Origin of the sequence: Pantoea phytobeneficialis (assembly GCF_009728735.1) — a bacterium.
In the GTDB taxonomy this organism is placed as follows: domain Bacteria; phylum Pseudomonadota; class Gammaproteobacteria; order Enterobacterales; family Enterobacteriaceae; genus Pantoea; species Pantoea phytobeneficialis.
Genome location: NZ_CP024636.1, coordinates 3,537,515 through 3,595,185, shown reverse-complemented (window position 1 = coordinate 3,595,185; position 57,671 = coordinate 3,537,515). Strand labels below are relative to the sequence as shown.

Below are 57,671 nucleotides of genomic sequence, written 5' to 3'. Positions count from 1 at the left end.
TGAGCAGGGTCGCGGTTTCGCCGTGGTCGCCAGTGAAGTGCGCAGCCTGGCCCAGCGCAGTGCGCAGGCGGCGAAGGAGATTGAGTCTCTGATTGCAGAATCGGTTGATCTGATTAGCAATGGCTCGCATCAGGTAGGGGAAGCCGGCAATACCATGAGTGAAATTGTTGAGGCGGTGCGCCGTGTTACCGACATTATGTCTGAAATCGCCGCCGCTTCAGATGAGCAGAGCCGCGGAATTCAGCAAGTGAGCCTGGCGGTCACCGAGATGGATAATGTGACTCAGCAGAACGCCTCGCTGGTGGAAGAGGCCTCTTCGGCGGCAGCATCGCTGGAAGACCAGGCGGGTAAATTGACCCAGGCGGTTGCCGCGTTTCGTTTGAATGACAAGCCCGGTTTATTGGTTCCGACGCCGACCGTGCAGCCGACGTTAAAAGCGCTGACGCCTCGCGTGGCAACCGTCAGCAATGATAATTGGGAAACGTTCTAATCTGAGATTACTTATGCCCTCACCCCGGCCCTCTCCCGCAAGCGGGAGAGGGAGGCAGTGCAAAATGTTAGCCTGTGCTCGCATCAGTCCCCTCTCCCGCCAGCGGGAGAGGGTTAGGGTGAGGGGACATAGGGTTCGACAAACACCCCATCCGCATGATCGTTTTCATTAAAGAACCAGATACCCAGCGGATAATCCTCCAGCGCAACCAGATACATGACGCCTTCATTGAATGGCTCTACCGCCAGAATCGTGCCTGAACGGCGCGGACCACCGTCTGTCTTTACCGTCACGCGGTCATTGACCTTCATTGAATACTCTCCAGAAATAGTGCCTCGGACACAGTGTAACGGAAGAATTGGGTAACCGTGTGATCGCGATCAGCCTGGGTGATTGCTTAACTCGCCTAAGAATGCGCCTGGTAAGGGATTTTCACTTTCTTAACGTTTAATGGCGAGACTTTTGACGCGGCCAGCGCGTAGAATTTTTGTTACTGCTCCAACCCCAAAGGCGCAGTCAACCTAAAAGTAACAAGGATTTTTGCCCGCGCAGCGCGGGCTTTTTTTTGCCTGTTACGCAGATTCCGCACGATTCCCCTCAGACGTCTATACTGTCTACGTCCCCCTTCTCCGCTCAGGAGGCACGATGATGGTAACGGTAAACGACGATAGCGATAACCTGAACAGCAATATCGATACATTGCTTAACGCCATTCAGGAAAAGACATCAGGAAAGATCAAAGAGCATATGCAACCACACGCGAGCGGATCGCAGGATGCGCAAATCGATCTGTCACAAGCCTTTGAACTGGATATCCACGATTGCTCCTGCATTGAAGTGCATCATTGATATCAGGCAAAAAAATACCCGGCGGGATAGCCGGGTAAAGTAAAAGCGCTAAATTCGTTACACCAGGAAAATCTCTAACACAGCAGCCAGATTACGCCTCAGTCTGAATAAGACAAGTGCCAACGCTTTCCAGAGGTGCAACCCCTCACCTGTTTTACGTCGCGGTTGTTACCGAAAACACCGCATGTATGCTGTCTTTTTTCTGCGCATCTTTTACACATGCACAATTCTGCTGTTAGCCTGTTTTAGGAATTTTCCTGGGTTAACTTCCCATTGCTGTGCGAAAAAGTGTGATCGCGATTACGCTATTATACTGATTATTCCTCGCTTTACGGATGCCCAAGGGTGTAAGGAGTGTGAAGATGGTCAGTCTTGACCAACCGTTATTGATCGTCACCGACCTCGATGGCTCACTGCTGGACCATCACGATTATCGTTGGGATGCCGCCAGCGAATGGCTGGCACGTCTGAAACAAAATCAGATTCCGCTGGTGATCTGTTCCAGCAAAACGGCGGCCGAGATCATTCCGCTGCAAAAAAAACTCGGCATCGCCGGATCGCCTTTTATTGCTGAAAACGGTGCCCGTATTGTTCTTGAGGCGGAGGAGCGGCGCAGTGAAGGACAGGGGCACGCTTACCTTGCACTTTGTCAGCAGTTGAAAGGCTTACAGGCTGACTTTCGCTTCACCGGTTTTCACGATTTCAGTGACGTTGAAGTGTCCAGATTCACTGGCCTGACGCTGGCGGAAGCCAGTCAGAGTCGACAACGCGATGCTTCTGAGGTGGTGCTGTGGCGTGATGATGCCGCACGGCTGGATGAATTCCGCGCGGCCCTGCATCAGCACGGTCTGGCGTTAACCCAGGGAGGGCGCTTCTGGCATGTGATGCCTGAAGGATGCGGAAAAGGTCACGCGCTGCAAACGTTGCAACAGCATCTCGCCCGGCGCGAGGGGATCACCCGTACCACCATCGGCCTGGGAGATGGCCCCAATGATGTGCCAATGCTGGAATGCGTCGATTATGCCGTCGTCATAAAAGGCTTCAGTAAAACGCCGGTCATCCTGACGCGCGATGATGAGGAAAACGTCTACCACACCGCACACGTTGGTCCCGAGGGCTGGCGTGAAGGTTTGGATTATTTTCTTGCCCAACCCGATTAACGGGCACACAGCCAATCAGAAGGATGAGGCGATGAGTGATTTTTACCAGAATGGCGTGATTACCAACTTTCATAATCTCACCCACCGTAGCGTTGAGTCGCTGGAAAAAGAGATGGTGCGTTTTGCCCGCAAACGCAAAATGGGGCTGATTTTACCGTCGCTGTTTTCCGAACTGGAAGGACCGGCGCTGGATAACATTGTCAATGAACTGGCGAAAGTGCCTTACCTCGATGAGATTGTGATTGGCCTCGACCGTGCAGACCGCGAGCAGTTTCTGTTTGCACGCGAGTTCTTTGCTCGCCTGCCCCAGCGCCATCGTATTTTGTGGAATGACGGGCCGCGTCTGAAAGCGCTGGATGCCGAGCTGGATAAAGAGGGCCTTTCGCCCAGCCAGCCGGGTAAAGGGCGTAACGTCTGGTTCTGCACCGGTTATACGCTGGCCTCCGACCGTACCAGTTGCGTCGCGTTGCACGATTGCGACATCGTCACTTATGAACGTAGTATGCTGGCGCGCTTGCTCTATCCGCTGGCTAACCCGGCTTTTCAGTATGAATTCTGCAAAGGTTTTTATGCGCGTGTCGCAGGCGGCAAACTGAATGGTCGTGTCGGGCGACTGCTGGTGGGGCCGCTGCTGCGCTCACTGCAAAAAGTGTATGGTCATTCGGAATATCTCGACTATCTCGCCAGCTTCCGCTACCCGCTGTCCGGGGAATTTGCCATGCGCACCCATGTGCTGAACAATATTAAGATTCCCGGCGACTGGGGGCTGGAAATTGGCGTGCTGTCGGAGATTTATCGCAACTACACCACACGGCAAAGCTGCCAGGTAGAGATTGCCGATAACTATGACCATAAGCATCAGCCGCTGGCCGAAGAAGATGGCACCGGTGGCCTTAAGCGTATGAGCAATGACATCGTGCAATCGTTGCTACGTAAACTGGCGACAATGGGTGTGCCTCTGACCAGTGACTCATTCCGGGTATTGAAAGCCACCTACTATCGCAACGCGCTGGATATGATGGAGGTCTACAATCACGAAGCCACTATGAATGGTCTGAAGTTCGACCAGCATATTGAAGAGGCGGCGGTAGAGATGTTCACCCAGGCGATTCTCGATGCCGGTCAGGCATTTATTGAACGTCCGAATGACAAACCCTTTATTCCCAGCTGGAGCCGGGTGCAATCTGCCTTTCCGGATATCCTGCAACGGATTTACCAGGCGGTTGAAGAGGATAACGACGGTAAGGTCTAATCCGCGCTGCACACGCGATTACGGCCACTGGTTTTCGCCAGGTAGAGTCGGCTATCGGCTTTGGCCTGCAAGCTCTCTGCGTCATAATCGCCCTGCTCCTCGCTGCTGGTCACCCCGGCGGAGAGCGTGATGTTAAAGGTGGTACTGGCGTTCACCAGGATAGTTTTGGCCGCCAGACGCGCACGGATGCGCTCCGCAACCACACTGGCTTCCGCCAGGGTGGTTTCTGGCAACACAATACAGAATTCTTCCCCGCCAATACGTCCCGCCACATCGTATTTACGCAGCGTATGACTGATTACGCTGGCTACACGGATCAATGCCTGATCGCCCGCATGATGCCCCCAGGTGTCATTGACCTTCTTAAAATGATCAACATCCAACTGGATAACCGCAAGCGGTCGCTGCAACTGCTGGCAGTGGGCAGCCTGCGCCACAAACTGTTCGAAGAAGGCACTGCGATTGAGTAAACGCGTCAAACCATCGTAATTGGCCCGCCAGGTGAGGCGCGCAGAGAGTTCATCCTGGCGGCGCACCAGACGGAAGATCACCTGATGTGCTACCGCCAGCATCAGGACAAACAGCAACCACATGCCGAGCAGGAACAGCGTAACGCGTCCCAGCTCCTGCTTCATACCCTGCTTCAGGGTCTGCACATTGATAATGTAGCCGTCGACATTTTCCAGTTTGCTCCAACTGGCAAACTGCGTCCCCAGCCGCAATATGCCGCTGCGTTCATGTTGCATACGCTTCAGCAATTCTTGCCGTTGTTCAGCATTCAGTGGGACTTCATCTGGGGCATGCAGGCGAGCCACCTCCTCCAGCTTACGATCGAGGAACACCAGGTTACCTTGCAACAGCGTATGACGCGTTTCCGCCAGCAGATTACGAATGCGCGCCTGGGGGAAATCCATCGACAACACGCCATACCAGTAGCCATTGCTGATAATCGGCGCGCTGAGGGTCAACATCAGTCCTTCATCGAACTGCCCCTGGTAACCGCTGGTCCAGCGCAGATAGGGGCTGGGATTCTGCTGCGGGTTAAGGGCACGAAAATAGGCGCGCTGCACCATTGTGGCATAGCTTTGCTCCAATTCTTGCGGGCTTTGCGGTGGTCGCGAGCTGATATAAAAACCCGCGCGGGAGATGTACCAGAAGCGCGAATGAAAATCATGGTCCGGATCGCTGAATTGCATGATAAAACTGAACTCCAGCGCAGCGCGGATCTCCTGGTCAATCAGAGCCGGATCGCGCCTTAGCAGCGGATCACGCGCCAGCCAGGCATCTCCGACACCGTTCAGCGGCATACTACGCGGGCTATTCAGCTGCAATTGCCACAACGGATGCTGACGTAACGCCTGGAAACGCGTCACCGCTTCGCGCGCGTTATCGGAATCAAGCGGGTGTGTCAGCGCATAACTCAGCATCTTCTGGTAGTAAACCAGCTCATCTACGCTCTCCTGAAACTGACTGTCGAGATTCTTTTGAATCTCCGCCAGTTGCGCACGCTGACGATCTTCATAGCTGGTTTTTAGTTCCAGCGCTTCATGCACCGTCAGAAAAGCCGAGAAAAGGAAAACCGCAAAAAAACACAGGTGAACAGATAAAATGGGATTGCCCGACTGCCGGGGAAGTGGCGTTTGTGCCATCAGCAACCATGCTCCGGAAAAAGGCGAATGAAAACAGTGTAGCCAGCCGGGGAAAGATCGTACAGACGGGGATCGGTAGCGGCGCGATTTATCGCGCAATTTCGTGCAGGGTGCAGAAAAAGTCGCGCGATAAAACGTGCCGCTACGTATTCATCTCAGCTATTAGCTGGCCAGCTGGCGCGCGGCAGATAAGTGACAGAGTTCGTCACTATGGAATGCCTCACGGCGCACGCTGTAGCCATCATACCAACGACACTCTACCATTCCGCTGGCATAGCCGGTCACCACCATAGTGGGTCCGCCCTGTTTGTGCTGAACTTCGTCACTGATCGCAAAGGTCATACGCGCCCTCCCTTCTACCCGTTGAATGAACTTCATCAGGTATAGCAGGTGCGGGGGGTTTTTGCCTATAAGAGATTGTGATTACTACTGCAATTTAGGAATAAGCAGTTAAATATGCGGAAAATAAAAAAAGCGGATAAAAATTATTATCCGCTTTGAAATGCTTTCCCAGGTGGGAAAATCAGATTTTACAACCTTCGCAATCAGCTTCGTCGCTCAGATCGGTCGGGACTTCGCGTGCTTTCTCCGCCGCTTTCGCTTCAGCCTGTTCCAGCTGTGCATCGATATCAAATTCAAACATATCGTCGTTCATCATCGTTCTCCTGACCCGTGATTAGAAATTTCCTGCGCTTTATAGTCTTTATCCACGCACTTTGGCAATCAGATTCACCACCAACAGCACGATCGACCCAATCAAAAAGCCCAGTACCAGGTTGGCGCCGTTGCTGAGCAGCGCCGAGACCAACGGGTTAAAACCCGCACTGTACGCCTCAATCGCATGGTGCAACGGCGTAATCCCGTGAATGACAATACCGCCCCCCACCAGGAACATCGCCAGGGTACCCACCACCGACAGAATTTTCATCAATATCGGGGCAGCGGCTAACAACAATCCCCCCACCGCCTGCGCCAGCGTGGATGATTTTTCCCGCAGCCAGTATCCGAGATCGTCGATTTTCACAATCCCGGCAACGATGCCATACACCCCCACCGTCACCAGAATGGCGATACCCGCCAGCACCATCACCTGATTGAGCAACGGCGCTTCCGCCACGATGCCCAGTGTGATGGCAACAATTTCGGCCGAAAGGATAAAGTCGGTACGTACCGCACCTTTCACTTTATCCTTCTCAAATGTCTTTGGATCCTGTTGCGCCAGTTGCTCAAGACGCTGCTGACGTGCTTCCGGGCTTTGCTCGGCTTTATCGTGGTTGAGGCTGTGCAACACCTTCTCCACGCCCTCAAAACAGAGATACGCCCCGCCAATCATCAGCAACGGCGTAATCAGCCAGGGCGCAAAAGCTGAGATCAGCAGCGCCAGCGGCACGAGGATCAATTTGTTAATAAAGGAGCCTTTCGCCACCGCCCACACCACCGGCAATTCGCGATTGGCTTTTACGCCGGTAACCTGTTGCGCATTCAGGGACAGATCGTCACCCAATACCCCGGCGGTTTTTTTTGCGGCCACTTTGCCCATCATGGAGATGTCATCAAGCAAGGTGGCAATATCATCCAGAAGCGTCAGTAAGCTGGTTCCTGCCAAAATGTTTTCCTTATTCCTGTTCGTGATCCTGACAACAGGGGCAACGCTCGACCGCCGTCACTGACATATCGGCGATGCCCGCACAATCCCACTCAACGCGTAACGGCTGCCCCGCCACATCCCCGGCATGCAAATATTTGCTCACCGGACTTTCCGTCATACCCGTAATCTCTTCGGTGGCGACCAGCGTATCACCCAGATAGATCCGGGCGGTGGCTCGGGTGTTGACCATCCGTTCGTCACGAAGTTGGTACAGGCGTTTGACCGTCAGTTTTATGCTGCTCATGGCTATGTTCCGCGTCCCAGAGAAAGGAGTGATCTAAACCGTTATAGCGAGTAAAAGCAACAATCTGCCTTATACGCCGCGATAATGATGCAAACCTGCATGATCGATTTCACCGCTGTGACTGGCGGCCAACAGCCACTCCTCCAGTCGTTCAATTAACGCCTCGTCCTTGAGGCGCAGCTTGCCACGTAACGCACATTCCCAGACGATCAGCACCTTCCAGCCGCTCTCCTGCAACTGCTGAATGTAGCGCCGGTCCCGTTCGACATTACTGTTAATTTTACCGGCCCAGAATTCGGTACGCGTAGCGGGCATTTTGAACAGATAGCAATGATGACGATGCCAGAAGCAGCCGTGGACAAAAATAATCGCCTGCTGGGCCGGGACGACAAAATCAGGTCGACCGGCTAATGCTTTATCCTGCACCCGATAGGTAAATCCACGGTCTTTTAATATCAACGCAATACGCTGTTCAATCGCCGTATCCTGAGTACGAATTGCACGCATATTCTTGCTACGAACATCACGAGAATGGACGTCGGCCATAACCTTTCCTTTTTCTTGTGGCTCCTTCAACTTTAGCGGTTTGGGGCAAAAGCGAAAGCCGCATTCACCACCGGCACGTCGGGCCAATTTCTTCATAGCGTCAGGAGTGGTAGCATAGCCGCTTCACTGTTAAGGAAAAACGCATGCACGCCGAAGAGACCGCCGCGACTGCCTCACCCTCCCCACTCACTGTTTCCGCCACTGACGATGCCACCACGCTGTTGTTGCAAGTGCTGGCAATTTACGCCGCACGCGACCTTGTGAGCACGCTGAGCGACGCCGGTGGTCGCGACTGGAGCGTGCCTCGTCTCAACCGTATTCGTCAGGGAAAGAGTGCAGCACCGGCGTTAAGCAGCGCGGAAGTTGCCAGTTTGCAGGCGTTATTACCCGCTCGTCCCGCGCATTATGACGCGCCTCGTTTTCAGTTTGTCGATCTGTTTGCCGGTATTGGCGGCATTCGCCGTGGCTTTGAACAGATTGGCGGCCAGTGCGTCTTTACCAGTGAATGGAATAAAGAAGCGGTGCGTACCTACAAGGCCAACCACTATTGCGATCCGCAGCAACATCGCTTCAACAGCGATATTCGCCAGGTAACGCAACCGGCCGGTCTGAGTGATGAGCAAGCCATCTATCAACATATTGATCGCACAATCCCTGACCATCAGGTGCTACTGGCAGGTTTCCCCTGCCAGCCCTTCTCGCTGGCCGGTGTGAGTAAAAAGAATGCCCTGGGCCGGGCGCACGGTTTCGAGTGTGAGGCACAGGGAACCTTATTCTTCGATGTGGCACGCATTCTGGCTGCGAAAAAGCCGCCGTTCTTCGTGCTGGAAAACGTGAAGAACCTGAAAAGTCACGACAAAGGACGCACCTTCGCCATTATTATGGCGACGCTGGATGAGCTGGGCTATGACGTGGCCGATGCGGATAACGCGGGACTGGCCGATGCCAAAATCATCGATGCACGCCATTTTCTGCCGCAACATCGTGAGCGTATTGTGTTGGTGGGTATCCGTCGCGACACCCATCTGAGCGAGGGATTTTCTCTGCGCGCCTTACCCGCACTCTATCCCAAAAAAGTCCCGACGCTCAGTAGCTTGCTGGAACCCCAGCCTGATGCCAAATATACGTTGTCACCGGTACTGTGGAACTACCTTTACCAATACGCCAAAAAACACAAAGCCAAGGGGAACGGCTTTGGTTTCGGTCTGAACGATGCGCGTAATCCGTCGGTTTGCGTGCGCACCCTGTCGGCTCGCTATTACAAAGACGGTTCGGAAATTCTTATTGATCGTGGTTGGGACCGTGAGCTGGGCGAGCAGGACTTTCATCAGCCGGACAATATGTCACGCCGCCCACGTCGTTTAACACCACGCGAATGCGCGCGGCTGATGGGATTTGAAGCACCGGGTGAAACGCGCTTCCGCATTCCGGTGTCCGATACCCAGGCCTATAAACAGTTTGGCAATTCGGTAGTGGTGCCGGTGTTTGCTGCTGTAGCGCAACTGCTATTGCCATTGATCGAACAATACACCCGCAACATGAAGTGATTTCGGGCTGCGGGCACAGCGGTTCAGACTGGAAAACGCGTAAGAAAAAACCCGTCAATTGACGGGTTTTGTTTTATTTCTTTTTCTTGCCCTGCTTCTTCAACAGCGCGCGAATCTGTTTCAGTTCAGCAGCACTCAGTTGATCGGTTACCGCTTCTGCTGTGTCCTGATTGTCGATCGCATCCTGCGCCGGAGCCTGTAGGCTCGCCTGCAAGCGATTCACAATTTCCTGACTCATAGAAATTTGGTTGTCCAGAGCCAGTTGTTTGATGTGTTCTTTCAGCGCAGGATCAATCTTAATCGTTAAATTAACGGTCTCGGTCATCGTGTTACTCCTTATTGATTTTCATCAACGTAGCGGAAGATGCCGAAAGTTAACAGGCTGTCATAAAAATTTAATATTAGACGTGTAGGGGACTGAAATCCCTCAACACCGATTCGTCCATCGAGGTCAGGTTGCCCTGAAGCTCCGCGCACAGTTTTGCCATATAGCGCACCAGGAAGTCGGCATTGTGTTCCGCCAGTTGGCGTCCCGCTTCGGTTTGCATAGTTTCAGGCAGGCGTAATAACTTCTTCTGGAAGTGATCCAGCGTCCAGTGCACATCATTCAATTCACGATCTTTGCCCAGAGGATCGTCGCTGTCGAACAGCGGGCGTCCCAGCGCACCGGCAGTATAAAATACCCGCGCCAGACCAATGGCACCCAGTGACTCCAGGCGGTCGGCATCTTGCACAATCTTCGCCTCAAGGGTTTGTGGCGCGATCGCGGCGCTGAAACTGTGCGCCTGCACGGCATGCGCGACAGCATCTATGTGGTCAGCCGGAAAGTCCGGGAAGTCTTGTTGCAGAATGCGGCGCGTCTCTTCAGCGGCGTAAGTTGAGGCCAGATGACGTTCCGGGTGGTTTTTCGGTAAGTTGACAACATCATGAAAGTAGCAAGCGGTCAGCACCACCAGCGCATCGGCATCGCTATTTTGCATAATGCGTGCCGCGCTCATCCAGACACGGCGCAGGTGGGCGATATCATGGGCTTTATCATCGTGCAGCCAGTTCTGCTGCAACCAGTTTTCGAAACGGTTTTGCCAGCCTGTTAGCGACATCGTGCTTCTCCTGTTATTGCTGTTATAAAGCACCGCCGTCAATGACGAGCGTGCTACTCCTGCAAACATCATAGCGGCCCGGTGATGACACTTTCTTTACACTCCTCCTGCATAATCAACTGCGAAAAAATGCGATCCTGATCCTGTTATAGCGCTGTTAACAGCACTTTCCCAGCACCACGCGCGTTTTCGGTATTTCCTCATCCTCGTTTCAGTTAAACGACTCTGTTTAGCAGTGATAATGTTTTAAAGCCATGCGGAAATAGTGTGTAACGGATTAATTCTGGTTTAACTCACTAGCTTAAAACCCGTCGGTCAACCGATCACCCACGACATATTCTGAAAGAGTTCCCATTGTGTCCGTTATAACGTACTGTATCTGAGAAAAATGCGATTTTGTTTTTCCATTGCATCCAATCAAGCACGTTTTTTGCTTGTGAGCCATTTTTAAAACTGAATACGCACTGAATGCCTGACTATAAGGCGACAAATTATTAAGCAAATTGATTTAAACCCATTATGCTAATTCTGCACATCCGTGGACGCGGATGGTTCAGCAAATTCTCCGGGTTGGTAACACAACAAGAGGTAAATCATGAAAGAACGGCCGATTCTTTTTTCCGAACAGCGGGTCCGCGCCCTGCTGGTTGGCCAGCAAACACAGACCCGGCGCATTATGAAGACTCAGGCTTTCGGCCCTGGTCAGGATCATCACGAAGGCGTACACGCATTTGACGTCAGTGCAAACCATCTGCACGGCTATAAACTGATGTCGATGTCAGACATCAGTTATCACTGCCCCTATGGTAAACCCGGCGATCGTCTCTGGGTGCGCGAAACCTGGCGTGGTCCGATCGTGCCTGAGGAACAGTTGGCAGAGTATGAACGCGAGCCACTCCCCTTCCGCGACCCGGTGTATTGTCAGTATCGCGCCGACAGCAATGAGCTGGGGCAGCAGGATGACAATGTGCAAGATGCGGAGCAATTTGGCTGGCAGACGGCCATCCATATGCCACGCTGGGCCAGCCGTATTGATCTTGAGATCACCTCCGTTCGTGCCGAGAAGATTCAGGACATCAGTGAAGACGACATCATGGCAGAAGGCGTGCAGACCGACTCGCACTTCCTGAATAACTTCTTCACCATGAATATGAACTCCGAGTCGCCTAAAGAGGCCTATCGCAAGGCGTGGCAGAAACAATACGGTGCCACCAGTTGGGAAGTGAACCCGTGGGTATGGGTGATCGAGTTCCAGCGTGTGGAGCGTGAAGGGTAAGTCCTCTCTCCGGCAGAGGTGAGGGGTAAACCTCTCACCTTTGCAATCTCAGTCACAGACAAAATTCTTACTAACAGGTTGAATAGACAGCTTTGATTCTGCGCTGGTAATTTTCGCTGTACCGCGCGAGGATACCGTCTTACGCCCTGAAGAGTGAGTGATGCGATGTTCAAATGGCCGTGGCACGCGCAGGTAGAAACTTCAGTCGCAGCGCTGCCGTGGCAACAAGCGCTGGCACAACCTATTTTCTCTCTGCTTGACGAAAACGAGCAAACCAGCCTCATCGCACTGGCACAGCGCTTCCTGCAACAAAAAAAAATCACACCATTGCAGGCATTGCAACTCGACGAACTGCGTACCGCCCGACTGGCGTTGCTATTTTGCCTGCCAGTGTTGAAGCTCGGCCTGGAATGGCTTGATGGCTTCCATGAAATTTTGATCTACCCCGAGCCCTTCAACGTCGATGACCACTGGCAAGATGACAGCGGCCTGGTGCATCAGGCGGCGGCGGTGCACGCCGGACAAAGCTGGACCCAGGGGCCAGTGGTGTTGAATGCGCTGGATATCCAGGATTCGTTTGATCTCTCCGGCTATAACCTGGTGATCCATGAAGTCGCACATAAACTGGATGCACGCGGCAGCGGCTACACCAGCGGTGTCCCGGCCATTGCCCTGCGTGATGTCGCCAGTTGGGAAAAAGATTTACTTCAGGCGATGGAGGAGATCGAAGCTGAAGTGGAGTTGGTGGGTGAACAAGCCGCCACCATCGATCCCTACGCTGCCAGCGATCCCGCCGAGTGCTTTGCCGTCCTCTCCGAATATTTCTTTAGCGCACCGGATTTACTGGCAGAGCGTTTTCCCGCTATGTACCGCCATCTGCAACAATTCTATCGTCAGGACCCCCTGGCGCGTTTAGCCGCCACGCGACCGGAAATTGCTTAAAGCGCGATCGCTTTGTATTAATGCTAGCCAGTTGAATACAAATGTATTTTTAGCTGTTGACAGCTCCGGCACTGCCCATTAATATGCGCCTCGTTCCAACGATTCCTCTGTAGTTCAGTCGGTAGAACGGCGGACTGTTAATCCGTATGTCACTGGTTCGAGTCCAGTCAGAGGAGCCAAATTCGAAGAAGAGCAGCCTGAAAAGGCTGCTTTTTTTTTGTCTGTAGCGGCGCGATTTATCGCGCTTTTTTGAAAACCTGTGCGATAAATCGCGCCGCCACCCGCTCGTAAAATCCAGAAACACTTGGTTTGTCAGGAAGCGTCAATAAGCACACGATCAAAAACGTACCAGGAGGTACAATAAGCGTGCTTATTAACTTTCTACCACTTACACCATGAAAACCATTTGTTTTAAAATCAGGCTATTGCCTGCCGCCCTCCTTTGCGCTTTGGCAGTACCTGCCGCACAAGCTACCGACTTCTTCCACCAGGACACCCTGACCGGTGACTGGGATGGCGCACGGAGCGATCTCGCCCAGCACGGCGTTAACTTAACCGGCGACTATGTCTCAGAAACCGCAGGCGTGTTGAGCGGCGGCCAGTCTTATGGCACACGCTACGCTCAGCAGATCCGTCTGGGTGCCACCTTTGATTTGAACCGTCTGTTCAATGCGCAGCACGCCGGTACGGTCCAGCTGTCAATCAACGATCGTCGTGGACGCAGCACCTCGGCGGATCTGGTCGGCAACCGTCTGCCAATTCAGGAAGCGTATGGCGGCGAATATACTCGCCTGAGCGAACTGAGCTACGCCAATTATCTCTTCACCCCGCAGTTGCAGTACAAGCTGGGCTGGCTGGCTATGGGGAATGATTTCGGCGGCCTGTCAATTCTGACCAACTTTATGAACGCAGGCTTCTGTGCTCACCCGCTGTCGATGTCAGGTGGCAGCGGCTGGGGTAACTACCCCAACGCCCACCTCGGCGGTGAGTTAAAGTACAGCTTCAATGACAGCTGGGCGCTGCAAACGGCGGTATTTAACGTTAACCCGGAACAGAACAGCGAATCGTCCCGTGCGTTTAAACCCTTTGCACCGGGCACCACCGGCTATATCGTCCCGGTTGAGTTGATCTACAACTTACAGGGTGAGTTACCCGGTCAGTACAAACTCGGTTACTACTACGACAGTTCCAACGTCGCACGTATCGACCAGCCCGATCGCCGTGCTGATAAACGCTGGGGTGCCTACCTGCTGGCCGACCAGACCATTTGGCAGTCCACTTCGCTGCGCAACCAGAACCTGCATATGTTTGGTCAGGCCACCACCACCGATGCCGCCACCTCGCCGTTCCGTCACTGGTACTCGGCCGGTTTGGTATTGACTGGACCGTTTGCAGCGCGTCCGCATGATGCGATTGCCATTGGTTATGGTCGTGCGGTGTACAACCAGCACAGTCGTGATAATGCCGTTGACAGTTTGCGCGCCAAAGGCGAATTAGCCGACGCAGAAATGGTAAATGGTCTGGATATTGGCGAACAGCTGGTTGAGATGACCTATACCCTGCAAGCAACGCCGTGGCTGTCGGTACGCCCGAGCGTGCAGTACATCAAAGAACCGGGTGCGTTCTCGAATAAAGAGATCAAAGATACCTGGGTTGCGGGTGTGCAGGTTAAAGTGAAGTTCTAAAACAGAATGCCTTCCGCAGAGCTTGCGGAAGGCAAAATTGCAGGGGATTAATGGCCGTTCAGCGCCACATCAACCGTTTTCAATACCTGATGCAACTGTGCCGCATCCACCTGTCCCGGTGCAGACGCCGTACCAATCATGCCAAAGGTCAGGTCATCACCAAACACTTCCCCGGAAAGCCGGGAAATCGCCCCCAGGCCGCCCATCGACATCGTCAGCAACGGTTTACGCGAGTAGTCATTGCGGATCTGCGCCGTAGCATCCATCAGTTTCACCACATCACCTGAATCATGCGGCATCACCGCAATTTTCAGAATATCTGCGCCCATGCTGTCCTGCTTACGCAGACGAGCAACGATCTCGCTGGTGGCCGGGGTTTTCTGGAAATCATGGCTGGACATCACCACTTTAATTCCGGCGGCATGGGCAGCGGTGACCACCTGGTGGATCACTGCCGGATCGCGGAACATCTCCACATCGAGAATATCGATAAAGTGATCTTTAATCAGCGCCAGATAGAGCTTGCCATACGCCTTATCGCTGATGGCTTTCGCGCCACCTTCAGACTGCGTACGGAAGGTCAGGATAAGGGGTTTAGCCTGCACTTCACCCGCAACCTGTTTGCCCAATGCGCCAACTTGCGCAGCATCGGTGGCGAAATTCAGATAATCAATACGGTATTCAATCAAATCGGCATCCGGGTTCGCGCCGATAACTTTGGCCTGCGCCAGAACCTGGTCGGCTGTCGCGCCGGTGGTAGGGATGATGACTTTCGGCATCCCTTCGCCAATGGTGGTCTGGCGAATGGTGATGGGTTGTGCGTGTCGTACGTTGACGGCCGCAGCCGGTGCGCTGGTGGCGGCAATGGCGCTGGTCACACCTGGCAAGGCCAGCAGCAAAGAAATCGCTAATACACTTTTATGCAAATTCATGGGGAGTTCCTGTTTCGCTAATGACACACCTGACTGGACGAGATCAGCTGCGAGGCTGTCTCTTTCCGGTCGGTTTATTGTTTTAGTTGCAGATGAATGCCGTCAGGTAATGCTGTGTCGCAGCTCGCTCAGGAATGGGTTATTGCATGGGGGCAGGCTTACTTAAAGGTGAAGTAGCACCGTCATCGGTGGTGGCAGTGGATGTCACATTCGCCACCGCTAAATCCGCGCTCAGCGGGGTCTGATAATGGATAGTGCCGTTACCCTGTGCATTAATGGCAACCATCTGATAGCCGAGGAAATGCTCCGCTTCGTCCATCGTTGCTTTGCTGTTGGAGAAAAACTCAATGCGGTAGGCAGTATTGGCCTCCCCTTTCACGCTGCCGTCGATGGTTAGCATCTGCTGGTCACGCACGACACGGGTAATGACCGGCGCAGGCTGATCTTTATTCGGCGTTGCTTCACATCCAGCCACGTTACCATCAATGGCGCAGATTTTTTCCAGCTTGCTGGTGTCATTGCCGATACCACCGCCACGATTACCGATAAAGGCCGCATGTTCGAGGCCTGGCACATTAAATACAATGGCACCGGCATAACCTGGCAGGCAGCTCCCACCGGCAAAGCAACGTTTAATGTCTTTGCCGTTGTCGACCATAATATTTTCAGTGATCCGGTTCACGGCCGGCCCGGTAATCCGGTTAATGCCAAAGCTGCCGTTTTTACCGGGTTCACCCTGCGGGCGCACGGAAACCGCCACCCGATTGCCGATCATGGTATTCCCGGCCACCACGTTGCCCGTCCCACTTAATGTCACCGCAGAAGAGAGATTGGTGAAGGTATTATCGGCAATGTAGTTGCGATTTCCCCAATTGAGCTGTACGCCGTCGGAATAATTTTCAAAATGATTATGAATCACTTCGTTGTCATTCCCCCACAGCATCTCCAGCCCCTGTGAAGGTTCCTGGTTATGTACGTTGTCGGTGGTGACAAAGTTATCCGCAATCAGGTTAAACGAGGCACCACGGGTGGCTTCCATCGCATCACCATTATTAATAAACGTATTGCGGATAATTTTATTACGCTCGGTGGTGGTGGCGGTCGAGTTACCCTTGCCATCATCCCCGGTTAACATAATACCGGCACCGCCATGATTACCGACGATGCGGTTATCTTCAATCACGTTGTTTTTGGCGCGATTCACCAGAATCCCGATACAGAAATTACGCACTTCAACCCCTTGCAGGGTGACATCATGGGTATCGCGCAGCACCAGACCCGGCATGGTCGTGGTACGCACATTAGCACCGTACTGGCCAGGGACGGCACCGGGGCAGGATTGCGGGTCCACACCTTTAATATATCCAGAACCGTCGATGGCGACATATTTCCCTTGTTTAAGGAAATCGGTGTTAATAATCTCTACCGGACCTTTAATTTCCGGTAATGGTTTATTAGGTTTGATAATCAGTGGCTGGTTATTGGCGGAGTGTAATTCAATACGATAATGTCCGGGATTTTGGTTGTTTTTTTCCAGCGCCCAGCGCAGCGTGCCCTGGCTGCCATCATCGGCAGGAGACGTCACCCGTAATACTTCAATACCTTGTGTTGCGTTATCTGCGGCGTGCGAAGCCAATGGCAATAGCAACGCTATTGCACAGGCAATGTTATTTTTAATCATGATGAATTCCGATCTGACTAAAGTAGCCGGAAATAAACACCGTTACTTTCCGGCCCCTGGTTTAATGACTTTTCCATCCCCGATATAATTGTTTTTTACCCTCCTGATTTAAAAGAAGCTGGTCCATAAAGAAGAGATTGGCATCGCCAGCACCAGAGCAGGCAACATATTGGCGACCGGGAAGATTTTAATGCCGCAAATGCGAAAGCCTGTGGCGAACATTAATACGCCGCCAACCGCCGAGAAATCAGCCTGCATCGCGGGCGTGGTTAACGGCAGGATAAACACCGCACCATAGGCGAGCAGTAGCTGAATAATCAGCTGAGGCACCGCAACCACCGCCACCGCGAAACCGAGCGACGTGGCAAAAATCGCGGCGGTAAACAAGTCGAGAAAGGATTTTGCAATCAGGACGCTGGTGTCACCGGTCATCCCTTCATGCATCGAACCGAAAATCCCGGTGCCGCTGGCGCAAAACAGCACGATGATCGCCACATAACTTTGCAGGAACTGCTCCTGCGACTCCTTATCCTGTTCGCCGGAACTGACGAACATCTCGACCAGTCCACGCGCTTTGCTGCCGAGCTTACCGATACCTTTTTCCAGATAACACAGCTCACCCAGCAACGCCCCCAGGATCACCGATAACACCATCACCGGCATATGGCTGACTTTCACCACCAGAACAATCCCCATACACATGGAAGCTGCACCGAAGATCAGCGGCATCGAGGTTCTGATGCGTTCTGGCAGACGCGAACTGAGCAACGCACCGACAATGCCGCCGATCAGCACGGCAGAGCCATTAATATAGGGTCCTATAATCACGATTTATTACTCCTGGTCATTAAAGTCACGTCTTCCCCCCAGCGCGGCAGATCGGCACAATCCAGATCCATCAGCCCCAGAGCACGCGCCACGCTGTGCGCAATTATCTCTTCAACAGTTTGTGGCCGCGCATAAAGCGCGGGCACCGGCGGAAACACAATCGCGCCGGATTCCGTCGCCTGCTGCATATTACGGATATGCCCCAAGTGAAGCGGCGTTTCCCGCACCATTAACACCAGGCGACGGCGTTCTTTCAACACCACATCGGCTGCACGCGTCAGCAGATTGTCGGTCAGGCCATTGGCGATAGCCGCCAGGGTGTGCATCGAACACGGAGCCACCAGCATGCCAAGGGTGCGGAATGAGCCACTGGCAATGGCGGCCCCGACGGCACGGATGGGATAAACCACATCGGCCATTTCCGCGACATCTTCAGCAGTAAGATCGGTTTCATGTTCGCGATTGAGGTGCCCGGCTGGCGAGATCACCAGATGGCTCTCCACCTCCAGCTGACGCAAATAACGCAATGCCTGTACGCCATAGGAAAAACCAGACGCTCCGCTAATGCCAACAATAACCCGTGGTTTACCGCTGCTTCGAATGACAGACCCTGACATGCTGCCTCCTTATTTTTTGTTGAAACCTGGGATGAAGCGATTCACATCCACTTCGAGGAATTCGCTACGGTGGAAGTTAGCTTTCAGGTGGTAAGGCACGGTGCAGTCAAAGATAGTTTTGCAGGCAATACCGTGGTCGCGTACTGACGGGCTGTAGGCCGGATCAGAGGACGGATCAAGCGGATGGCAACGTACACCCGGAATAAACACGGTATCGACATCGCCCTGATAACGGGTGGTCATCGCCCAGATCACATCGTTAATATCAAACACATCGACGTCTTCATCCACCAGCATCACATGTTTCAGCTCAGAGAAGGCGGAGAACGCCAGCAGTGCCGCCTGACGCTGACGACCTTCATCCGCCGGGGTGCGTTTTTTCACCTGCAACACCGCCAGATATTTGCCTGTGCCCGGTGTCGGACAGTGTACGGTCTGCACGAAACCTGGCAGCGCGCGTTCCACCATCTGCAAAATACTGGCTTCAGTCGGGATACCGGCCATATTGGTGTGTTCATCGCTGGGGCCAATACAGGTTTGCAGGATCGGTGAACGACGATGGGTAATGGCTTTGACTTTGATCACCGGCACCTGAGCCTGTGCCGCACCGGTATAACCGGGGAATTCAGGCATCGCTTTGCCGGAATTGGTGTTCTGGTCTTCACGTACACGTACACCGGGCAGCAACTCACCTTCAATCACCACTTCCGCATTGGCGATGGCGCGTGCTTTCACGGTCAGACATTCTGCTAACTCAACGGCCTGGTTACGCAGGCTGCCGGCAATCGACAATTCATCAAAGCCCAGCGGCGTTGTTGGCGGTTCAAAACAGGCACCAATCTCAATCGCCGGATCGACACCGATGCTGATAGAGATCGGCAGCGGTTTACCGGCCGCTTCAGCTTTCTGACGGAAAGTATCGAGGTGACGGCCTGGCACGAAATACATCGAGATTTCGTCTTTGCTTTGCACGCACAGGCGATGGATGGTGACGTCGTGTTCACCGGTTTCCGGATCGGCGGCGTAACACATACCGAGGGTGAAATAAGGGCCGGCATCTTCCGGGGTGTTGGTTGGCGCAGGCAGGATTTTCAGGATATCGAAGTTCGGATCGCTGGCCAGATGCACCACTTCCTGAGATACCGCTTGTTCACGCGGGATAACAATCGGCGCGATCGGGTTAGCGACCGAATCTTTCAGCATAAACGCCAGATTTTCCGGTGTGGTGCCAAACAGGCGTGCCACACGTTTACGTGAAGACAGCAGGCCGATAAGCACGCGCATATCGTTGTAGCCTTTGATTTTGTTGAAAATCATCGCCGGGCCGATTTGCGTCGGACGTTTTACCGTGCCGTGTGCACCGACATAACGGTAAACGCCGGATAATTCCGCGATCGGATCTACAGGTTCATCGGTGTAAATCAATTCATCATCGTACTGGCTTAACACCTCCAGCGCGGAACGTAAATCGGTGACTTTTACTTGCTTCTCAGACATCTCAATGTCCCTCTTGGTCGTGGTAACCGGTGATGCATCGGCGCAGACAGGCGCTGGCACACCTTGAGAACAACAGGAGCGAATTCAGTGGCATAGAACCGGCACCTCCCGTCGTTACCCCCACAGTGTTAGAGGATCACTGATAAGAGTCCAATAATAATACCTAGCGTTTTGATAAAGAGTTATTATCAGTAAAAATCAGGAGGACATCGATGGATTACCGACATTTACACGCCTTTGTCGTACTGGCGGAGGAGCTGCATTTTGGCAAGTCGGCACTGCGTCTGAACATCGCTCAACCGGCGCTGAGCCAGTACATCAAGGCGCTGGAAAAGGAGCTGGATCTTGCGCTATTCACCCGTGACCGGCGGCATGTGGCGCTGACGTTTGAAGGTGAGCAACTGGTGGAAGAGGCACGTATCGCATCCAGTCATTACACCAAGTTCCGCGAAAATGCGCGCAGTTTACGCCTGGGATATCGCGGGCAGATCAAGCTTGGTTACGTCGGTTCTTCGATACTCGACCCGGCACTCACGCTGTTAATTAATGGTTATCGCCAGCGTAAACCAGGCATTGATATCGTGATTGAAGAACGCAATGTTCACGAACAGCTTACACTTCTGTTAACTAATCAAATAGATATCGCCCTGGTACGCTCACCGGTGCCACGATATGATCATCTGGACTATCTCGATCTCGCCACCCGCCCGTTGATTGCGGTGCTCCCACGTCGCCACCCGCTGGCTTCCCAGCCGCGCATTGCGTTGTCACAACTTGCTGCTGAACCCTTTTTGATGCAGGAAGATCCGCCTGGGGTTGGCCTGGGCTGGTCAGCGCTGAACGCCTGCCAGCAGGCGGGATTTGTGCCACAGAAAATCCAACCCACCCGTGATGTCTCGGTGGCTATCGGTCTGGTGTCGATGGGGATGGGGGTCACGCTGGTACCCGAAACCCAGCGTTCGGTAATGATACCCGACGTGGCCTACTGTTTTTTGCAGGATCAGCATGCCACTTCAACGCTGACCATGAGCTGGCAGCGGGAGATAAAGAATAAAGCGTTACATGACTTTATCCAGTTTGCCCGTGAGCTGACACAATAGGCACTCACAGCGCGATAAATCGCGCCGCTACACCTCGGTCCAGCCACGCAGCAGGTTGTGATACATATTCAGCAGCGACAGCAATTCTTCGCTGTCGCCGTGACGCGCTTTCAGGCTCTGAATATTGCGGTCCAGCTCAAACAACATTGCGCGTTGTTTGTCATCGCGCACCATCGACTGAATCCACAGGAATGATGCGACACGCGCGCCACGCGTCACCGGTGTCACGCAGTGCAGGCTGCTGGAGGGATACAACACCAGATGCCCGGCGGGCAGTTTAACCTTGTGCTGGCCGTAGGTGTCTTCAATTACCAGTTCGCCACCGTCATAGCTCTCTGGTTCGCACAGGAACAGCGTGGCGGAAAGATCGGTGCGCATCCAGCCTGCCGCGCCGTTGTGACGCACCGCCCCATCGACATGAAAACCGTAGGTTTCCCCCTGCTCATAACGATTGAATAGCGGTGTGGAAATGCTGCGTGGTAACGCGGCGGAAAAGAACAGCGGGTTGTTGTTCAATGCCTGCAACACCGCCGCCTGCAACCGATCATAGAGCGGCGTACGGGTGTCGATCTGCTGGTTATTTTTCACGGTGGCACCCTGGCTGCCGACCGTTACCCGGCCATCTACCCACTCGGCCTGTTGCAGCAGCGTGGTGAAACTGGCGACCTCTTCCGGCGTGAGCACGGCAGGAATGTGATACATCATCGCGTTGTTCTCTCTTAAAACGTGGGATTAGCACATAGGTAGCGGCGCGATTTATCGCGCCGCTACAGCCGTTAGAAATGCACGTTAGCCGTCAACAGGAAGGTACGCGGCTCACCCGGATGGTAGCGGTAACCACTCTTGTTGATGGAGGCAACATAGTTGGTGTCGAAAACGTTGTAGACGTTAAGCTGCAAATCAAGGTTGTTATTCACCTTATAGCCCAGCTTCGCGTCTGCTACCCAGTATCCTTCGGTGTGGTCTGGCGTGCCCACCGCACCATCGCTACCGCGACGCAGGCTGCCAACATAACGTGCACCGGCTCCCACTGACAGTGCATCGGTGGCCTGATAGTTGGTCCACAGGGTGAAGGCGTGCTTCGGCGTATACGCCAGCGCCGATGAACCATCCTGCGCCACGCTGGCGCCCTCGGTTACAGAAGCATGTTGCAGGGTATAACCAGCGATCACCTGCCAGTCCGGGGTGATATTGCCGGTGGCCGACAGCTCATAACCTTCAACACGTTTCTTACCGTATTGCGAGTAGGTGCCATCGTCATTGGCGGACACTTCGTTCTCAATATCGGTACGGAACAGCGCCGCATTCAACAGCAAACGTTTATCCAACACTTCCCACTTGGTGCCCACTTCGCTGGATTTGGCTTTCTGCGGTTTGAAATCGGTACGGTTGGCGCTATTGCCGGTGCCACCCGCAGCCAGCGCAAAGTTGCTGCCACCCGGCGGTTGCTGGGAAATCGCGTAGTTAACGTAGACGTTACCATGCTCGGTCAGACGATACAGGGCACCGGCTTTCCAGTTGACCAGATTGCCTGATTTCGCGGTATCGACTGTGGTAACCGGCGTACCGGTCGCCACGCCCGCCGGACAGGCCAGCGCACCACGTCCGGTGCCACCACAGGCGGTGGCACTGTCATAATCGGTGTGATAATTGTCGAGACGAATGCCGCCGTTCAGCTCAAAGTTTTTGGTGATCGCCAGCGTATCGAAGGCGTAGATACCAAAGGTGTCGGTCTGGCCGTTGGCATTAGCACCGTTGCGATTCAACCCACCCAGCGAAATGCTGCTGATCGGATGGTAGATATTCACGACAGGTGCGGTAATCGGGGTGACACCGTAGTTGGTCTGGTTCTCACGAGTAAACTCTACCCCGGCGCTGACATCATGCCCGACCGAACCGGTAAAGAACTTCGAGGTGATATTGGTCTGGTTGGTCAGGATGCGGTTACTGACGTCTTTCAGGTTGACGTTACGCGTCCAGGTCCAGGTGCTGACATCGTTCGGGTTCGGCATGCCAATGGTGCTGCCCATCACCGCCGTCAGCAGATACTCCTGCTTCACCCGTGACCAGCGCGTGGTGTTACGGATGGTGGTGCTATCCGACAGGTCATGCTCGAAACGCATGGTCACCGTATCGGTGGTGGATTTATCGAAATCTGAATCGGTGCCGTAATAGTTACTGGTCGCGACTTTGCCAGACGTATTCAGCGCTGAGGACGCTGCGGTAGGCGAAGAGTAGCCCGGCAGCCCGATGGTCGGAATGCCGCCGTCCGGCGTGTTGTTCTGGTGAACGTGCAGATAATTGAGGTACAGGCGAGTAGAGGTATCAAGGCCAAACGCCAATGAGGGTGCCACGCCATAACGTTCATTCTGGATATTATCGCGACCGGCATCATGGGTTTTTTCACCCATTAAATTGAGGCGGAACGCAGCGTTATCGCTGATCGCCTGGTTGTAATCCAGTGTCCCACGACGCATCCAGGCGCTACCCACGCTGACCGACGCATCCAGGCCGGTATCAAGGCGCGGCTGTTTGCTGATCATGTTGATGGAGCCGGACGGCGCGCTACGGCCATAGTCGGTGCCTGACGGGCCTTTGATCACTTCCACCTGCTCGGTGTTAAAGGTATCGCGCGTCACGCTGCCAATATCACGGATACCGTCAACGTAGATGCTGTTGGAGGTATCCATGCCACGCATATACACCGCATCGCCGGTCGATGAACTGCCGTTCTCCCCGGCATAAAACGCCCCGACACCCGGAACGTTTTTCAGTGCATCAGTCAGGTTATTCACACCCTGATCTTTAATCACCTGGTCAGGGATCACCGTGATGGTACGGGTGGTATCCACCAGCGGTTGGGTAAATTTAGGATCGGCGGATACGCCAGGAGAATAGAGTGAAGGCGTTTGTGCCTCCACCACCAGGGTATCGTCGTTCTTTTTGGTGGTGTTGTCAGCGGCCAGCGCGGCGGCTGGCGAGATCCCGATGCACAGCCCGGTAAACAAGGTCAGCGAGTTAAAGCTGCCAAATGGCAGGTTGCGATTTTTATCCATTTTGAAAAGTGTGGGTTCGTTGTAGTTATTGACGCGCACAACGGGCCGTACAAAATGGCCCGCACCTCAAATGATAAGAAGAATGGTTATCATTTACTTTCGTATTTTTGCATGAGCGCAACGGTAAGGAAACACATTTCTTTACGCTAACATTACGAATTCAATACAATTGAAGGAAGTGAGGAGGGTTTGTAAGAATTATTTAAACAATGTGCATAAATTCGTCAGAAATGGGCAAAAAAAAAAGCGCGATAAATCGCGCCGCTACGGTTTCGAGCGATACGTAGCGGCGCGATTTATCGCGCGTCATAACAGATGGAAGCATTCATCTTTCATAGTAACGGTAAACCGTCGGATGAAATTCAATACCATACAGTTGGCTTACCGGGATCAGCAGCTCAATATGTTTACTGAAATCCACCTCGTCTTGTTCGACCCCGGCAGACTGTGGCTCCACCAGGCGATTAAACCACTGTAGCAGTAACTTTTTCATCGGCAGTTCTCCAGAAATGTTTGACCCTGTCAGTTAAGCGCAATCCGCCATATAACCAAAACAAGAAGTTCTGCGCTTCAATGCTACAAATTGCATATAACGTCAGGCATGCGGGGGCAGCGCAGCACCTTCGATACGACAACGCAGCCAGTCCCGCGCGCGGTAATAACGCAACGTCAATTGCGGGCCAAAACCCATCCAGAACGGCGCTTTATGCAACGGTTCAATCTTCAGTGCCAACTCGCTCGCGGGCATGTCCAGCGCCCACTCCGCCAGAATGCCGCCGAGCATACTGCCGGTCGGTACGCCACGCCCGGAGAGGCCCGTCAGCGCCACGACGCCGGGTGCCAGTTGATATAAACGCGGAATGGTTCGTTGCTGCATATCGAGCTCGCCGTACCAGAAATAGTCCCAGCGCAGCGGCTGCCCGATGGCCGGATGCAGCCAGCACAGGCGATCGCTCATCACCTGATGGGTATAATTCATCTCGCGCCCACGCCGCCCCATCGGGAACATTGAGGCGACGATGCGCCCTTGCTGGTTATATTTGTAGACATAGATATCACCACGACCGTCATGAATAGTGGTGTTTAGTGGCAATACCTTGCTGCGCAGTGCCGCATCCAGTGGCTGAGTGGCGGCGACAAACACCCGCATGATGCGAAAACTCTGTTCCAGTTGTGGCCAGCCGGCCACGGTGTACGCCCCGGTGGCGAAAATCACTTTATCTGCCAGCACATGACCTTGTGGTGTGATCACCTGCCAGGCTGTTCCCTGCTTTTTCACCTCGCTAACCGGAGAGGCACAGTAAACTTCGCCGCCCTCCTGCCCCACGGCCCGCGCCAGACCACGCGCATAGCCGAGCGGATTAAGATGTCCCCCTTCATGATGAAACCAGCCACCATAAAAACGCGGACTGCCGCTGATGCGCTCCGCCTGCGCCGCATCCACCGCTTCGGTATGCGCCCCAACCGCGTTGTACTGACGCGCTTTTTCCTCAATCAACTTCATCGCACCCGGTCGCGCCGCCGCCTGGAGATAGCCGTTCTGTTGCCATTCACAATCAATGTGATAATCGCGGATCATCGCGCTGACCTGGTGATTGGCCTGGGTCTGGCGTCTGATTAACCGCTCAGCCCAGGGCTCCCCCAGCAAGCGACGCAGTTCCGGCAGCGAGAAATGGGTAAACGTTGGGGTGCAGTGCCCGGCATTGCGCCCGGAGCCACCAAATCCCGCCTGCTGAGCTTCCAGCAGCATGACCTTCACGCCTTGTTTTGCCAGCGTCAGCGCGGTGGTCAGCCCGGTATAACCACCACCCACGATGCAGACATCCGCGCGATGTTCTCCCTGCAAGGAGGGCAAGTCAGGCGCGGGTGCCGCCGTGGCAAACCACAACGAATCTTCGAACGGGGAGAATCGGGCCATTGCGCATCACCTCACTCTTTGTCGCTGCGGGCGTCCAGCGCATCGCGCAGCCCATCACCAATGAAGTTAAAGCAGGTCACCGCCAGCGTAATGGCGATGCCCGGCACCAGCGCCAGCCAGGGCGCACGGATCAGATACTGCTGCGCGCCGTTCAGCATATTGCCCCAACTGGGCAACGGCGGCTGGATACCGTAACCGAGAAAGCTGATATAGGCTTCCAGCAGGATGGCGCGCGCCACCGTCAGCGTGGCTGCCACGATAATCGGCCCGACCACATTCGGCAGCAGCTCACGGAACATAATCCAGCGGCCGGAAAGCCCCAGCATCCGTGCCGCCAGGATGTATTCACGTTCACGCAACGAGCGCACCTCGGCCTCAACGATACGCGCTACTTCCATCCAACTGGTGACGGCGATAATCACCGTGATCATTGCCGGATCGGGCTTGATAAACGCCGCCAGCGCCAGCAACAGAAACACGCTGGGAAAGGCCAGAAAGGCATCGACGATACGCATCAGCACGGCACCGACACGACCACCGTAGTAGCCGGCCACAATGCCGACCAGGGTTCCGAGCATGATGCTCAGCACCATGGCAAAGAAACCCACCAGCAGCGAAATACGCCCGGCCATCAACAGGCGCGCCAGCAAATCACGCCCGAGCGGATCGGTACCGAGCCAGTGCCAGCCAGTCAACGGCGGTGCGAAGCGTGCACGCAGGTCAATATGCAAGTCATCAAACGGCAGCAGCGACGGGCCAAACGCGCAGGCCAGCGCCATCAGGATAATCAGCAACAAGCTGGCGCAGGCCAGTTTATGGCGCACAAAGCGTTGTAAGGTGCGGTTGCGTAGCCAGCGCACAGGCGTTACCGGCGGCGTAATCACAGAAGATGCCATCTTGCCTCCTTAAGCGGGACGAATACGCGGATCGACCAGCGCAGTGATCACATCCGCCAGCAGGTTGCCAATCAGCACCAGAATCGCCGAGCACATCAGCAGCCCCATGACCACCGGATAATCGCTGTAGCCAAGGCTATCGAGAAACAGACGCCCCATGCCCGGCCAGGTAAACACCGTCTCCGCCACCAGCGCGCCGCCCAGAATGGTCGGCAGCTGCATCCCGGCGAGGGTGATCATCGGTAACAGCGCATTGCCTACCACATGCTTCAGCAGCACGCGACGTGGCGGCACCCCTTTGGCCCGCGCGGTTTTGATGAAATCCTGATTGATCACTTCCAGCGTGGCGGTGCGCATATAACGACTCCAGATCGCCACATCAACAAAGGTCAGCACCAGCACCGGCAACACCAGATGGCGCAGCACATCCAGCAGCGAACCATCGCCCACCGTGTACATATTCCCGGCGGGCAGCCATTGCAGCTTCAGGGCAAAGAAGTAGATCGCCACCAGCCCGAACCAGAAGGTCGGAATCGACAGCGCCACCATCGCGCCCATAGTGGCAAAGCGATCAAACGGGCTATCGCGCTTGATGGCGCTCTGAATACCGATCCAGACACCGATGGCGATCGAGAACACCATCGAGGTGCACATCAGCAACAACGTCGCCGGTAGATGCGAAAAAATGATGCTCAGGACCGGCTGACCATCGCGATATGAACGCCCCCAGTCACCGCGCAGCAGATGACTGAGCCAGTCGAAATATTGCACCGGCAACGGTCGGTTCAGCCCCATCTGTGTGGCGATACGCTGCATCGCCTCCTGGGTCATCCCCGGTGTTAAGGCGTATTGCGACAACGGCCCGCCCGGTGCCAGATTGAGGGCAGCGAAACCGATAATGGATACCAGGAACAACAAAATGATGCTTTGACCGCAACGTCGTAACAGAAATGCGCCCACGGCTCTCCTCCCCGGCGTGACGGCTTCCTGCCCGTCACGCACGTTGTGAATGGAATCAGGCTTTCTTATCCCAGTACCAGGTGTTGGCGTTCCAGCTATCGATACGCACGTTGATGTTGGGCGTGATATTCTCCGCGCCCTCTTTGTGCCCGCGCACGTTGGCAAAGCTGAACAGCGTCAGGAATGGCATGTCCTTCCGCACCAGCGACTGGATTTGCAGGTAAGCCGCTTTGCGTTGCTCCGGCGCGAACTCGGCACTGCCCTGCGCCAGCAGTTTGTCCACTTCGGGATTTTTGTACTGGAACACATTCTGCCCCGCGCCCCCCTGCGCCGGGATGGCATCAGAACGCATATACGTGGCAGTATCGGGATCAGAGCCGGTGAGGTAATTCAGGCCGACAATGGCGCTGTCAAACTTCGACAGCATCCAGTAATCCCCCCACATCACCGCCGGTGGCAGGTTGGAAATCTTCATCTCCACACCAATCTCCTGGAAGCTCTGCTGCATAAACTGCTGCATCTGTTCGCGCAGATGGTTGCCAGCGGTGGTGGAGTTGGTAAACGACAGTTTGACGCCATTCTTTTCGCGAATACCGCCCGCTCCCGGTTTCCAGCCCGCTTTATCCAGCAGGGCTTTGGCCTTGTCGAGATTGAATTCGTGTGCCGGGAGGGAGGCGTTGAAATAGGCCGACTGACGCGGCATATAGGTTTCGGTCGGTTTCGGCAGTCCGTAGTAAAGCGCATCAATAATGGTTTGTTTATCAATGGCGTAATACAACGCCTCTCGCACGGCCGGGTCCTGGAACTGAGGACGGGCGAGGTTAAACGCAAAGTTCTCAATGGTGGCGCTCTGGAATACGTCCACCACTTTCCCCGGTAATTTTTTCGCCTCGTCGTAGTGGTCGGCTGAAATCCACTGCAACCCGGCGATATCGATATCGCCAGAGACAAACTGGGTATACATCACGTTGAGATCCGGGATGTACTTATAAATCAGACGGTCGAGCTTCGGTCCATCACCGTAGTACTCTTTGTTAGCGGTCAGTTCGATATGATCGCCCGGCACGCGCTGCTGCCACTTGAACGGTCCGGTGCCAATCGGCGCGCTGTTAAACGGCGCGGTGTTTTTGTCCTGCACGTTGGCAAAGCCGTGTTTGGGAATGATAAAGGTGGCGGCGAGGATCGAGGTGTAAGGCGAATAGGGTTTCTCCATCCGCCATTTGATTTCAGTCGGTGAGACAATGGTGATATCACGCACCAGTTCATGTCCGGAACGGCTCCAGCTGCGGAAATTCGGGTCCACCAGCAACTCAAGGGTGAACTTCACGTCTTCCGCAGTGAACGGCTGGCCATCGTGCCACTTCACGCCATCGCGCAGTTTGAGATGAAAATTCAGCCCATCGGCAGAGATGCCGCCATTAGCCTGGGTTGGCACTTCGGTCGCCAGTGCCGGGGTGAAGTTACCTTTCTCATCAACGCCGAACAGCGGATCAAACAGGCTGAAATGCAGACCGTCATCCACCTCGATATGCGGCATCAACGGGTTGAACACCGTCGGTTCCTGCGAGAATCCGACCACCATCTGTCCACCGCTACCGGCTGCTCCGGTCATCGCCGCGCGTGCGACATTGCTGCCAAACAGCCCTGGCAGCGCCATCGCGGCGGTGCCGGAGGCCAGATACACCAGCGCCTGCCGACGGGAAATTTTTGGCAGGGAATCTGCAAACTTATCACTCATCGTTTTTCCTCAGGTGAACAGAAACACAACGCCGCGCAGCGGCAATCAGAGTTAGTAGCCGGTCATAATTTCAATCTTCGAACCATCAGTGAAACGTGAAAAACGGAACGCTTTCGGGTCCACCACCGGCGTGCGGTTCAGCACCAGATCGGCGGTGAGACGCCCGGCTCCCGGACCAATGCCAAAGCCGTGACCCGAGAAGCCGGTCGCCATCACCAGGCCGGGATAGCGGTCAACATGGGAAATTACCGGAATGGCGTCGGGCAGCACATCGATGCATCCGCCCCAGCGTTGCGCCACCTTCAGTCCGGCCAGCGCCGGCAGTTGCTGCTTCAGTTGCTCCAGCACGTTATTGGTGAGTTTTTTCGACGGCGGCAGGTCCAGTACGCGGCAGTACTCAAACGGGCTGGGTTCATCCAGATGCCAGTGGCGTGCCATCCGCCACTCGTCATAGAAACGTCCGGTCAGCCGCAGCCGCAACGAACCCCATTCATGGCGCAGCGCAGGCAGGAAGTTACGCGCAAAGCGGAAGCTGTCCGGCACAATATCCACTTCACTTTCATGACCGGAGGCGATGGAGTAGCCGCCGTCCTGACGTTTGCGAATGGCAAAATCGCGTGTCCAGAATGCCGCTTCCGGGCCACCGGGTAGTGGCTCAGTGCGCACCACGCTGTTTAATACCTTGAGCTGCGGCAGAAAAAGGCCAAAACGTTGTGCCATCAAACTGGACCAGGCGCCTCCTGCCAGCACCACCGTCTGGCAGGCGATGGCACCGCGTTCGGTTACCACCCCGGAAATCCGCCCACCGCTGGTTTCAATGCCGCGCACCGCGCACTCCGTCAGAATATGAGCGCCGTGGCGACGCGCCGCTTCGGCAATGGCCGGGGCCGCTTTCTGCGGCTCGGCGCGGCCATCATCCGGGGTGTAGAGTGCACCAACGCCCTGCACTTTATGGCCGGGAAACAGTTTCGCGACCCCGTCACGATCCAGCATCTCAGCACGAAAGCCGGTGCCATCCATATGGCGCGACCAGTTTTGCAGTTCACTGAATTCCTGGTCGTTAGCACAGTTAAAGGTGATGCCTGCACGCCGATAACCGGTATCCGCCTGTAAACGCTGATCCAGTTGCTGCCAGAGTCGCAGCGATTCAGCCATCAGCGGCACTTCACGCGGATCACGCCGTGCCAGTCGCACCCATCCCCAGTTGCGGCTTGACTGCTCATGACCAATGCCGCCCTTTTCGCACAGTGCGACACTGACGCCCTGCTCAGCAATTTCCAGCGCGGTAGCGCAGCCAATAATGCCGCCGCCAATCACCACCACATCGACTTTTTCCGGTAATGTCACATCGCCGTGCACGGGTACTACAAACGGACCTGGCATAATTATTCCCACAGGTTATTGACGGTTATTAATTTCCGACATCAGACGCACGCAGCGATATTTCGGCAACAGTTCACCGTGCGGGGAAAATTAATTTCTCCCCACCGTAATCATCCGATTTTATTACTGCGTTACGGCTGTAAGACTTTTTTTAATAAACGGATGACGGTCTGTTTTTCTCTCGCCGTCAGCCGTTGAAAAAAACGATCTTCCTGTAGCTGTGTCAGCTCACGTACACGCTGTGCCAGCGCCTGACCATGTTCGGTAAGAAACAATGCCTGAGAGCGGTTATCGCTATGATCAGCTTCGCGCCTCAGCAACTGTTGTTGTTCCATCTGGTCGAGCAGGCGCGCCATAGCGGAACGGTCGCGCTGGATCACATCGGCAATCACCGAAGGCCGAATACCGGGGTGGCGGTCGACCACCAGCAGGGTGCTGATTTTGCCGGTGCCGCGCGCCACTTCGAGTCCGGCCAGCTGCTGGTCAAGGTCGCGCGACACGGCGATATTGATGCTGCGAATGTAAAAACTCAGCATATTACCCAAGGGTCCCAAATCCACGTCGGTGGCCTGTTGCGGAACGGCAGGTACGGCTGGTTTTGTCATTCTGCGCTCCACATAACTGAAAAAAACGTCTCAGAAGAAGGGATTAGGGCAGTACAAACTTTCCTCCAGTATTGGTGAGATAGTGGACAATGACAACGACTTTTGTCATAGCTTTTTCCAATTTCACTTAAGATGCCACCCGCTCTTCGGCATGACCGGGAATGGCGCTAACCAACTGTTGGGTATAGCGATGCTGCGGCTCACGGAACACCGCCTGTGGTGTGCCCTGCTCGACAATTTCACCTTTGAACAGCACCGCGATGCGGTCACAAATCTGACTGGCAACGCGCAAATCATGGGTAATAAAAATCATCGCCACCTGGGTTTGCTGTTGAATGCTGCGCAACAATTCCAGCACCTGTGCCTGAATTGACACATCCAGCGCCGACACCGACTCATCAGCCACCAGCAGCACCGGATCGAACATCAGCGCACGCGCAATGCCGATACGCTGGCGCTGGCCACCGGAGAACTCATGCGGGAAGCGGTTCCAGGCACTGGCATCCAGCCCAACCCGTTGCAACAGTTGTTTCGCCTTGCGTTCGACTTCGTGCGGTGTCATGCCACCCAGCGCCAGCGGCCCAGCCGACAGAATGGTGCCAATGGTGTGACGTGGGTTGAGCGAGGCAAACGGATCCTGAAAAATCATCTGGATATAGCGGCGCAGCGGGCGGAATTCGTTCTCTTTCATTGGCTGGATATCACGGCCATCAAACAGGATTTCGCCACTATCGGCCGCCAACAGCTTCAGCAGCACCCGCCCGAGCGACGATTTGCCCGAACCGGACTCCCCGACAATACCGAGAGTTTCACCCTTATTGAGGCTGAAGCTGACGTTGTTCAGCGCCTTCACTTCGCGGCTGCGGCTCAGCCAGCCGCCGTCGCTGCGGTAGGTTTTTACCAGGTTTTTCACCTGCAATACCGTTGGCGTATTACGTATGTCTTTTTCCCCGGCATGCATGCGGGGCACGGCGGCAATCAGCTTTTGCGAATAGGGATGTTGCGGCGCGTTAAGCACCTGCTGCGCCGGGCCGGACTCCACCATATGGCCCTTCTCCATCACAATCACCCGATCGGCAATCTCTTCCACCACGCCAAAATCGTGGGTAATAAACATCACGCTCATCGCCTTGCGCTGTTGCAGGCCACGAATCAGACGCAGAATTTGTGCCTGTGTGGTGACATCGAGCGCCGTGGTGGGTTCATCCGCAATCAGCACATCGGGGTCGAGCGCCAGCGCCATGGCGATCATCACCCGCTGACGCTGCCCGCCGGAGAGGCGAAACGGATGTTGATGCTGGATTTTATCGGGCTCCGGCAGCCCCACCTCTTCCAACAGCGCCAGCACTTTTTGCTGGCGTGACGCGGCAGTGCCAACGTTGTGCGCCAGCATCACCTCCGCGATCTGCTCGCCGATGGTCATCAATGGGTTGAGGGCCGACAGCGGGTCCTGGAAAATGATGGCGAGGGTTTTGCCCTGGAGCTGGCGCAACTGTTCCGGCGTTTGTTGCAGCAGATTGGTGCCGCGCAACAGGATCTCGCCACCCTGCACGCGCAGGGCTTTGGGTAACAGGCCCATAGCAGCATGGGCGGTCACGGATTTGCCCGAGCCGGATTCACCGATAATGCAGAGAATTTCTCCCGGCCACAGATCAAAGCTGAGATTTTCCACCGCAAAGCGACGGTCCATCCCGGCGGGCAGCGCCACCGAAAGTTGGCGCACGGAAAATAACGGGGCGATGTTGTCAGGCTTTTCCATATTGACGCTCCTGGTTGCACAGAAAAATAATTTTTTCAGTATCTAAGCCAGCGGTTAAATAACGGAATTGACCAGCAGGATGAATTTAATTTTTAAATTAAGAAGGGAAAATGACACAGAAAGGTTGAGAATAAATAATAGGTTTTACTTATTTGCCTGGGCGGTGGTGTACGCTGATACCCTCACCCCGGCCCTCTCCCGCAAGCGGGAGAGGGAGGTAGTGCAAAATGGTAGCCGGTGCACGCATCAGTCCCCTCTCCCGCTTGCGGGAGAGGGTTAGGGTGAGGGCATTACCCCCCGCTTCTGGCGATCATCCGGCGATAATTATTCAGCCATTTGCCGCTGGTCAGACGCCACCAGAAGCAGATACCGCGCACGGTCCAGTCGAGGAACATGCCAAGCCATACGCCAATCACCCCCATACCCAGCACAATGCCAAGCAGATAACCGGCCACCACGCGCGCGCCCCACATGCTGAACATCGAGACATACATGGTGTAACGCGCATCGCGTGCACCTTTCAGCCCGGCAGGTAGCACCCAGGAGGCGGTCCAGATTGGCATAAACGCGGCGTTCAGCCAGATCAGGTGTTTGGTCACCGAAATCACCTCCGGGTCGCGGGTATAGAACTTCGCCAGCAACCCGGCTATCGGCACGGTAATCGCCGCCAGGCTACATAAGCCAATCATCGCCAGCCAGAATACATGTTTGATTTGCCGTTCCGCCTGCATCACCTGGTTACGCCCAAGACGTTTGCCGGTGATAATGGTCGACGCCGACCCCAGGGCATTGCCCGGCAGGTTAATCAACGTGGCGATGGAGAAGGCGATAAAGTTGCCGGCGATTTCGTTAGTCCCCATTCCGGCGACAAAAATCTGCGTCAGCAGCTTACCGCCGTTAAACAACACCGACTCGATACTGGCCGGAACACCGATACTTAGCACCTCCATCAAAATGCCGTAGTTCCAGCGTCGGAAGTAGCTTTGGATGGAGATTTTCAGCGCCGGGTTGATACCGAGATACAGCACATAAATCGCCGCAATCGCCCCGATATAGCGTGAGATAGTCAGCCCCAGCCCGGCACCGATAAAGCCCAACCCTTCCCAACCGAGACAGCCATAGATCAGCACGGTACTGATGACGATATTGAGGATGTTCATCCCGCCGTTAATCAGCATCGGGATTTTGGTATTTCCTGCCCCACGCAGAGCCCCGCTGCCTATCAAGGCAATCGCTGCCGCCGGGTAACTCCACGCCGAGGTTTGCAGGTAGCTGAGCGCCAGCGCCTTGACCTTGGGTTCGGCGCTACCGGCGATGACATCAATGATCAGGTGGCCCCAAACCTCAATGGCGATCACCAACACAAACGCCAGCACCGTCATCAATCCCAGCGACTGGCGGGTTGCCGCGCGCGCCCGTTTGCCGTTGCGTTTGGCAAGGCTGAACGCCACCACCACCGTGGTGCCGAGATCGATAGCGGCGAAGAATGAGATGATCACCATATTGAAGCTGTCGGCCAGACCTACGCCTGCCATCGCTTCTTTACCCAGCCAGCTGACCAGGAAGGTACTGAGGACGCCCATCAGCATCACACATAAGTTTTCGATAAAGATGGGCACGGCCAGCGGCGTGATCTCACGCCATAACAGCGTGCGATAAGAACGGCGTTTCGGATACCACGCCGTATTTCTGATCGCACGCATCACTGCTACGCCAGGATTTTGCAAGGGAATACCAAATCACTTTGGACAAGAAGAATAATAATGATAGGACGCTAACAATTATGCAAAATGTTTCCCGTCAACATTTAATCATTATTACAAACTTTTTGTTCCCGAGGCGGCAGGATGTTCGACTACGCCTCCCAGATAGGCACTGCGCACCTCCTCGTTATGCAACAATTCCTCGCCGCTGCCGCTGAGTCGTATCTCGCCGTTAACCATCACATAACCCCGATCCGCCAGTTGCAGCGCATGGCGCGCGTTCTGCTCCACCAGAAACAGCGTCATGCCCTGCTGCGTCAGCTCACGCAGGATGGCGAAGATTTGCTTCACCACCAGCGGTGCCAGCCCGAGGCTGGGTTCATCCAGCAGCAGCAATTTCGGGCGGCTCATCAACGCACGGGCAATCGCCAGCATCTGCTGCTCACCGCCCGATAGCGTCATCGCGCGCTGTTTACGCCTTTCCAGCAGTCGGGGAAACAGTTGATACATGCGATCCTTATCTTCGCGCGCAAAGCGGTCGCCGATGGCAATGGTGCCCATCAGCAGATTTTCCTCCACCGTCATATCCGGGAAGATGCGCCGGCCCTCCGGCGCCTGCGCGATACCACTGGCGGCGATAAAATGGGTGGATCGGTGACTGATGGCCTCGCCGCGAAAGCGAATCTCGCCAGCGGCGATGCGCGGCTGGCTGAAAATTGACATCAGCAGCGTTGATTTACCCGCCCCGTTGGCACCAATCAGCGCCACGGTTTCGCCTTCATTAACCGTCAGCGACACCTGCTTCAGTGCTTGCACCGGGCCATAAAATACGTCCACCTGTTCAAAGCTCAGCATCGGTTCAGACATGGTCATCCTCCTCTTCCGCGCCGAGATAGGCGGCAATCACCCGTGGGTCATGACGGATTTGCTGCGGCGTGCCTTGCGCAATCACGTCGCCGTGATCCAACACCACGATATGATCGGAGATACGCATCACCATCGGCATATCGTGTTCAATCAACAACACGCTGATACGATGGTCGGCGCGCAGCCGATGCAGAATCTGGCTTAACGCCTCGGTCTCCACCGGGTTCAGGCCTGCCGCCGGTTCATCAAGGCAGATCAGCTCCGGGCGGGTACACATGGCACGGGCAATCTCCAGTCGCCGCTGCTGTCCATAAGATAACGTGCCCGCCAGTCGGTTAGCGCTGCCCACCAGGTCAACGTTCTCCAGCCAGTAAAATGCCCGGTCCAGCGCGCGATTCTCCGCTTCGCGATAACCACGGGTATTCAGGATGCCAGCGATCAGTTGACGGTTAACCTGCATATGCTGCGCCACCAGCAGGTTCTCCACCACCGACATCTCGCGAAACAGGCGGATATTCTGAAAGGTACGCGCCAGCCCGGCGCGGTTCACCAGATGCGCGCCACCAAACATTTTGTACCAGATACGTGAACCCAGCCGCGCCGGATGCAGCCAGTCACCGGGATGAATTTTCTGCCCCAGTACCTGGATCACATCGGTCGATCGCTGATTGGCGTTAAGAGTGATGCGCCCGCCAGTGGCGCGATAGAAACCGGTCAGACAGTTAAATACCGTGGTTTTACCCGCGCCGTTCGGGCCGATCAACGATGTCACCGAACCACGCTCCACTGCCAGGCTGACGTCGTTCAGCGCCTTAATACCGCCGAAGCGCATCATCAGGTTATTCACCTGCAAAATCGCATCACTCATGGCGCACTCCTTTACGCAGCGGTACACCCACGCGCGCGGTACGTACCAGGCCACGCGGTCGCCAGATCATCATCAGCACCATCAACATGCCAAACAACAACACGCGATATTCGGCAAAGCTGCGCAACAGCTCCGGGGCGACCGTCAGCACAAAAGCCGCCAGCACCACGCCGAGCGTCGACCCCATCCCGCCCAGCACCACAATGGCGAGGATCAGCGCCGATTCAAAGAAGGTGAACGAGGTTGGATTGACAAAGCCCTGATAGGTGGCGAAAAACACCCCGGCGATCCCGGCGGTGGACGCGCCGAGCATAAACGCCGACAGCTTGACCAGCACATGATTCAGCCCCATTGCGCGACAGGCGATCTCATCCTCGCGCAGCGCTTCCCACGCGCGGCCAATCGGCATACGCGTCAGGCGATGTTTGATCCACAACACCAGCAACACCACCAGAACCAGCACCACATAGATAAAGATAAACTTCATGTTCGGGTTGTAGTCGAGATGGAAAAACTCGTTGTAGGGGACACCGCCCTCGCGTGCGCGACGGCCAAACTCCAGACCAAAAAAGGTCGGTGCCGGCACCGAGACACCATTGGGACCGCCGGTAAAGGCCAGCCAGTTGTTGAGGATCAAACGGATGATTTCACCAAACCCGAGGGTGACGATCGCCAAGTAATCACCGTGCATCCGCAGCACCGGAAAACCGAGTAGCGCCCCGGCAAAGGCCGCCATCAAGGCCGCCAGTGGCAACATGCTCCAGAAACCCAGGCCGAGATACTCATAACCTAACGCCAGACCATAAGCGCCGATGGCGTAAAACGCCACATAACCGAGGTCCAGCAACCCGGCAAGCCCCACCACGATATTCAACCCGAGGCCGAGCAACACATAAATTAAACCCAGAATCGCTACCGTCAGCAGGTATTTACTGGAAAGGAACGGAAAGGCCAACGCCAGCACCACCACCAGCGGCAGGACCCAGCGCAGCGCTGATCGGTGGCCCGGCTCACGGACATATACCCCGTCATCGCTGCCTTCGAACTTGCGGGCGAAGCGTTGTCCGGTCGGAGTTTGCAGCAACAGGCTGAGCAGCAGTCGCCCCATCACCACCACCCCCACCAGCAGCGCGACCCGCAGTGGCGACAGATGAAAACTGTAGCCATCCAGTACCACGCCGACGATCGGTCCAAACACCACCAGCGCCACCAGCCCGGCCATCAGACAATCCAGCAGCGACTGGCGCACATCCACAGATTGCGTCATTGCACTCATTTCGGCGTCCTCACACTTTGGCAACCAGCGGTCGTCCCAACAGCCCCTGTGGCCGGAAGATCAAGATCACCACCAACAGGGCAAAAGAGAAAACATCTTTGTAATCGGAGTTCACCAGTCCGGCGAATTGCGCTTCCGCCACCCCGAGCAGCAGACCGCCGAGCATCGCCCCGGGCAGCGAACCAATACCGCCCAGTACCGCAGCGGTAAACGCCTTGATGCCGATGACAAAGCCAATGTAGAAATCAAAGGTGCCGTAGTTCATGGTCACCAGTACCCCGGCCAGCCCGGCCATTGCCGCACCAATCATAAACACCAGCGAGATCACCCGATCGGTGTTGATACCGAGAATTGCGGCCATGCGCCGATCCTGCTGCACCGCACGACAAATCCGCCCCAGCCGTGTGTACTGAATAATCCACGTCAGCAGCGCCATGCCGCACAGAGCGGCAATCAGGATAAACACTTTGGTCCAGGTGATTTGCACCACGCCACCATCAATCTCCATACGCAGCACGCCACTCATCAACGTGGGGATGCCCTGCTGATTCGGTCCCTGGCTCAATTGCACGTAGTTCTGCAAAATCAGCGACATCCCAATCGCCGAAATCAACGGCGCAAGACGGGTGGAGTTGCGTAACGGGCGATAAGCGATGCGCTCAATGGTCCAGCCATACACGGCGGTGATGACGATAGTGAAGATCAGGGTGCCGAAAATCAGCAGTGGAAAGGAGTGGATGCCGAAGAAGCTGAGCAGGCCCAGCCCGATGGCACAAAGATAGGCGGAGATCATATACACCTCGCCGTGGGCGAAGTTGATCATGCCGATAATGCCGTACACCATGGTGTAGCCGATAGCAATCAGCCCGTAAACCGCGCCCAGCGTCAGGCCGTTCACCAGTTGCTGAAGAAAGAAGGCGTCCATATGCAAGTCCCGTGCTTAAGGGGAGCGCAAACCTCGCGCCCAATCGCGAATGGCCCCGCTGCACGCGGGGCCGCGTGTCAGCTTACAGCTGGTGATATTTGCCTTTATCGTCCCACTGGTAGACCACGTAATCCGAGACTTTCAGGTCGCCTTTGCCATCCCAGGCTTTTTTACCCATTACGGTATCGACGCTATTCGCTTTCAGCCAGTCGCTGGCTTTGGCGTTATCTTTCCCTGCGGCTTTATACGCAGCGGCCAGTGCCTGCACCGAGGCGTAGGCATACAGGGTGTAACCTTCCGGCTCAAAACCACCCGCGCGGAACTTGGCGATCACCGCTTTACCATCCGGGATCTGACGCGGGTCCTGACCAAAGGTCATGTAGACCCCTTTGGTGTATTGTGGGCCACCGGCAGCAGTCACCATATCTTCCGTCACGATGCAGTCACCGGAGAAGAAGGCAGCCGTAACGCCCTGCTCACGCATCTGACGCACCAGAGGCCCCGCTTCCGGGTGGCAACCGCCAAAGTAGACCACATCCGGTTTCACCGAGGCGATTTTGGTAACCAGCGCGTTGAAGTCTTTCTCACCACGCGACAGACCTTCATATAACACCTCGTTGACGCCACGTTTTTCCAGCGCCGCTTTGGTCGCATCAGCCAGCCCCTGACCGTAGGTGTCTTTATCGTGGATCACCGCCACGCGTTTGGCCTTCAACTTATCGATGATGTAGTTAGCCGCAATCGCCCCTTGTTGGTCGTCACGGCCACACATACGGAACATGGTTTTCATGCCGCGTTCAGTGATTTGTGGGTTGGTGGAACCGGGGGTGATCGCCAGCACACCGGCATCGTCATACACTTCAGAGGCGGGCATGGTGGAGGAGGAGCAGAAATGGCCGACCACCGCCAGCACTTTGTCCTGATCCACCAGACGGTTGGCTACCGCCACCGCCTGTTTTGGTTCACAGGCGTCATCGCCCTGCACCAGCACAATTTTCTCACCGTTAATGCCTCCGGCAGCGTTGATATCATCCGCCGCCTGAGTGGCACCTTTCCAATACTGTGCGCCGTAAGTGGCATTAGGGCCGGAAAAGGGTCCGGCTACACCAATTTTAATGTCTGCCTGGGCATAAAACGCCGCACTCAGGCAACCAGCAATCACGACCTTCAATGGTACTTGTATGAATTTCAAAGACATGCTTTCAATCCTCAACGGGTCAGGAACGGAGCCATACCACGGCCTGGGAGAAATCAATTTCTGAAACTTAACGAAGTGCGATGAGTGGCCAGCAGGGCCACGGTTAACGATTAAGCAAAAACCTCGCCAAAGGTAAGCATTGGTGACAAGTTTTTGCACCGACAGCGCGTTAAAGCGGCGGGAACACGTCTGCTGATCTTAACCATAGCCAGCGTTTGCCGACGCACCAGCACTCTGATGGTGCAGAATGCGGTCGATCACAGATTCTTCATGGTGCTGAGGGGTTTACCCGCTATGCTATAGCCAAATCGGCCCAAATTTCGGAGGGAGAACCTATGACTACACAACGGAACGGCATCAGCAGCCAGCAGGCGCTGGATGAACTGGAACGCCTGTACGACAACGCGGTTGCGGCTTTACGCAGCGCAATTCGTGACTTTACCGAACAGGGACGTCTGCCGGATGAAACGGCACGGCAGCAGGGATTGTTTGTTTACCCGGAACTGCGCCTTACCTGGGCGGGCGATGGCCCGCAGCAGAACCGCACCCGTGCCTGGGGCCGCTTCACCCATACCGGCAGCTACAGCACCACCATTACCCGTCCGGCCTTGCTGCGTCATTACCTGAGCGAGCAACTGTCGATGATTGAGAAAGAGTACGAGGTGGTGATTGAGGTCGGTCCCTCTCAGCAGGAGATCCCCTACCCTTACGTGATCGACGGTTCGGACCTGTCGCTGGATCGTTCCATGAGCGCCAGCATCGCCCGTCATTTCCCCACCACCGAGTTGTCGCAGATTGGTGATGAAACCGCCGATGGCCTGTTCAACGCCGACGCGCAGTTCCCGCTGTCGCATTTTGATGCGCTGCGTACCGACTTCTCGCTGGCGCGTCTGCGTCACTACACCGGCACCGCCGTTGAGCACTTTCAGCCGTTCGTGCTGTTCACTAACTACACGCGTTATGTCGATGAGTTTGTACGCTGGGCGATTGAGCAAGTACAGGATCCGAACACACCTTACGACAGCCTTGCCTGTGCTGGCGATGTGGTGATCACCAAAGAGACCCAGGACCCGGAAGCGATGATGTCGGACCTGGCGTGGAAGAAGCACCAGATGCCCGCCTGGCACCTGACGTCACCCAATCGTCGCGGCATTACGCTGGTGAATATCGGCGTGGGGCCATCCAATGCCAAAACCATCTGCGACCATCTGGCGGTGGTGCGTCCCCATGCGTGGTTGATGATTGGTCACTGCGGCGGCCTGCGCGAAAGCCAGACCATTGGCGATTATGTGCTGGCCCACGCCTATCTGCGTGACGATCATGTGCTGGACAGCGTATTGCCGCCGGATATCCCGATCCCCAGCATTGCCGAAGTACAGCGCGCGTTGTACGACGCCACCAAAGCGGTGAGCGGCATGCCGGGTGAAGAGGTCAAACAACGCCTGCGTACCGGCACCGTGGTGACCACCGATGACCGTAACTGGGAGCTGCGTTACTCCGCTTCGGCGTTGCGCTTTAACCTGAGTCGCGCTGTGGCGGTGGATATGGAGAGCGCGACAATCGCGGCGCAAGGGTACCGCTTCCGTGTGCCGTATGGCACTTTGTTGTGCGTTTCAGATAAGCCGCTACACGGGGAGATCAAGCTGCCAGGCCAGGCGAATCGCTTCTATGAAGGGGCGATTTCGGAGCATTTGCAGATTGGGATTTGTGCGGTGGAGTTGCTGCGGGCGGAGGGTGATAAATTGCATTCGCGCAAATTACGCACGTTTAATGAACCGCCGTTCAGGTAGGACCCGGTGCGGTTGGTGACCCTCACCCCGGCCCTCTGGGCAGGTGCGGTCTGTGACCCTCACCCCGGCCCTCTCCCATAAGGGAGAGGGAGATGTGCCATATGCTCGATCTGTTCCCTCTCCCGATTGCGGGAGAGGGCGCTAGCTCAATCTGTTCCCTCTCCCGCTTGCGGGAGAGGGTTAGGGTGAGGGACCAGGGTGAGGTTAATTACGCACTCAACCAACCCAGCTTAATCACAAACAGGATCGACATAATAATCAGCGCCGCATTCACCTCTTTGGTACGGCCACTCAGCAGCTTCACCACCGTCCAGGTAATAAACCCAAACGCGATACCGTTAGCAATCGAGTAAGTCAGCGGCATGGTCAGCGCAGTGACCGTCACCGGCGCAGCCGTGGTGATGTCTTTCCAGTCAATCTCCGCCAGGCCAGAAGCCATCAGCACCGCCACGAACAGCAGCGCAGGCGCAGTGGCGAATACCGGCACGCTACCCGCCAGCGGCGAGAAGAACAGGCTCAGCACGAACAGAATAGCCACGACAATCGCGGTCAGACCGGTACGGCCACCGGCGCTGACGCCCGCTGCCGATTCAACATAACTGGTGGTGGTTGAAGTCCCCAGCAGAGAACCAAACAGCGCAGCCGCACTGTCGGCGATCAGCGCACGGCCCATTTTCGGCACGTTGCCCTGCTCATCCGCCAGACCCGCACGCTTGGTCACACCCAGCAGCGTACCGGTGTTGTCGAACACGTCGACAAACAGGAAGGCGAAAATCACGCTCACCAGGCCCACGTTAAAGGCACCGGCGATGTCCAGTTGCATAAAGGTCGGAGCGATAGACGGCGGTGCAGAGAACACGCCGCCAAACGGCGTCAGGCCAATACCCATCGACAGGAAGGTGACGATCAGGATGCCGATCAGCACCGCACCGGTCACGCGACGCGCTTCCAGTACCACGATGATGACGAAGCCCAGCAGCGCCAGCAGCGGGCCAGGTTTGGTCAGATCGCCCAGGCCCACCAGGGTCGCCGGGTTATCCACCACGATACCCGCGCCTTCCAGCGCAATCAGCGCCAGGAACAGGCCGATACCGGCAGCAATCCCGGCACGCAACGGCAGCGGAATACTGGCGATAATCCATTCACGGATTTTGAACACCGACAACGCAAAGAAGATACAGGCTGACAGGAACACCGCACCCAGCGCGATTTGCCAGGTGTAGCCCATGTGCAGCACCACGGTGTAAGTAAAGAAGGCATTGAGGCCCATACCCGGCGCCAGCGCAATCGGGTAGTTCGCAATCAGGCCCATCAGCACGCAGCCGATTGCCGCCGCCAGACAGGTGGCCACGAAAACCGCGCCCTTATCCATACCGGTCGCACCCAAAATGCTTGGGTTAACAAACAGGATATAGGCCATAGCCAGGAAGGTGGTTATGCCCGCGATAACTTCGGTGCGGACCGTTGTGTTGTGCGCTTTTAGCTTGAATAGTTTTTCTAACATCATCATCTCTCGTGATGGGGAGACGTCACTGACGTGCGTTCTCTTGCCAATGGGGTGTGCATGCGCGTTATTGTTGCGGGAAAAGGCAGACGGCTGCATGCTCGGCCATCAATCCGCCTTGTTACTAAACTCCTTTCCCCCTGTCCTCATAGCAATTGCTATGCCATAACAGGACGCAATCGTTTACCTTCACGACTGTATCTTAGACTCAGACAATTCTGAACCAGAACGAGGCGCGATTATGGTGCATTGCACCATGTGCGCGCAATCGTTTTCCCATCCGTCAACCGGGTAGCGAAAAAAGATTGCGGTAACGCACGCTTTCAAACTCTGTCAGGCGATGCCGCTCACGTTTCTGTTGCCTGATTAAGCAGGCAAAAGTGGTCGGTATACACTCTCGTTAACCCTTCCATAACAAAAGAGGCCCGTAATGAAGCCCGCAATTCTGGTAGTGGATGACGATCGCGCGGTATGCGAACTGCTGCACGATGTATTGAGTGAACATGTTTTTACCGTATTCAGCTGCCATCAGGGAAAAGATGCGCTGACGTTGCTGGATAAACACCCGGAAATCTCGCTGGTGATGCTGGATATGATGCTGCCGGACACCAATGGTCTGCTGGTGCTACAGCAAATGCAGCGCCAACGGCCTGAGCTGCTGGTGATCATGCTAACGGGCATGGGATCAGAGGCGGATATGGTGGTGGGTCTGGAGATGGGCGCTGACGATTATATCGCCAAACCGTTTAATCCCCGCGTGGTTGTTGCACGGGCGCGTGCAGCATTACGCCGTTGTGGTCGGCTGGCGCAACCCGTCAGCACCCAGGACGAGGGTTGGCAGTTTAACGGCTGGCGACTGGATGAAACGCGCTGCCAACTGTTTAACCCCCAGCGTGAGACGGTGACGTTAACTCAGGGTGAATATGCGTTGCTGCGCGCCCTGGTGTGTCATGCCCGTAAAGTACTGACGCGCGACCAGTTGCTGGAGCTCACCCACAGCGAAACGCTGGATGTGTTCGACCGTACCATTGACGTGCTGATCATGCGGTTGCGCCGCAAGATTGAGATGAACCCGCATCAGCCGAGCCTGATCCGCACCATCCGTGGTCTGGGTTATGTTTTCTCTGCGGATGTGATGCGCCCGGCCTCTGCCGTGCATGTCACACAAATCGCCTGATCCATCCAGCGCTGCATCTCGGCCAGTGGCCGGGTGCCGTCCAGCGCATTCGCCGCGTGCAGATTAAAACAGGCGCAGGTATGCGCCAGCTTCAGCGTCTCGGTCATTGGCCAGCCCTGATGACTGGCGTATAACACGCCGGCACAAAAGGCATCCCCGGCCCCGACGCTGCCAACAATCTCTTCTGGCGTCAGTTGCCACGCCGGTTGCCAGCGCCCTTCACCGTTGACCTCCTGGCCCCATGCCCCTTCTGGCGCATGGATCACCACGCGTCGCCGGACGCCCTGCTGCACCAGCCAGGTCGCCGCCGCCGCAAAGGCGTCAGGCGGTGCGATCCCCGTCGCGCTGCGCAGCCTGACACCGGTCAGGGATTGCGCCTCCAGTTCGTTAATCACCAGATAATCGAGCCAGCGCAGTGCGGGCACCACCAGCGCCTGGTACTCCCCGACGCGCGACACAAGATCGAGCGAGGTCAGATAGCCGCGCTGCTGCATTTGCGCCAGTAGATGGGCACCGCGCGTGCCCCAATGTTCATCCGGTAAATCAAGGCAATCCAGCAGCAACAGATAACCGAGGTGGAAGATGCGATGGGAGGTATGGATAGCGGCAAAATGCGGTAAATCGAGCTGTGCATTGGCCCCGCGGGCATGAAAAAACGTACGCTGACCATCCGGTGTGGTCATCACCTGGGTCATGGCGGTGTTCACGCTTCGGGTGCGCTGTACCAGGCGGCGATCAACCTGATGCTGGTCCAGCAACTGCACGATAAAATCACCGTCGCTGTCCTCGCCGATCATCCCCACCCCGGCCAGCGGCAAATCAATCTGCATACGCGCCAGTGTGAACAACACGTTAAGCGCGGCCCCCCCGCTGCATTTTTCACTGTGGTGAATCTCCGCCAGCCAGCCTTGTTCCGGCCAGTGACTGATGCGTTGTACATGATCCACCAACATGCTGCCCGCTGCCAGGATGCCGCTGCGTATTGTCATCTCAGGCCCTCCCGGCGCTGCCGAACACCCGCATCTGCTGAGCCACCACGTTGCTGATATCACGCTCCACCGCCATCAGCAGCTCGGCAAAGGCGTCATAACGCGCCTCTCGCTGGGCAATCTGGTTCTCGATCGCCCCCAGTGCCGCCTGCGACATGCCGGTATAGAAGTTGATTTTGTGGATGCCCAGGCTGATGGCATGGCGGAAATCGGCGTCGCTGATACCTGAACCGCCATGCAACACCAACGGCACGCGTGCCGCATCACGGATCGCCGCCAGCCGGTCGAAATCGAGTTTCGGCTCGCCTTTATACTTACCGTGCGCATTGCCGATCGCCACGGCCAGACAATCAATGCCGGTGCTGCGCACAAACTCGGCTGCCAGTTGTGGATCGGTGAATTTATTGCTGTCGGCCTCGCCAAACAACGCGCCACCTTCATCGCCGCCCACTGCGCCAAGTTCCGCTTCCACCGATACGCCAAGCGCGTGACAGATTTTCACCACCTCCTGGGTCTGGCGCACATTCTCGTCATAACTGAGGGTGGAGCCATCAAACATCACCGAGGTAAAACCCAGGCGGATAGCCTGCATCACCGCGTCGAAGTGCAGGCCGTGATCGAGGTTGAGTACCACCGGAATATCGTGCAGCGCCGCTTCGGTACGAATGGCAGCAATCAGATGATCGAGGCTGACATACTTAAAATGCACCTCGGCAATGTTGATGATAAACGGCGAACGTTGCTGTTCCGCCGCGTGAAACAGCGCACGCAGAAAGTGGGTATCGAGCACGTTAAACGCGCCCAGCGCATAACCATTTTGTTGCGCATGAGCCAAACCCTGCGCCAGTGAAATCAGTGCCATAGGATGCTCCTTCAGGCCAGCCAGCGGGCATATTCGTTACACAGCAACCAGCGCGGATCTTCATCCTCATCAATCGGGTTGAAGCGTGCCAGCGGGGTGAGAAAGACATTGTCGTGTTCGTCGTCGTTCGGCATGGAGACTTCCCCTACCAGCACATCGCCGTAGCCCTCTTCGCCCCAGAAGCTGTGCCAGATGCCGGGGACAAGGGTGACGCTTTCGCCCGGCGACAGACGCAGTTGCGAACCGGCGGCATGGGTCTGGCGCAGGCCATCAAGGGTGACGTTAACCGGCGTGTTAGCCAGTTGCTGGCCGTCACGGTTGTGCAGCGTGACAATCAGGTTACCGCCGCCACGGTTGATAATGTCTTCCATCTTTTGCGGGTGATAATGCATCGGCGTCACCTGCCCTTCGCGCACATGCATGATTTTTTCCGCATAGGGTTTGCTCCACGGCTTACCGCCGCGTGAGCCGTTGCGCAGGGTGAACAGGGTTAACCCGGTCTGAAAAAAATCCTCGGCACCAAAGCTGGTGACATCCCAGCCCAGATGCAGGGCCAACAGTTCATCGGCGACAGATTTATCCAGCGCACGCCATTGGCTAAGACCGTAATCGGCCCAGCTCGGCAGGTGGACATCCTGGCGCATAAAGAATTCGCGGGTCAGTTGTAGAATGGCATTCACTTCCGAACGTTGCATCACTGCGTCTCCGGTCAGTGGGAAATTGGGGCGGCGCGAGCCTTAACTGAACAACATTACGCCGCCCAGGTCGGTTATTTCACCGTCCAGCCTTTGTAGCTGCCGACGTTGTTACGATCGATCATCGTCACCGGGATCAGCACCGGTTTGTCCGGCGCTGGCTTGCCTTGCAGGATGTCGTAGCCAATCTCCACGGCTTTGGCTGCCATCACCTGCGGATCTTGTGCCGGGGTGGCGACAAACAGCGAACCTTTGCGCTTCAGCGCCTCTTCACCGTCCGGGCTACCATCGACGCCGACAATAAAGAATTCGCTGCGCTGCGCCTGTTTGGCGGCCAGATCCGCGCCGATGGCGGTAGGATCATTAATCGCGAACACCGCATCAATTTTCGGGTTAGCTGACAGCAGGCCGGTCATCACTTCCAGCCCCCCTTCACGGCTGCCTTTGGCGTTTTGGTTCGATGACAGAATCTTGATATCAGGATGGGTTTTGAACTCCGCCTCGCAACCTTCGACACGGTTCTGCACGGCGGAAACCGGCGGCCCGTTGATGATCACCACGTTGCCTTTGTTTTTCAGGCGGTCGGAGATGTATTTACAGGCCATCGCCCCGGCCTGGGTGTTATCGGAGGTGATGGTGGCATCGGCCCCTTCGGCGGCCACGTCCACCGCCACCACCACGATACCGGCATCACGCGCGCGTTTCACCGCCGGGGCAATCCCTTTGGAGTCGGCGGCGTTGAGGATGATCATGTCCACTTTAGCGGCGATAAAGTTATCAATCTGCGCCACTTGCTGACCAAGATCGTAGCCGCTGGAGACCAGCGTCACCTTCACGTCGTCACCGGCCAGCTTGCGCGCTTCCAGGGCCGCCCCTTTGGTGATCTGCACGAAGAACGGGTTGGCGAGATCGCCGACGGTTACACCAATGGCTTTTAACTCTTTGGCCTGGACCAGCGGCGCACTGAGAAGCGTGGCCGCCAGCAGTCCGGTAAGGATCGGATTAAAACGCATAGTCGATGTTCTCCTGCTTTTTTTGGTTTTGTATTGTTGCTGCCCTTGCCCTCACCCTAACCCTCTCCCGCAAGCGGGAGAGGGAACCGATCGAGCATATGGCACATCCCCCTCTCCCTTATGGGAGAGGGCCGGGGTGAGGGTTACAGACCGCACCTACCCCACATGATGCCGGGTGCGATATTTATCGATCAGCACGGCGATAATGATCACCGCGCCTTTAATCACCAGTTGCCAGAAGTACGACACCCCCATCAGCGTCATACCGTTATTCAGGGTGGCGATAATCAGCGCACCAATCAGCGTGCCGGTAATGGTGCCGATGCCGCCGACGAAGCTGGTGCCGCCGAGGATCACCGCAGCGATAGCATCCAGCTCATAGCCGACACCGAGGTTGCCGTTGGCGCTGTAGAGACGCGAGGCGCTCATCAGGCCGCCCAAGCCGGACAGCAGGCCGCTCACCGCGTAGACAAACACCAGCACCGCGCCAACCTTGATACCGGTCAGCCGGGCGGCCTGCATGTTGCCGCCCACCGCATAGATGTGAACCCCCAGCGTGGTACGGCGCAGGATGAACCAGCACAGCGCAATTACCGCAAAGGCGATAACAATCAGCCAGGGAATCGGCCCGATGTAGCCGTTGCCGATCCACTCAAAGTTGATGTCGGAGTTGATCATCGTGGTGCCGTCGGCCAGCAGGTAGGCCGCACCACGCAGCGCGGTATAAGTACCGAGGGTGACGATAAACGGCGGCAGTCCCGCCCACGCCACCAGCAAGCCGTTGAACAGCCCCATGATCAGCCCTGCCCCGAGCGCCGCCGGAATGGTCAGGCTGGCGAAGGCCGGATCGAGCGACACCACCATTGCCACCACCGCGGTAGTACCGAGCATCGACCCCACCGACAAATCAATACCGCCGGTCAGAATCACAAAGGTCATCCCCGCCGCCAGCACGATGTTGATCGACGCCTGACGGGTAATGTTCAGCAGGTTGGCCTCGGTAAAAAAGTTCGGTGCAACAAAGCCAAACACCGCGACAATCAGAATCAAAATCGGCAGGATGCCAACGGTCTGCAACAGATCCGCCATCAGCGCCCGTTTCAGCGTGGGGTTTTTCATTCGGGTGGTTTCACTGGTCATCCTCGTCTCCTCACGCATGGGCCGGCTGTGCGCCGGTGGCCAGCGTCATAATGTTTTCCTGGCTGATCTCGTTCGCGCTTAATTCACCGGCAATGGTGCCGGCACGCATTACGTAAACCCGGTCGCTCATCCCCACCACTTCCGGCAGCTCGCTGGAGATCATCAGAATCGCCACGCCCTGCTGCGCCAGTTGGCTCATCATGCGATAGATCTCACTTTTGGCACCGACGTCGACACCGCGCGTCGGTTCATCGAGGATCAGGATGCGCGGTGCAATCGCCACCCAGCGCGACACCAGCAGCTTCTGCTGGTTGCCGCCGGAGAGGCCACCGGCACGGACCTGAGCATGGGGGACACGGATGTTGAGGGTCTGGATCGCTTCGCTGGCAATCTTCTGCCCTTTGCGGCGATTAAGCAGACCGTAACTGGCATCGCGTTCCAGCGTCGCCATCACAATGTTTTCCTGCGCCGCCAGTTCGAGAAACAAGCCCTGCTCTTTCCGGTTCTCGGTAAGAAAACCGATGCCGTGGGCGATGGCTTCACGCGGTGAATGAATTTTTACCTGTTCGCCATCGATCCAGATTTCCCCGCTGCTCGGTTTGTGCACCCCAAAAATCAGCTGCGCCAGCTCGCTGCGCCCGGCACCCACCAGTCCGGCAAGACCGACTATCTCCCCGGCCCGCACCGCCAGACTACTGGGATAAACCTTTTTGCCATCGCCAAGGTGATTCACGGCGAGACGAATGGCGCCGAACGGAATGGATCGATCTTTGTTAAACAGATCGCTGAGGGGCCGCCCGACCATCATGCGCACCAGCTCACTGGCATTCAGTTGGTCACGCGTCAGGCTGCCAACGTATTGACCATCGCGCAGCACGCTGACACGGTCGGAAAGCTCATACACTTCCGCCATACGATGGCTGATATAGATGATCGCCATGCCTTCACTGCGCAGACGTTTGATCAGCGCAAACAGTTGCTCGGTTTCGCGATTGGAGAGTGCAGCGGTCGGTTCATCCATCACCAGAATGCGACTTTTGCGATGCAGCGCACGGGCAATCTCCACCTGCTGCTGCTCAGCAATACTCAGTCGGCTCACCAGGTCAGTGGCGCTGAACTGCGCACCCAGGCGGTCAATCACCTGTTGTGCCTCTTCCGCCATTTGACGGCGTTTGACTAAACCGGCGCGAGTGATTTCACTGCCGAGGAAAATGTTCTCCGCCACCGTCAGGTTGGGTGCCAGGTTGATCTCCTGGTAAATCAGGGTGATGCCCGCCGCCAGCGCCTCTTTCGGACCTTTAATGGCGTAAGGCTGCCCATCAATCAGGATCTCCCCGCTGCTGGCGGTGTAAGCCCCGGCGAGGATCTTCATCAGGGTGCTTTTGCCTGCGCCGTTTTCCCCCATCAGCGCATGGACTTCACCGGGCCAGACCGTCAGGTCCACCCCTTTCAACGCGTAAAAGCTGCCAAAACGTCGGGTGATTGCCCGCATTTCCAGAATCGGTGTGGCCGTCATCGCTGCGCTCCTGCTGGCAAAGGGTGCAGCGAGTTAATCAGCGACAGATAAATGGAAAATGTCAGCCGCCATTTATATTTGTCATATTTCACCGCCGACCGACTTCTATACTCGCGCTGAATGAGGCCGGTTGGAGGGTGCAACATGAGTCGGAGCCTGGGCGCACGCGGTCGCCTGCTGCTGTTTAACCTGCTGGTGGTGTGCGTTACGCTGGCGGTCGGCCTCGTCGCTATTAGCGGATTTCGCCACGCCGGTCACATTCAGGAACAAGCCCAGGCGCAAACCCTGGCGGATATGAACGGCAGTCTGGCACTGGCACGCGATACCGCCAATGTGGCAACGGCGGCAGTGCGTTTGTCGCAGGTGGTGGGGGCACTGGAGTATCAAAGCGAATCGGCGCGGCTACAACAAACCCAGCAGGCGTTGCAGCAGTCGCTGAGCCGGCTGGCAAGCGCACCGCTGGCGGCACAGCAACCGGCATTGTTGCAACGTATTCGCGAGCGTAGCCAGATGCTGGAACAAAGTATCAATCAACTGCTGCTGAAAGGTCACGAACGCCATCTGCAACGTAACCTGATGCTGAGTGGCTTGTGGCAGGCGCAGCTATTGCTCAACCATATCGATAGCCTTGTCACCAGCCAGCCTCTGTCCCTCGACCTGCGTCAACAAACCGCCCGCCTGCTGACCGTGGCGATTCAGTCCACCGCGCCACAGGCAGCGGTGCGCCAACTGAATTCACTCAATGCAGCCTGGTCTGCCACCCCGTTGCAGGGGGTACTGGCCGACAAAGTGCAGCAACTGGTCAGCACCGAGTTGACGCTGCTGCCGGTTGCCAGCCAACTGGAGCAGAGTGATATCGCTATCGCCTATGCCACCTATCGCATCAAAGCCCTGGTGGCGATGTTGAATGATGACATCACCCATTACGTGCAACTGGTCGCGCAGCAGAATGACGCCCGCAGCCAGGCCACCCATCAGGAACTGGATTCCATCATCGGTTTTATCGTGCTGTTTATGCTGCTGGCGCTGCTGATCACCGGTTATGCCGGTTATTACATTTATCGCAACCTGGGCTCCAGTCTGACCGCGATCGCCCACGCCATGACGCAACTGGCGCAGGGGGAGAAAAGCGTCAACGTTCCCGGACTGGCACGGCGTGATGAACTGGGCGATCTGGCGCGCGCCTTCAACGTCTTCGCCCGCAATACCGCATCGCTGGCGCACACCTCACGCCTGTTAAAAGAGAAAAGTAACCAACTGGAATCAACCTTTCTGGCGATGCGCGATGGCTTTGCCCTGTTCGATAACGGCGGCGAGCTGGTGGTATGGAATGCACAGTACCCGCAACTGCTCGGCATTGCGCCGCGCGAGCTACATCGCGGCCTGCATTACCAACAATTGCTGAAGCGGCTGAAGATTGAACTGCATGGGCTGGGTGAAGCGCAGGAAGTGCGGCTGGCCGATGGCCGCACGCTGGAGTTGCGCTTCAGTCCGGTACCACGGCGTGGCATGGTCAATACCGTACTGGAACGCACGACACGCAAAGCGTTGGAAGAAGCGCTGCTGCACAGCCAGAAGATGAAAGCCGTCGGGCAACTGACCGGCGGTCTGGCGCATGATTTCAACAATCTGCTGGCGGTGATTATCGGCAGTCTGGCCCTGACCGTCGATCAACTGCCGCCCGGCACCCTCGCCAGCCGGGTGGAGCGCGCCCGTCAGGCCGCCGACCGCGCGGCGCAACTGACCCAGCGGCTGCTGGCCTTTTCGCGCAAACAGGCGCTCTACCCACGCGCCGTGTCGGTGGTGGAGTTGGTGGATAACCTTCAAGGCTTGTTGCAGCATTCGCTGCTGCCGGGCCAGCAACTGGTGATTGAGGCGCAGCGCCCCGGCTGGCCCGCGTGGATCGACGCCGGACAACTGGAAAACGCGCTGATGAATCTGGTGGTCAATGCGCGGGACGCGATGGAAAAACAGAGCGGCGAAATCCGTCTGCGTATCTGGCATCAGCACCGCGATGAAGGTGATCGTGTCACCATTGAAGTGATCGATCACGGCTGTGGCATGTCGGCGGAAGTACGCAGTCAGGTGTTCGAACCCTTCTTTACCACCAAAGCGCTGGGTAGCGGCAGCGGGCTGGGGCTATCGATGGTGTATGGCTTTGTCCGGCAATCTGGCGGGCAGATTGAACTGGAAACCGCCCCCGGCCAGGGCACCACCGTACGCCTGTTGCTGCCGCGCGCACCAGTCGTCGCCCAACCCGTCCCTGCGCCACTTCCCGCCACGCTGAGCGACAGTGCTGACCGGCTGGTGCTGGTGCTCGACGACGAACCGGCAGTACGCCAGACGTTGTGCGAGCATCTGCACCAGTTAGGTTATTTAACGCTGGAGTGTGGCGATGGCGAGAGCGCCCTCGCGCTGTTGCGCCAGACGCCGGATATTGAATTGCTGATCAGCGACCTGATGCTACCCGGCAGCCTGAACGGGGCGGATGTGATTCGCCAGGCCCAGCAGCACTACCCCCATCTCGCCACCTTGTTGATTAGCGGACAGGATCTGCGCCAGACGCCAGTTATGCTGCCGCTGTGTGAACGGCTGGCAAAACCCTGGCATCAGGCGCAACTGGTACAGGCGCTGGAACGCGCCTGGCAACGCAGTGAACGGCTTAATCGCGCCCGGCAGGCTGCCACAGCGGCACCGCTTTCCCGCTGATATAACGTTTACGCAGGCGGCTGGAGATGACATCCATCATCATCACGATGGCCGCCAGAATCAGGGTGATAAACATCACCACGTCCCAGTTCCATAAACGCATATTCTCGGCATACACCAGACCCACGCCACCCGCACCGACAAAACCCAACACCGCCGCCGAACGGGTGTTAGATTCAATCTGGTACAGGCTCAGGGCCAGGAAAGTCGGGAACGATTGGGTAAAAATGCCGAAGCGATGCTTCTGCAAACTGTTGGCTCCGACCGCGCCAAGCCCCCGGCTGGGCGAGCGTTCCACCGCTTCATGCCCTTCGGCGTAGAGCTTGCCCAGCAGGCCGATATCCTGCATCACAATCGCCAGCACCCCGGCCAGCGGCCCCATCCCGACGGCGCGTACAAAGATCAGCCCCCAAATCGCCATATCGATACCGCGCAGCACATCCAATACACGACGCATCAGCAGGGAAATTGGTCGGGTGATGGAACCGTGCATGACATTCCGCGCCGCGAGAAAGGAGATCGGTAACGCCAACAGCGTGGCGGTCAGGGTTCCGGCAAACACAATCGCCAGTGTGATGCCAATCTGCGACAGGTAGTAACCAAACGGCCAGTTGGCGAAATCCTGCCAGACAAACATGCGCAGAAAATAACGTCCCAGTTGCTGGCAGCCGATCAGCAGGCGACTCCATTCGATACCAAAGTATTCAAAGAAAAAAACGTAGTACAACAACACCGCCAGGGCGATCAGGGCGATCCGACGCAGGTAACGATTTTGCGCCGCAAACAGTTCCGGGTGTTGCTGCTTCAGCCGGCTGATATCCGGGGCCAGGGCGATCATGCGCGTTCTCCTTCCACCACGCGGCGGCGCAACCAGCCGGAGAGCGTATCCAGCAGTGACACCACCACAATGATCAGCAGCAGCGTAATGCTGACCTGATCATAACGATCCAGTTTGATATTGGTCATCAGCTCCTGACCGATGCCCCCCGCGCCGACCAGACCAAGAATGGTCGAGGAGCGGAAGTTGATCTCCAGACGCATAAAGCTGTAGGAGAGAAAGGTCGGTTTGACCTGCGGCCAGAAAGCAAAACGCATCCGCTGCAATTTGCTGGCCCCACAGGCGGCAAGGCCGCGTACCGGTTTGTCCGAGGCGCTCTCAATCGCTTCATAAAACAGCTTGGTCAGGCTGCCAATGGTGTGCAGCGCCAGGGCGAGAAAACCGGGGATCGCGCCGATACCAAAAGCCATCACAAACATCACCGCCCACGCCAGTTCCGGCATGGTACGCAGAAAGGCGACAAAGGCACGAATGGCGACGCGTGCGCTCTTCGGCGACTGAGTGTTATCGGCGGCGAAAAAGGCCAATACGGCGGCGATACCCACGCCGAGCAACGTGGAAGAAACTGCCAGTTGCAGGGTTTCCCAGATCAGCGGCAACTGGATATTCAGGCGATACCCCCAGTAAGCCAGGGAACCTTCGGTTTTGACATCGGCAAACAACACCGGCAAGTGCAAAACCGGCAGGGTTTCGCCGATGTAGTCAAAGAAATGCGGCAGCGATTGCCAGACCGTCACCAGGTTGAATTCTGCGATGTTGCCCGCAGCGAGATACAGCGCCACCAGCAGCAATGACCACAGCAGCGTGTCACGCTTTTGCTGACGGCGGATGCGTTGGTAGTAGTGTTCGAAGTCGGTCAAAGGGGGGAGTCCTGTGGTTGTGTGAGGTGCAGGTTGCTGCCCTCACCCTAACCCTCTCCCGCAAGCGGGAGAGGGAACTGATCGAGCATATGGCACATCTCCCTCTCCCTTATGGGAGAGGGCCGGGGTGAGGGTCACAGACCGCACCCAGTATGGCAAGGGCCGGGGTGAGGGTCACAGACCGCAGAGGTCTACCCACGGCTACCCTTCATCAGATCACGTTTCATATCAATGATGTTCTGATAATCCGCTACGGTAGCCGCGCCGATATGTTGCTCACCGCCCACCGCTTTAACAAAGCAGCTATGATCCTCTTTATCCAGTTTCTTGATGGTATCCACCACTTTCTGTTTAAAGTCAGCCGGAAGATTGTTGCTTACCAGGATCGGGCCATTCGGGATCAACGGTGACTGCCAGATGATGCGAATCTGCTTCATCAGGTCCGGGTGGTCCATACGAATCAGACGACCAAAGGCACCCGAGGTGTACCCGGTGTTGTAGTCGCCCACCAGTGAGGTCCAGGTCACCGCCCCGTCGAACTGACCGTTCAACACGCCGAGGATGTCCTGCTCATGGCCGCCAGAGAAGGTTACGTTAGAGAAGGTGCCTTTGTATTTGTCATCTACCGTACCGCCAAACTCTTTCTTAAACGCCTGATTTGGCATCAGGAAACCCGACGTTGAGTCCGGGTCAGCCATACCAAACGATTTACCCTTCAGATCTTCCAGCTTTTTGTACGGGCTGTCGGCCTTGACGATCACCACCGAGTGGTAACCTTTCGAACCGTCTTTGTCATCCACCACGATCCCGACGATATCCACGGCTTTCGGGTTTTGCAGGTAGACCGAGGCATAGGATGCGGGTGACATGCTCAGTACCAGGTCAATCTTGTTACCCAGCAGCCCCTGAATCACGCCTGAATAATCAGACGAGTTACGCAGTTGCGTGTCGACGTTCAGTTCTTTGTCGAAGAAGGTTTTCACGCACTGGTTGTCGCCAATCTGCTGGGTGGCGTTCTGACCGCCCAGAATCCCGAGGTTAAGCTGTTTTGGTGCATCCGCTGCGTTAACGCCAAAAGCCATCAGAGCGCCAGTCAGTAAAGCTAAAGAAGTCAGTTTCATTGGTGGTTATTCTCTTGCCGTGGGAGTTAGTGGAGCTGGTTAATTTCGTCGCCGTACAACTCGTGCAGCAGACCGTCGGTCAACTGCGCAGGATGTCCGTCAAACAGCACTTTGCCGCGCTGGATGCCGATCACGCGGGTGCAGTAGTTTTTCACCAGTTCAATCGAATGCAGGTTCACCATCACGCTGATGCCCTGTTCGCTGACCTGGCGCAGCACGTCCATGATGCGTTTAGTATTTTTTGGGTCGAGTGAGGCTACCGGCTCATCAGCCAGCAGGATTTTGGGGTTTTGCATCAACGCGCGGCAGATCGCCACACGTTGCATCTGCCCGCCCGACAGGTTCTCAGCGCGTTGCAGCGCCTGCGGCAGCATGTTCATCCACTGCAACAGTTCAATCGCCTGCGCACGGTCGGTTTCGGAAAACACTTTGAAGAAGGATTTCAGCGTAGAGGTCTGGCTGAGACGGCCAAGCAGGACGTTGGTCAACACATCGAGACGCGGCACCAGGCAGAAATCCTGGAAAATCATGCCGCATGCGCTGCGCCATTCACGCATCTGGCGGCTGTTCAGTTTCACCACATCATGCTGCTCCGCGCTAATAATGGCACCTTTGGACGCGCTGATGGTGCCGTTCAGCATATGTAACAATGTCGATTTACCTGCGCCAGAGCGGCCAATCACCGCTACCAGTTCTCCCGCATGCAGATCGAAACTGACATTATCCAGCACGCGATTTTCACCGTATGCCTTGCACAGTCCCTGCACCGACAGCACCTTATGGCCCTGCTGAATGTGCGGAACATAAGGATTGTCGATCACGGTTTTCAGTAGTGCCTGTGCCATCTTCCGCTCCGTTTCATCTGAGGTGTGAATTGCCCGCTTATTACGGCCAAAGGCGATGAAGGCTTGATGACAGGGAAATGATCAAACAATGACAGCACCCGTTACGGTTCAGTGTGTTCTGTAGCTACCGTCTTGAACGTCAAGCGGTAGCTGCGTAATTTTCATCCCACTTCATCCGCGTTTTCAGCACCCCGAAGCACTGATGAACCAGCTTGCGCATCACCGCTCCAAGCGCGGCCTTGCTGGCTTTGCCCTTCGCGATTAGCCTCTGGTACAGCGCCTTCGCCGGGGCATTCCACCTGATCGCTACGATCGCCGCCATATACAGTTTCGCCCTTACGTCTGCCGGGCCTGTTTTTGACATCCGCGCACGCCCCCTGACTGAGCTCCCGGACGTTTTTTCCACCGGTACCACAC

At 56.0% G+C, this 57,671-nt stretch carries 54 protein-coding genes and 1 tRNA gene (1 of these 55 cut by a window edge); 13 read left to right on the top strand and 42 right to left on the bottom strand.

The window, feature by feature from the left end:
* Window positions 1-490, top strand: the end of a protein-coding gene (locus CTZ24_RS16570) for a methyl-accepting chemotaxis protein (protein ID WP_208724110.1). It extends 1,205 nt beyond the left edge of the window; the window shows 490 of its 1,695 coding nt (coding positions 1,206-1,695); its start codon lies beyond the left edge, outside the window; the stop codon is at window positions 488-490.
* A gap of 113 nt (window positions 491-603) precedes the next feature.
* Here CTZ24_RS16570 and dsrB read toward each other — a convergent pair whose 3' ends face one another.
* A complete protein-coding gene (gene dsrB, locus CTZ24_RS16565; RefSeq protein WP_208724109.1) occupies window positions 604-801 on the bottom strand; it encodes a protein DsrB in 198 nt (65 codons plus the stop codon).
* 334 nt (window positions 802-1,135) lie between these two features.
* Here dsrB and CTZ24_RS16560 point away from each other — a divergent pair, with 334 nt between their 5' ends.
* The 3 genes from CTZ24_RS16560 (at window position 1,136) to CTZ24_RS16550 (ending at window position 3,751) form a co-directional block, all read left to right on the top strand.
* A complete protein-coding gene (locus tag CTZ24_RS16560; RefSeq protein ID WP_021182854.1) occupies window positions 1,136-1,339 on the top strand; it encodes a DUF2525 domain-containing protein in 204 nt (67 codons plus the stop codon).
* 362 nt (window positions 1,340-1,701) lie between these two features.
* Entirely contained in the window at window positions 1,702-2,499 is a 798-nt protein-coding gene (locus CTZ24_RS16555) for a mannosyl-3-phosphoglycerate phosphatase-related protein (RefSeq protein WP_208724108.1), read from the top strand.
* A gap of 31 nt (window positions 2,500-2,530) precedes the next feature.
* Complete coding sequence (locus CTZ24_RS16550; protein ID WP_021182852.1) at window positions 2,531-3,751, top strand: glycosyltransferase family protein; 1,221 nt, start codon at window positions 2,531-2,533, stop codon at window positions 3,749-3,751.
* Here CTZ24_RS16550 and dgcQ read toward each other — a convergent pair.
* The 6 genes from dgcQ to CTZ24_RS16525 all read right to left on the bottom strand — a co-directional run bounded on the left by dgcQ (window position 3,748) and on the right by CTZ24_RS16525 (window position 7,838).
* Window positions 3,748-5,400 carry a cellulose biosynthesis regulator diguanylate cyclase DgcQ gene (gene dgcQ, locus CTZ24_RS16545; protein WP_208724107.1) on the bottom strand — a complete coding sequence of 551 codons (1,653 nt, stop codon included), beginning with the start codon at window positions 5,398-5,400 and terminating at the stop codon, window positions 3,748-3,750. The genes CTZ24_RS16550 and dgcQ overlap by 4 nt on opposite strands.
* Window positions 5,401-5,562: 162 nt before the next feature.
* Window positions 5,563-5,742 (bottom strand): YodC family protein, encoded by a 180-nt coding sequence (locus tag CTZ24_RS16540; RefSeq protein WP_021182850.1) that lies wholly within the window; start codon window positions 5,740-5,742, stop codon window positions 5,563-5,565.
* A 181-nt stretch (window positions 5,743-5,923) separates the two neighbouring features.
* Window positions 5,924-6,058 carry a hypothetical protein gene (locus tag CTZ24_RS26850; protein WP_021182849.1) on the bottom strand — a complete coding sequence of 45 codons (135 nt, stop codon included), beginning with the start codon at window positions 6,056-6,058 and terminating at the stop codon, window positions 5,924-5,926.
* A 45-nt stretch (window positions 6,059-6,103) separates the two neighbouring features.
* Window positions 6,104-7,006, bottom strand: coding sequence for a DUF808 domain-containing protein (locus CTZ24_RS16535; protein WP_021182848.1), 903 nt, complete (start codon window positions 7,004-7,006; stop codon window positions 6,104-6,106).
* 10 nt (window positions 7,007-7,016) lie between these two features.
* Window positions 7,017-7,292, bottom strand: a complete 276-nt coding sequence (locus CTZ24_RS16530; RefSeq protein ID WP_021182847.1) for a hypothetical protein — start codon at window positions 7,290-7,292, stop codon at window positions 7,017-7,019.
* Window positions 7,293-7,361: 69 nt separating this feature from the next.
* Window positions 7,362-7,838 carry a very short patch repair endonuclease gene (locus CTZ24_RS16525; protein WP_208724106.1) on the bottom strand — a complete coding sequence of 159 codons (477 nt, stop codon included), beginning with the start codon at window positions 7,836-7,838 and terminating at the stop codon, window positions 7,362-7,364.
* 143 nt (window positions 7,839-7,981) lie between these two features.
* On the opposite strand from CTZ24_RS16525, the gene dcm reads away from it, so the two are divergent.
* Window positions 7,982-9,385: a DNA (cytosine-5-)-methyltransferase gene (dcm, locus tag CTZ24_RS16520; protein ID WP_208724105.1), complete on the top strand. Its 1,404-nt coding sequence runs from the start codon at window positions 7,982-7,984 to the stop codon at window positions 9,383-9,385.
* A 73-nt stretch (window positions 9,386-9,458) separates the two neighbouring features.
* Here dcm and CTZ24_RS16515 read toward each other — a convergent pair whose 3' ends face one another.
* Window positions 9,459-9,710, bottom strand: a complete 252-nt coding sequence (locus tag CTZ24_RS16515; RefSeq protein ID WP_208724104.1) for a hypothetical protein — start codon at window positions 9,708-9,710, stop codon at window positions 9,459-9,461.
* A gap of 76 nt (window positions 9,711-9,786) precedes the next feature.
* Window positions 9,787-10,485 (bottom strand): phosphohydrolase, encoded by a 699-nt coding sequence (locus CTZ24_RS16510; protein WP_021182843.1) that lies wholly within the window; start codon window positions 10,483-10,485, stop codon window positions 9,787-9,789.
* A gap of 595 nt (window positions 10,486-11,080) precedes the next feature.
* On the opposite strand from CTZ24_RS16510, the gene CTZ24_RS16505 reads away from it, so the two are divergent.
* From CTZ24_RS16505 to CTZ24_RS16490, 4 genes are all read left to right on the top strand, one after another.
* Window positions 11,081-11,761: an ASCH domain-containing protein gene (locus CTZ24_RS16505; RefSeq protein ID WP_208724103.1), complete on the top strand. Its 681-nt coding sequence runs from the start codon at window positions 11,081-11,083 to the stop codon at window positions 11,759-11,761.
* A gap of 165 nt (window positions 11,762-11,926) precedes the next feature.
* Window positions 11,927-12,703 (top strand): DgsA anti-repressor MtfA, encoded by a 777-nt coding sequence (gene mtfA, locus CTZ24_RS16500; RefSeq protein ID WP_208724102.1) that lies wholly within the window; start codon window positions 11,927-11,929, stop codon window positions 12,701-12,703.
* Between the two features lie 103 nt (window positions 12,704-12,806).
* A tRNA-Asn gene (locus tag CTZ24_RS16495) sits at window positions 12,807-12,882 on the top strand.
* Window positions 12,883-13,152: 270 nt separating this feature from the next.
* The gene (locus CTZ24_RS16490; RefSeq protein ID WP_244633995.1) at window positions 13,153-14,388 is read left to right on the top strand and encodes a carbohydrate porin; all 1,236 of its coding nucleotides are present in this window, start codon (window positions 13,153-13,155) and stop codon (window positions 14,386-14,388) included.
* Between the two features lie 47 nt (window positions 14,389-14,435).
* Here CTZ24_RS16490 and aroD read toward each other — a convergent pair whose 3' ends face one another.
* The 5 genes from aroD to CTZ24_RS16465 all read right to left on the bottom strand — a co-directional run bounded on the left by aroD (window position 14,436) and on the right by CTZ24_RS16465 (window position 19,943).
* Window positions 14,436-15,320 (bottom strand): type I 3-dehydroquinate dehydratase, encoded by an 885-nt coding sequence (aroD, locus tag CTZ24_RS16485; protein ID WP_208724100.1) that lies wholly within the window; start codon window positions 15,318-15,320, stop codon window positions 14,436-14,438.
* Between the two features lie 139 nt (window positions 15,321-15,459).
* Entirely contained in the window at window positions 15,460-17,001 is a 1,542-nt protein-coding gene (locus CTZ24_RS16480; protein WP_208724099.1) for a right-handed parallel beta-helix repeat-containing protein, read from the bottom strand.
* A gap of 108 nt (window positions 17,002-17,109) precedes the next feature.
* Window positions 17,110-17,829: a DUF554 domain-containing protein gene (locus tag CTZ24_RS16475; protein ID WP_021182837.1), complete on the bottom strand. Its 720-nt coding sequence runs from the start codon at window positions 17,827-17,829 to the stop codon at window positions 17,110-17,112.
* Window positions 17,826-18,446, bottom strand: coding sequence for a UbiX family flavin prenyltransferase (locus tag CTZ24_RS16470; RefSeq protein WP_208724098.1), 621 nt, complete (start codon window positions 18,444-18,446; stop codon window positions 17,826-17,828). The genes CTZ24_RS16475 and CTZ24_RS16470 overlap by 4 nt, the downstream gene beginning before the upstream one ends.
* Before the next feature lie 9 nt (window positions 18,447-18,455).
* Window positions 18,456-19,943 (bottom strand): UbiD family decarboxylase, encoded by a 1,488-nt coding sequence (locus CTZ24_RS16465; protein ID WP_208724097.1) that lies wholly within the window; start codon window positions 19,941-19,943, stop codon window positions 18,456-18,458.
* 212 nt (window positions 19,944-20,155) lie between these two features.
* Between CTZ24_RS16465 and CTZ24_RS16460 the strand changes: the two genes are divergently transcribed.
* A complete protein-coding gene (locus CTZ24_RS16460) occupies window positions 20,156-21,043 on the top strand; it encodes a LysR family transcriptional regulator (RefSeq protein WP_208724096.1) in 888 nt (295 codons plus the stop codon).
* Window positions 21,044-21,070: 27 nt separating this feature from the next.
* Here CTZ24_RS16460 and ybiX read toward each other — a convergent pair whose 3' ends face one another.
* From ybiX to CTZ24_RS16380, 16 genes are all read right to left on the bottom strand, one after another.
* On the bottom strand, window positions 21,071-21,748 hold the full coding sequence (gene ybiX / locus CTZ24_RS16455; protein WP_021182833.1) for a PKHD-type hydroxylase YbiX: 678 nt from the start codon (window positions 21,746-21,748) through the stop codon (window positions 21,071-21,073).
* Window positions 21,749-21,819: 71 nt separating this feature from the next.
* Window positions 21,820-24,099 (bottom strand): catecholate siderophore receptor Fiu, encoded by a 2,280-nt coding sequence (locus CTZ24_RS16450; RefSeq protein WP_208724095.1) that lies wholly within the window; start codon window positions 24,097-24,099, stop codon window positions 21,820-21,822.
* 325 nt (window positions 24,100-24,424) lie between these two features.
* Complete coding sequence (locus CTZ24_RS16445; protein ID WP_208724094.1) at window positions 24,425-24,592, bottom strand: hypothetical protein; 168 nt, start codon at window positions 24,590-24,592, stop codon at window positions 24,425-24,427.
* A gap of 102 nt (window positions 24,593-24,694) precedes the next feature.
* Window positions 24,695-26,017, bottom strand: a complete 1,323-nt coding sequence (locus CTZ24_RS16440) for an NAD(P)/FAD-dependent oxidoreductase (RefSeq protein WP_208724093.1) — start codon at window positions 26,015-26,017, stop codon at window positions 24,695-24,697.
* Window positions 26,018-26,028: 11 nt separating this feature from the next.
* On the bottom strand, window positions 26,029-26,913 hold the full coding sequence (locus CTZ24_RS16435; RefSeq protein WP_021182829.1) for an ABC transporter permease: 885 nt from the start codon (window positions 26,911-26,913) through the stop codon (window positions 26,029-26,031).
* A gap of 9 nt (window positions 26,914-26,922) precedes the next feature.
* Window positions 26,923-27,873 (bottom strand): ABC transporter permease, encoded by a 951-nt coding sequence (locus CTZ24_RS16430; RefSeq protein WP_208724092.1) that lies wholly within the window; start codon window positions 27,871-27,873, stop codon window positions 26,923-26,925.
* Between the two features lie 55 nt (window positions 27,874-27,928).
* Window positions 27,929-29,611, bottom strand: coding sequence for a peptide ABC transporter substrate-binding protein (locus tag CTZ24_RS16425; RefSeq protein ID WP_021182827.1), 1,683 nt, complete (start codon window positions 29,609-29,611; stop codon window positions 27,929-27,931).
* A gap of 51 nt (window positions 29,612-29,662) precedes the next feature.
* Window positions 29,663-30,994: an NAD(P)/FAD-dependent oxidoreductase gene (locus CTZ24_RS16420; RefSeq protein ID WP_208724091.1), complete on the bottom strand. Its 1,332-nt coding sequence runs from the start codon at window positions 30,992-30,994 to the stop codon at window positions 29,663-29,665.
* Window positions 30,995-31,125: 131 nt separating this feature from the next.
* Window positions 31,126-31,599 (bottom strand): MarR family winged helix-turn-helix transcriptional regulator, encoded by a 474-nt coding sequence (locus tag CTZ24_RS16415; RefSeq protein WP_021182825.1) that lies wholly within the window; start codon window positions 31,597-31,599, stop codon window positions 31,126-31,128.
* A gap of 127 nt (window positions 31,600-31,726) precedes the next feature.
* Window positions 31,727-33,358, bottom strand: coding sequence for an ABC transporter ATP-binding protein (locus CTZ24_RS16410; RefSeq protein WP_208724090.1), 1,632 nt, complete (start codon window positions 33,356-33,358; stop codon window positions 31,727-31,729).
* A 290-nt stretch (window positions 33,359-33,648) separates the two neighbouring features.
* Entirely contained in the window at window positions 33,649-35,061 is a 1,413-nt protein-coding gene (locus CTZ24_RS16405; RefSeq protein ID WP_208724089.1) for an EmmdR/YeeO family multidrug/toxin efflux MATE transporter, read from the bottom strand.
* 114 nt (window positions 35,062-35,175) lie between these two features.
* Window positions 35,176-35,928: an ABC transporter ATP-binding protein gene (locus CTZ24_RS16400; protein ID WP_208724088.1), complete on the bottom strand. Its 753-nt coding sequence runs from the start codon at window positions 35,926-35,928 to the stop codon at window positions 35,176-35,178.
* A complete protein-coding gene (locus tag CTZ24_RS16395; RefSeq protein WP_208724087.1) occupies window positions 35,921-36,796 on the bottom strand; it encodes an ABC transporter ATP-binding protein in 876 nt (291 codons plus the stop codon). Before CTZ24_RS16395 ends, CTZ24_RS16400 begins: the two co-directional genes overlap by 8 nt.
* Window positions 36,789-38,072 carry a high-affinity branched-chain amino acid ABC transporter permease LivM gene (gene livM, locus CTZ24_RS16390; RefSeq protein ID WP_208724086.1) on the bottom strand — a complete coding sequence of 428 codons (1,284 nt, stop codon included), beginning with the start codon at window positions 38,070-38,072 and terminating at the stop codon, window positions 36,789-36,791. Before livM ends, CTZ24_RS16395 begins: the two co-directional genes overlap by 8 nt.
* A gap of 10 nt (window positions 38,073-38,082) precedes the next feature.
* A complete protein-coding gene (locus CTZ24_RS16385; protein WP_021182819.1) occupies window positions 38,083-38,997 on the bottom strand; it encodes an ABC transporter permease subunit in 915 nt (304 codons plus the stop codon).
* Window positions 38,998-39,079: 82 nt separating this feature from the next.
* A complete protein-coding gene (locus tag CTZ24_RS16380) occupies window positions 39,080-40,195 on the bottom strand; it encodes a branched-chain amino acid ABC transporter substrate-binding protein (RefSeq protein ID WP_036624907.1) in 1,116 nt (371 codons plus the stop codon).
* A 335-nt stretch (window positions 40,196-40,530) separates the two neighbouring features.
* Between CTZ24_RS16380 and CTZ24_RS16375 the strand changes: the two genes are divergently transcribed.
* Window positions 40,531-41,985 (top strand): AMP nucleosidase, encoded by a 1,455-nt coding sequence (locus CTZ24_RS16375; RefSeq protein ID WP_021182817.1) that lies wholly within the window; start codon window positions 40,531-40,533, stop codon window positions 41,983-41,985.
* Between the two features lie 208 nt (window positions 41,986-42,193).
* Here the strand turns inward: CTZ24_RS16375 and CTZ24_RS16370 are convergent, their stop codons facing one another.
* Window positions 42,194-43,492 (bottom strand): NCS2 family permease, encoded by a 1,299-nt coding sequence (locus CTZ24_RS16370; RefSeq protein ID WP_021182816.1) that lies wholly within the window; start codon window positions 43,490-43,492, stop codon window positions 42,194-42,196.
* 427 nt (window positions 43,493-43,919) lie between these two features.
* On the opposite strand from CTZ24_RS16370, the gene CTZ24_RS16365 reads away from it, so the two are divergent.
* Complete coding sequence (locus CTZ24_RS16365) at window positions 43,920-44,666, top strand: response regulator (protein WP_036624905.1); 747 nt, start codon at window positions 43,920-43,922, stop codon at window positions 44,664-44,666.
* On the opposite strand, the gene CTZ24_RS16360 is transcribed toward CTZ24_RS16365, so the two are convergent.
* The 6 genes from CTZ24_RS16360 to CTZ24_RS16335 form a co-directional block, all read right to left on the bottom strand.
* Window positions 44,603-45,655, bottom strand: coding sequence for a carbohydrate kinase family protein (locus tag CTZ24_RS16360; RefSeq protein ID WP_208724085.1), 1,053 nt, complete (start codon window positions 45,653-45,655; stop codon window positions 44,603-44,605). The genes CTZ24_RS16365 and CTZ24_RS16360 overlap by 64 nt on opposite strands.
* Window position 45,656: 1 nt before the next feature.
* The gene (locus CTZ24_RS16355) at window positions 45,657-46,517 is read right to left on the bottom strand and encodes a ketose 1,6-bisphosphate aldolase (RefSeq protein WP_208724084.1); all 861 of its coding nucleotides are present in this window, start codon (window positions 46,515-46,517) and stop codon (window positions 45,657-45,659) included.
* 11 nt (window positions 46,518-46,528) lie between these two features.
* On the bottom strand, window positions 46,529-47,212 hold the full coding sequence (locus CTZ24_RS16350; RefSeq protein WP_021182811.1) for a D-lyxose/D-mannose isomerase: 684 nt from the start codon (window positions 47,210-47,212) through the stop codon (window positions 46,529-46,531).
* A gap of 74 nt (window positions 47,213-47,286) precedes the next feature.
* Window positions 47,287-48,225 carry an ABC transporter substrate-binding protein gene (locus CTZ24_RS16345; protein WP_021182810.1) on the bottom strand — a complete coding sequence of 313 codons (939 nt, stop codon included), beginning with the start codon at window positions 48,223-48,225 and terminating at the stop codon, window positions 47,287-47,289.
* 156 nt (window positions 48,226-48,381) lie between these two features.
* On the bottom strand, window positions 48,382-49,365 hold the full coding sequence (locus tag CTZ24_RS16340; protein ID WP_208724083.1) for an ABC transporter permease subunit: 984 nt from the start codon (window positions 49,363-49,365) through the stop codon (window positions 48,382-48,384).
* 10 nt (window positions 49,366-49,375) lie between these two features.
* On the bottom strand, window positions 49,376-50,881 hold the full coding sequence (locus CTZ24_RS16335) for a sugar ABC transporter ATP-binding protein (protein ID WP_208724082.1): 1,506 nt from the start codon (window positions 50,879-50,881) through the stop codon (window positions 49,376-49,378).
* A 144-nt stretch (window positions 50,882-51,025) separates the two neighbouring features.
* Here CTZ24_RS16335 and CTZ24_RS16330 point away from each other — a divergent pair, with 144 nt between their 5' ends.
* Window positions 51,026-53,590: an ATP-binding protein gene (locus CTZ24_RS16330; RefSeq protein ID WP_208724081.1), complete on the top strand. Its 2,565-nt coding sequence runs from the start codon at window positions 51,026-51,028 to the stop codon at window positions 53,588-53,590.
* On the opposite strand, the gene phnE (CTZ24_RS16325) is transcribed toward CTZ24_RS16330, so the two are convergent.
* From phnE (CTZ24_RS16325) to CTZ24_RS16305, 5 genes are all read right to left on the bottom strand, one after another.
* On the bottom strand, window positions 53,544-54,428 hold the full coding sequence (gene phnE / locus CTZ24_RS16325; RefSeq protein ID WP_208724080.1) for a phosphonate ABC transporter, permease protein PhnE: 885 nt from the start codon (window positions 54,426-54,428) through the stop codon (window positions 53,544-53,546). The genes CTZ24_RS16330 and phnE (CTZ24_RS16325) overlap by 47 nt on opposite strands.
* Window positions 54,425-55,288: a phosphonate ABC transporter, permease protein PhnE gene (gene phnE, locus CTZ24_RS16320; RefSeq protein WP_021182805.1), complete on the bottom strand. Its 864-nt coding sequence runs from the start codon at window positions 55,286-55,288 to the stop codon at window positions 54,425-54,427. Before phnE (CTZ24_RS16320) ends, phnE (CTZ24_RS16325) begins: the two co-directional genes overlap by 4 nt.
* A 191-nt stretch (window positions 55,289-55,479) precedes the next feature.
* Complete coding sequence (gene phnD, locus CTZ24_RS16315) at window positions 55,480-56,409, bottom strand: phosphonate ABC transporter substrate-binding protein (protein WP_021182804.1); 930 nt, start codon at window positions 56,407-56,409, stop codon at window positions 55,480-55,482.
* A 26-nt stretch (window positions 56,410-56,435) separates the two neighbouring features.
* Window positions 56,436-57,254 carry a phosphonate ABC transporter ATP-binding protein gene (phnC, locus tag CTZ24_RS16310; protein ID WP_021182803.1) on the bottom strand — a complete coding sequence of 273 codons (819 nt, stop codon included), beginning with the start codon at window positions 57,252-57,254 and terminating at the stop codon, window positions 56,436-56,438.
* 139 nt (window positions 57,255-57,393) lie between these two features.
* On the bottom strand, window positions 57,394-57,671 hold a 278-nt coding region (locus CTZ24_RS16305), incomplete at its 5' end, for a transposase (protein ID WP_208723593.1).

Coding starts and splice junctions, on each gene's coding strand:
- CTZ24_RS16410 (WP_208724090.1), bottom strand. CDS start 33,358: ATGGAAAAGCCTGACAACATCGCCCCGTTATTTTCCGTGCGCCAACTT.
- aroD (WP_208724100.1), bottom strand. CDS start 15,320: ATGAATTTGCATAAAAGTGTATTAGCGATTTCTTTGCTGCTGGCCTTG.
- CTZ24_RS16405 (WP_208724089.1), bottom strand. CDS start 35,061: ATGCGTGCGATCAGAAATACGGCGTGGTATCCGAAACGCCGTTCTTAT.
- CTZ24_RS16515 (WP_208724104.1), bottom strand. CDS start 9,710: ATGACCGAGACCGTTAATTTAACGATTAAGATTGATCCTGCGCTGAAA.
- CTZ24_RS16560 (WP_021182854.1), top strand. CDS start 1,136: ATGATGGTAACGGTAAACGACGATAGCGATAACCTGAACAGCAATATC.
- CTZ24_RS16510 (WP_021182843.1), bottom strand. CDS start 10,485: ATGTCGCTAACAGGCTGGCAAAACCGTTTCGAAAACTGGTTGCAGCAG.
- CTZ24_RS26850 (WP_021182849.1), bottom strand. CDS start 6,058: ATGATGAACGACGATATGTTTGAATTTGATATCGATGCACAGCTGGAA.
- CTZ24_RS16385 (WP_021182819.1), bottom strand. CDS start 38,997: ATGGACGCCTTCTTTCTTCAGCAACTGGTGAACGGCCTGACGCTGGGC.
- CTZ24_RS16445 (WP_208724094.1), bottom strand. CDS start 24,592: ATGAAAAAGTTACTGCTACAGTGGTTTAATCGCCTGGTGGAGCCACAG.
- CTZ24_RS16505 (WP_208724103.1), top strand. CDS start 11,081: ATGAAAGAACGGCCGATTCTTTTTTCCGAACAGCGGGTCCGCGCCCTG.
- CTZ24_RS16470 (WP_208724098.1), bottom strand. CDS start 18,446: ATGTCAGGGTCTGTCATTCGAAGCAGCGGTAAACCACGGGTTATTGTT.
- CTZ24_RS16420 (WP_208724091.1), bottom strand. CDS start 30,994: ATGCCAGGTCCGTTTGTAGTACCCGTGCACGGCGATGTGACATTACCG.
- CTZ24_RS16555 (WP_208724108.1), top strand. CDS start 1,702: ATGGTCAGTCTTGACCAACCGTTATTGATCGTCACCGACCTCGATGGC.
- CTZ24_RS16480 (WP_208724099.1), bottom strand. CDS start 17,001: ATGATTAAAAATAACATTGCCTGTGCAATAGCGTTGCTATTGCCATTG.
- CTZ24_RS16440 (WP_208724093.1), bottom strand. CDS start 26,017: ATGGCCCGATTCTCCCCGTTCGAAGATTCGTTGTGGTTTGCCACGGCG.
- CTZ24_RS16360 (WP_208724085.1), bottom strand. CDS start 45,655: ATGACAATACGCAGCGGCATCCTGGCAGCGGGCAGCATGTTGGTGGAT.
- CTZ24_RS16540 (WP_021182850.1), bottom strand. CDS start 5,742: ATGACCTTTGCGATCAGTGACGAAGTTCAGCACAAACAGGGCGGACCC.
- dgcQ (WP_208724107.1), bottom strand. CDS start 5,400: ATGGCACAAACGCCACTTCCCCGGCAGTCGGGCAATCCCATTTTATCT.
- CTZ24_RS16400 (WP_208724088.1), bottom strand. CDS start 35,928: ATGTCTGAACCGATGCTGAGCTTTGAACAGGTGGACGTATTTTATGGC.
- ybiX (WP_021182833.1), bottom strand. CDS start 21,748: ATGATGTATCACATTCCTGCCGTGCTCACGCCGGAAGAGGTCGCCAGT.
- CTZ24_RS16460 (WP_208724096.1), top strand. CDS start 20,156: ATGGATTACCGACATTTACACGCCTTTGTCGTACTGGCGGAGGAGCTG.
- livM (WP_208724086.1), bottom strand. CDS start 38,072: ATGAGTGCAATGACGCAATCTGTGGATGTGCGCCAGTCGCTGCTGGAT.
- CTZ24_RS16425 (WP_021182827.1), bottom strand. CDS start 29,611: ATGAGTGATAAGTTTGCAGATTCCCTGCCAAAAATTTCCCGTCGGCAG.
- CTZ24_RS16355 (WP_208724084.1), bottom strand. CDS start 46,517: ATGGCACTGATTTCACTGGCGCAGGGTTTGGCTCATGCGCAACAAAAT.
- phnC (WP_021182803.1), bottom strand. CDS start 57,254: ATGGCACAGGCACTACTGAAAACCGTGATCGACAATCCTTATGTTCCG.
- CTZ24_RS16330 (WP_208724081.1), top strand. CDS start 51,026: ATGAGTCGGAGCCTGGGCGCACGCGGTCGCCTGCTGCTGTTTAACCTG.
- CTZ24_RS16335 (WP_208724082.1), bottom strand. CDS start 50,881: ATGACGGCCACACCGATTCTGGAAATGCGGGCAATCACCCGACGTTTT.
- dsrB (WP_208724109.1), bottom strand. CDS start 801: ATGAAGGTCAATGACCGCGTGACGGTAAAGACAGACGGTGGTCCGCGC.
- phnE (WP_208724080.1), bottom strand. CDS start 54,428: ATGATCGCCCTGGCCCCGGATATCAGCCGGCTGAAGCAGCAACACCCG.
- CTZ24_RS16450 (WP_208724095.1), bottom strand. CDS start 24,099: ATGGATAAAAATCGCAACCTGCCATTTGGCAGCTTTAACTCGCTGACC.
- CTZ24_RS16525 (WP_208724106.1), bottom strand. CDS start 7,838: ATGGCCGACGTCCATTCTCGTGATGTTCGTAGCAAGAATATGCGTGCA.
- mtfA (WP_208724102.1), top strand. CDS start 11,927: ATGTTCAAATGGCCGTGGCACGCGCAGGTAGAAACTTCAGTCGCAGCG.
- CTZ24_RS16395 (WP_208724087.1), bottom strand. CDS start 36,796: ATGAGTGATGCGATTTTGCAGGTGAATAACCTGATGATGCGCTTCGGC.
- CTZ24_RS16415 (WP_021182825.1), bottom strand. CDS start 31,599: ATGACAAAACCAGCCGTACCTGCCGTTCCGCAACAGGCCACCGACGTG.
- CTZ24_RS16530 (WP_021182847.1), bottom strand. CDS start 7,292: ATGAGCAGCATAAAACTGACGGTCAAACGCCTGTACCAACTTCGTGAC.
- CTZ24_RS16375 (WP_021182817.1), top strand. CDS start 40,531: ATGACTACACAACGGAACGGCATCAGCAGCCAGCAGGCGCTGGATGAA.
- CTZ24_RS16550 (WP_021182852.1), top strand. CDS start 2,531: ATGAGTGATTTTTACCAGAATGGCGTGATTACCAACTTTCATAATCTC.
- dcm (WP_208724105.1), top strand. CDS start 7,982: ATGCACGCCGAAGAGACCGCCGCGACTGCCTCACCCTCCCCACTCACT.
- CTZ24_RS16345 (WP_021182810.1), bottom strand. CDS start 48,225: ATGCGTTTTAATCCGATCCTTACCGGACTGCTGGCGGCCACGCTTCTC.
- CTZ24_RS16350 (WP_021182811.1), bottom strand. CDS start 47,212: ATGCAACGTTCGGAAGTGAATGCCATTCTACAACTGACCCGCGAATTC.
- phnD (WP_021182804.1), bottom strand. CDS start 56,409: ATGAAACTGACTTCTTTAGCTTTACTGACTGGCGCTCTGATGGCTTTT.
- CTZ24_RS16370 (WP_021182816.1), bottom strand. CDS start 43,492: ATGATGTTAGAAAAACTATTCAAGCTAAAAGCGCACAACACAACGGTC.
- CTZ24_RS16465 (WP_208724097.1), bottom strand. CDS start 19,943: ATGTCTGAGAAGCAAGTAAAAGTCACCGATTTACGTTCCGCGCTGGAG.
- CTZ24_RS16380 (WP_036624907.1), bottom strand. CDS start 40,195: ATGTCTTTGAAATTCATACAAGTACCATTGAAGGTCGTGATTGCTGGT.
- CTZ24_RS16365 (WP_036624905.1), top strand. CDS start 43,920: ATGAAGCCCGCAATTCTGGTAGTGGATGACGATCGCGCGGTATGCGAA.
- CTZ24_RS16340 (WP_208724083.1), bottom strand. CDS start 49,365: ATGACCAGTGAAACCACCCGAATGAAAAACCCCACGCTGAAACGGGCG.
- CTZ24_RS16435 (WP_021182829.1), bottom strand. CDS start 26,913: ATGGCATCTTCTGTGATTACGCCGCCGGTAACGCCTGTGCGCTGGCTA.